The sequence below is a fragment of the Ureibacillus massiliensis 4400831 = CIP 108448 = CCUG 49529 genome, assembly GCF_000772965.1.
In the GTDB taxonomy this organism is placed as follows: domain Bacteria; phylum Bacillota; class Bacilli; order Bacillales_A; family Planococcaceae; genus Ureibacillus; species Ureibacillus massiliensis.
Window position 1 is genome coordinate 115,344 of record NZ_JPVQ01000001.1, and the last position, 57,671, is coordinate 173,014.

Sequence of the window (57,671 nt, forward strand, 5' to 3'; positions counted from 1 at the left end):
TGGTTATGTAGGTGAAAAACGCGTTGATCGTGAGTGGATAGATATGAAAATTCAGTTTCCACACATTTTACTCCATGGACTGATGGCAGAAAATGATCAAGGTTTTCAACACCAACTAGATACACTTTTTCTTTCTCAGCATTTCGTATTTGTTTTAGAAATTAAGTATTATTCTGGATTTATAGAGTTTAATGAGCAGACGCATCAATGTATAAAAAAGAACTTTGATGGGGTAGTTGAAAGCTATAGTAACCCTATTGATCAAGTGCGGCGGCATCGGTCTTTTGTTCGACAACAGCTGTTGAAGTTGGGGATAGATTTACCAGTAGAGTGCGCTGTCGTCTTTTCTAACCCCAAATCAATTTTAGAGAGGGTGGACGTTTTGGATGTACATCTTTTCCATGTAACGGGTCTTCGATATAAGTTAAGTAAGATGTTAGAAAAATATAAAATGCAAAAGATTTTTTCTGAGAAAGAGTTGATGTCAATAGGATATCACTTTTTGGGAATGCATCATATTAAACCATGGAAAATATCATTGGATAGAAAGAATCTTCGCACAGGTGTACTTTGTAGTGAGTGTAATTTTCGTGAAACAATGAAGTATAAATATGGACGTTGGATCTGTATGAAATGTGGAAATGATAATCGAGTTGCAATACTCGAAGCGTTAAATGACTATCGTTTGTTGTGGAATGATAACATTTCTAATCGGGAATTTCGTGAATTTACAGGTGTGGAATCCAAGGATGCAGCAAGTCGAATATTACGTTCTCTAGGATTTAAAAGCGTTGGGACGTTTAAGGACAAGCGGTATATTATTCCTTCTGAATTAAAAATTTTGTAAAACTGCGAAATTTTTATTTTGGATGGATGTTTTATATGGTAGGAGATTGATTCGATTTGTATTATTTTGATATTTTCGTGAGCTGAAAATTGAAGTCGCGAGTATTTCGAGGGAAGTCGCGAGTATTTCACCAAAAGTCGCGAGTATTTCCACACAAAGTGCGAGTATTACAAGAAATTTCCATCCCAAACACGATTTTGAGTTCAAATAATCATCCTATGATACCCCAGAACCAAATCCGATATCACAATATATTCTCCGAACACTATGAATTAGTATTCATTTTCTCCAGAAATCAAAAAACCGCGGTCAACTTTCATTAATCCGCGGTTTCTCCTATTATAAATCTGTTTTCCCAGTAGTAAACCAATCCTGTACATTCCAAACCTTGGTCGCTAATCCTTCATAAAACTCAGGTTCATGGGAAACAAGCACGATTGTTCCTTTATATTCTTGCATTGCACGTTTTAATTCGCTTTTTGCATCCACATCTAAATGGTTTGTCGGTTCGTCAAATACGAGCCAGTTAGACTCTTCCATCATAAGCTTACATAAACGGACCTTTGCTTGCTCGCCCCCAGATAATGAATTCAATGGACGAGAGATATGTTCATTTTTCAATCCAGCACGAGCAAGGGCAGCGCGAACTTGATGCTGGTCCATACTTGGAAAGGCGTTCCACACATCATCGATCGGTGTAATGTTTCCAGCCTTTACTTCCTGCTCAAAGTATGAAGGGATTAAGAAATCGCCACGGCGTACTTCTCCGCCTAATGCATTAATTTTTCCAAGCATTGTTTTCAGTAAAGTCGATTTCCCAACACCGTTCATCCCGATTAATGCGATTTTTTCTCCGCGTTCAATTGAGAATGATAATGGCGGTAATAACGGCTTTGCTTTATCGTAACCAATTAATAATTCTTTTGCTTCTACGACAAAACGGCTTGATGCGCGAGATTCTTTGAAGCTAAATTCAGGCTTCACTGCTGTTTCTGGGCGCTCGATACGTTCTATACGTTCTAGCTGCTTTTGACGAGATTTAGCGCGACCAGTAGTAGAGTAGCGTGCTTTATTTTTCGCAATAAACTCTTCTTGCTTTTTAATAAATTCCTGTTGCTTTTCATAAGCATCGATGTGTTGACGTTTATTAATTTCTGCTAGCTCTAAAAACTTTTCATAAGTTGCTGTGTAACGTGTCATTTTCGTGAATTCGAGATGGAAAATAACATCTACAACGCCATTCATAAATTCCGTATCATGCGAAATAAGTAAAAATGCATGAGGGTAATTTTTTAAATAATTAGATAGCCAAGTAATGTGTTCCTCATCTAAATAGTTTGTAGGCTCATCAAGTAGCAAAACTTTTGGCTTTTCCAGTAAAAGCTTAGCAAGTAATACTTTTGTTCGTTGGCCACCAGATAGGGCAGCGACATCACGTTCTAGACCGATTGCATCTAAACCAAGTCCACGAGCAACCTCTTCAATTTTAATGTCTAATGAATAAAAATCTCCTGCATCTAAAGCATCTTGGATGTCAGCCATTTGCTCTAATAATTCTTCTAGTTCTTCAGGAGTGGCCTCTGCCATTTTTTCGGTGATTTCGTTTAATTCTTCTTCCTTTTTGTAGAGGGGAAGGAAAGCATCGCGTAACACATCACGCATCGAGCGACCTGCGGAAAGAACGGTATGCTGATCTAAATAACCATAGTGAGTACCAGGTAACCATTCAACACGTCCAGTATCGTGAATTATTTGACCTGTAATGATGCCCATTAAAGTTGATTTTCCAACGCCGTTTGCACCAACAAGCCCGATATGATCGCCCTCTACAAGACGAAACGAAACATCCTTAAATAGGGTACGATCCCCAAAAGAATGGCTTAAGTTTTCAACCTTTAATATTGCCATAACTATGTGTTCCTCCAAAAATAAAATAATATATTAAAAATTCGCTAACGTAAAAACTCACAAAAAAACCCGCGGGCACTACAACGCCGCGAGCTGTTTATTCAGTTCAGCAAGTTGTTTTTCCATTTTTTCAAGGCGTTCAGCTGCTTGTGCAACAGAACCAGCATGACCCGTTTGTTCAAGCTTTTCCATATCACCTTGTAAATTGATATAATCCATTTTTAATTCTGCAATTTGTTGTTCAAGCTCTTTTTTCGAAAGCATGTTGATTGCCCCTTTTTATAGTAAATTCACGAGTGACTGTTCATTCAACATTGTATCATAGGATGTGTGTGAAATTCATTAAATTATCGTCAGATAGGATGGTGGTAAATGGAAGGAGTGGGGGGGAACTTGAAAGATGAGGGGGAGATTAAAACAAAAGGCTCTACATACATAGTACGCGAGAGCCTTCAAACTAATTTTTAATTGTTAAGCAAGAATTAATTGGAACGTACCTTTTGACATATTTACATTAACTACTAAAGGAGTCTCAGAAATAGGTGTATTTTCAAGAACTTGTTGAGGATTCATTTTTAGTTCAGTACCCCAGTTTGACATGTTCACTAGGTAAATACCATTATGTAAATTTAAGAATTCACTAACAGAGTCTTTTGCAAGGGCATCAACTTCAAATAGTTGTTCTTCAGCGTAAACTGAAGCCATGTAAAGCAAAGCTTCCTCATTCATGCTCATGCCAGTTTTTAATGGTGCTTCACCTGTGATTTCCTGATAGATATACCAATTACTATCCACTATATCATCAACACTAGCAATCTCTAAATAGACTTGGTCATCGATAAAACGAATAATATTTTTTGCGAATAAAGATAGATAACTGCTATATTTCTCATGAAATTCTGGACTTTTTGATAATATATTTTCTATTAAAGCTTCAACGCTACCATTTCGAATTTCTTCAAATTGGTCATCGGATAAACTATTTTCAGTTTTATAATCATTTAAAGCAGAACCGAACTCGTCAATTGTCATATACTCGCGATCAACAAGGGCTTGGGCTAAGTATAGGTGACTTTGTTTTTGATGAGAAATTAGTGCATCCACTTGTTCTTCTGTTAAGTAGCCTAATTCAACGGCGATTTCACCAAAACGCTTGTCCATTTGTTTTTGTTTTTCATGTACTTCTTCGACCTGGGCTGTTGTCATAAAACCTTCATCAACAGCGATCACACCAAATTTAACATGAACCGATTTTTGGAATTCTAAAGCATCTGCTAATTGGTCACGTGTAATGAGTCCGCGATTTAATAAGTAATGACCGAAGTATTGGCTAAACATATTAGTTTTCCTCCTTCATTACTTTTTCAATTAGTTGAGCGATTGCTTCAAGGGAAATTGGTTTTTGAATGAAGTCATAGGCTCCGTTTGCTAAAGCTTCTTTTAGATGATCGCTTGTCCCAACAGAAGAAGCCATGACAACTTTTACTTCTGTATTATTTGCTTTAATTTCCTTTAACGCCTCAATACCATCTTTATCTGGCATGACAATGTCTAAAAAAATTAAATCGGGATTGTGTTCTTTTGCTTGTTCCACAGCTTGTACGCCATTTTCTGCTTCATAAATTGTTTCACATTTACATTTTTCTAGAGCGGATCTTAATTTTTTACGGATTAGCATTGAATCGTCACATATTAATACTGATAAATTGTTCCCCATATTTCACCAACTCCTCTTTAAGTTAAAAAATGTCTACAATTACAATAGTACTATAAATTGGGCGTCTTTTGAATATCATTACGAAATAAAGAAAACAGCCGAAACCTTTGTGAGGGTTACGGCTGTCTAAGGTTAACAAATATTTTACAATTTAATAATGATAATTTTACTAATCTAAAATACCTGCTAGAAAAGAGGGGTATTTGTCCTATTTTGTGCTATACAAAATCGAAAAAAATAAATTATAACGATACAATATTATGACGCTCGTAAGCAAAATCTAATAGAAGGCATTTTAAAACTTCATTATTATCTAATATTTCAAGCTCTATTTGTTTACGTACAGCTCTTTCACGTCTTTGTTCATGAAGTAGAAGCTCCATGACCGCATTTTGAATATTAGATTGTTTCATTTTGCGTCCTAAGCCTAAATGAATAAATCCGTGATGCTCGCGAGGGAATGAATTATTTAACTCACGTTCATTTTGGGCTGCTGTAATACATGGAACACCAACAGCGGCAACCTTATAAGGCGTGTAATTTGCATTGCAAATGACGATATCAGCTTCTGTTAAAAGCTGTTCAAGAGCTCTTTCATGTTTAAAAATCTTTGTATTACGACGACTTAAAACCATCATTTGCAAATCTTCAACGGAATGCTTGTATTCACTGTCAATAGCGACAGTTATTTTTAAAGGAATATGCAGTTGAGTTAAATGTCTTAAAGTCCGATATGTTAAATTGTTTTCATCTCCGTCTTCATAAGCGACCACGATATGAGGTGGGTTTGACAATTCATTTGAAGCGCGGGATTCGGCAATTGCACAAATTGTATCTGTAACGGCAAAAGCGTAAGGACCTGCTAAGCAATTTTGAGCGATGTTTTCTTTTGTTTCTTCAAATAAAGCGATTATATTACAATCTGCAAATTGTGAGCCATCCCCAAAGTCATCAAAGTGGACAAGAGTTTTGCAATGAGGTCTCAATTGCTCTACTTGTTCGATGATAGTATCTTTACCATCTTGAACAATTAAATCAGGCTGTAAATTGCGAATTTGTTTGATTAATTCGTGTTGATGATCAAATAAAATAGGTGATATTTGCTCATTTGTTAATAATTCAATTGCTTTCTTTGATGTTGCTTTTATAAAAACCCATACTGTTTCTTCTTTTTCTAATAGTCTTGCAAGTGTTGCAACACGTTCAAATGGATAGAGTCCCTTCGTAGGACAGTGTTCCACGATAAATGCGATCTTCTTTTTTTGTTCTGCTCTCACTAATTCATTGTTCAAGAGTATCCCATCCTTTCCAATCCATACTAAGTTATGGTAATAACTACAAAAGTATGTGTAAAAAATAGCAATATATTAAATAAGCATTAGATTTAGAAAATGTATGCGGTGAGTATCAAGAAAATGAAAGAATTTATAAGTGAATTTATAAAAACAAACATTTTATTGAGAAATAGAAGTAGGAAAATGTGGAAGATAGTGTCCATTATTAGAAATATATTCATAATTCCTATAGAATGAAAGAATCTGTCTCGCAAATACTACATGTAGCAAATTAGTAAATAAGTTAAATGTAGAAAGAAATAATACAGAAAATTATATGAAGGTATACATAGAAAGGGGATGTAAAGATGCTAGAATCGACACTATTTCAAATTGCAGCAATGATTGGTCTTGGGGTGCTTTCGCAATGGATTGCATGGCGCTTTAGGCTTCCAGCTATCGTCATTATGTCTCTTGCAGGTTTAATCGTGGGTCCTTTTTTAGGATTATTCGACCCGCAAGATCGTTTTGGAGAGGTTTTTAATCCCGTTATTTCATTAGCTGTGGCGATTATTTTATTTGAGGGGAGTCTAAGCCTAGATTTTCGTGAAATTAAAGAGTTTCCTCGTGCAATATTTCGTATTACAACATTAGGTGCATTTATTGCTTGGATTGCCGGATCCTTTGCGGCATATTTCTTTGCAGGCTTATCACTAGATGTAGCATTTGTTATTGGCGGATTATTTATCGTGACGGGGCCGACAGTTATTTTGCCGCTTTTACGACAAGCAAAATTAAAGGAAAGACCAGCAGCCATTTTAAAATGGGAAGGGATTGTTGTAGACCCATTTGGCGCATTGCTAGCTTTATTTGCATTTGAAGTTGTCTTGTGGACAAACGAGCTAATTACAGGTAATTCATTACTTATTTTCTTTGGCTTATCGTTTTTAGCTGCTGCAATAGGGGCAGTAGCTGGTTGGGTACTTGGGAGATTATTAGAGCAAGGACATATTCCTGAGTTTTTAAAATCACCCATCGTATTTGGAGTTGTATTGATGGTATTTGTAGTAACCGATTCAATCATGCATGAAACGGGACTACTTGCCGTAACTGCCATGGGGATTATTATGGCTAACATGCATTTGACATCTTTACGAGACTTAATTCATTTTAAAGAAAATATTTCAGTATTGTTAATCTCTAGTGTATTTATTATGTTAACAGCTTCATTAACTATCGATACATTATTAGCGATACTGAATTGGCGGATGCTATTATTTGTTTTAGCGATGATGTTTATTGTTCGACCGCTTTCCATTTGGATATCCACAATTGGTACAGGGCTTACATTAGCAGAACGTACGTTAATTGGTTGGATAGCTCCTAGAGGGATCGTCGCATTAACGGTTTCAGGCTTTTTTGCAAATGCATTAACTGAAGCGGGCTTTGAAGGTGCTGATATTATTACAGCCTTAACATTGGCGCTTGTTTTTGCAACCGTACTTGCCCATGGATTTACAATTGGTTGGTTAGGGAAAAAGCTTGGCCTGCAGGCGACGGAAGAAGCAGGATTTTTAATTGTAGGTGGAACGCCCTTTAATGCTGTGTTAGGGGAAGCGTTAAAATCCTTTAACAAGCCTGTTTTATTAATGGACAGATCTTGGGGAATGCTTTCATATGCACGTCAATTGGGTATTAGAACAGAAGCTGGCGATATTCTTAGTGAGCATACTGAATATCATGTTGATTTAACACCTTATGAAATATTAATTGCAGCAACAGAGGAAGATGCTTATAATGCGTTAATCTGCCAGCGTTTTGTTCCAGAGTTAGGACGTGAAAACATTTTCCAAACACCTATTTCTATGGGGGATCCAAACGATTATAGTAAATCTATTGGTGGGAAGAAATTATTTTCTCCAGAATATGACGTTCATACATTAAATCGTTATATTGAAAAAGGATATATGATTCGAAAAACAATGATTACCGAACAGTATACTTTGGAAAACTTCCAACAGGATAATGGTTATGAAACAATTCCATTATTTACAGCGGATAAGGAAAACAATATCTCCTTTATAACGGATATAAAGAAGATATCCCTTGATCCAGGAACGACGATTGTTAGCTTAACATCTCCATCTAAAAAAATGGAAAAAGCTCTAGAAAAGGCGAATAATGTGCAATCTCAGCCAAAAGACTGAAATTTTTTCATTTAATACTAGTTCCCTACTACACATTAGTTGCATCTGTTACAATAACTAAATGGAATTAGATAATAGATGGAGGATACACATCATGAAAATTCTACTCGTAGATGGCACAGTATTTGGCACAAAAACAGGTGCGATATTACGACAGGTTGAACGATATATTAAAGAAATTGATAGTACTCTAGAACTCGAAATATTATATTTCGCAAAATTAAAACATCAAATTTTAGATGGTAGTCCTTTAAATGAGGATATGCAAATGATGATTGAGAAGATTGAAGAGGCAGATGGTTATGTTTTCGCAACACCAATCTATCAAGCATCGATTCCAGGTGTATTAAAAAACGCATTGGACATGATTTCTCCCAAAGCGATGCGTTATAAACCGGTATCTATCGTTGCAAGCGGTGGAACTTATCAGCACCATTTAGTTGTAGAAAATCAATTTAAACCAATACTTGATTATTTTAAATGCTTAGTGACACCAAACTATGTTTACACACATACCTCACATTTCGATAGGGATGATAACATCGTTGAAGAAAGTATTCATGAACGTCTTCGTGAATTAGCTCAAATATTTGTACAGTATTGCAAGCTTAGCGAAACATTACCTAAACAACCTATAGATAAGCATTAAAAAAGATGCATGACACAATCAATTGTTGTCATGCATCTTTTATCTACGAAAAACAATTTAGCTCATAACAATTACTAACGAATTAAACGAATGTACACCACCCAAGATTTTTGCATACTATAGTGATGAATGAATAGGGGGTGTATGAAATGGGATTGTTTATAAATAAAAAACAGCACCCAGATGTATTTAAAACAAACGGCGTTCTTATTGAACCTAATCAAGTAGAGTATTGCATAAATGCCTTTACGGAGTTTGTGAAAGAACAGCAAGATTCAAATAAAACACTTCATAAAGCGATTGATGGTGTAAATACTACTCAGGAGAAGATCCAGCTAAATCAAAATAGACAATGGCGTGAAATGGAACAACGCATTCTTGAAATAAAACATCTTCATCAAGCACATGAGAAGATTGAAAAACAAGTAGTTACATGGCTACAAAAACTTGAATCCAAGCAAGAGTCTCTCCAAGAAATTTTGAAATCAGAACAACAAGATAAGCAGCAGATGATGTCTCAAATGCAGCGACTAACATTTACTCAAGATGAAGTAATGAATCAATTACAGGAATTAGGAGAGGCGAAAGAGCAAGTAAAGGAACGATTGGATTATCTATCAACCTTCAGAGATGAAGTGATGAGCCAATTTGCACAAGTGACCGATTCTAATGACAGAGTAATTCAAAAAATTGATGAGCAAAGTGAAATCTATCAGCAAATTGCAAATAAAATTGATAATATTGAAGATACACAAAAAGAAGTAATGAACCGTGTAGATGGTCAAGAGGGTATTACTCAAAAAATCATACATCAAATTGATAATATTCGTTTCATTTTGTTTGAACGAACAAATTACTTAGAAGAAAAAATAGAGAAAATGTATCAACAGGCTGTGGATTATTTTCAAAAAGTGAAAACGGGCATAACCCAACCAGCCGATTATGTATTAACAAAAAGAAGTGAAGAACTTGAAGATCGAGATGTCTAGCCCTTTAAACCTATTGTTGGTTTGGAGGGTCTTTTTATTAAAGTGTAAGTGAGTTGGTCCTGTAGAAAAAGGGTTTGTCGCATTTCTTAACTAGTCTTAAAATTACATAAAACCCTTGGCAACTTCACCTGGGACGCCAAGGGTTGAAAAGACTTTAAGTTCGTTATAATAATTTTCGTTATTCATCTTAATTGAATGACCATATGCGTAACAGTATATATGGTGGTATGAAAAATCGGGATTACTCATTCTCTGATTTTAGATTTAAGATTGGTTTGCTGGTACTCGAATGAAACTAACCTGTGTTAATGGGATTACCACTCTGTTAGTCTCTCTTTCATATTCATCAGTCGAATCAGTTAGCCTAATAAAAGTACCCACTACTGATGATAGAACTCCTCTATACAATGTTTCGTCAACTGCTACACTTATTTCCTGACCAATATAAAGGTTAAGTTGTTGAGATAAAAAAAGCTGGAACAAATTAAACACCTCCTATTTTTAGTTAGATAGACTTTTAATACTTTCTATCGGTACAAAAACAAAATCAGTGCCTGATCTGAGAACGATATAAGTAGATTGAACTTCTACCAATACTCCACTAACAGTAGAAAATTCGGTTAATATTTCAACATCTGAACCTTCTAATGCTTTAAGAGCTAAACGAAGTTGCAACATAGTTACCATTGTTAATCTCCTTTCTTAGTTAAGTCTGTAAGAATTAAGTAAATGTAATAGAATTTTAATATTTCTTATTTTTTTTGAAAAATGAGTATTTCACACAGCAAATATAATAAAAATTTCATAGATTAACTAAGACTAAGGAGGTGAGAACTATGAAGGAAAGAGTAAAAGGATTAGTAAGTGTTGTTATTCCTTGTTATAATGCATCGCTTTTTATAGAAGATTGTTTAAACGGATTACTATCCCAAACTTATAAGAATATATAAGTAATCATAGTGAATGATGCCTCTACGGATAATACAATGACAGTAGTAGAACAATGGGTAAAAAAATCTAATCCGTCCTTTCCACTCATTTTATGTAATCTTCCTGTGAACGCAGGGTTTGCTGGGGCAATCACAACTGGATATTATATGAGTTCCGGAGAATATATTGCAGTAAATGATGCAGATGGTATTTCACATCCTTCTCGTTTTGAAAAGCAAATAGACTTTTTAGAAAAAAATCCTGATTACGATTTAATTGGAACGAATTATCAAGTCTTTAGTGATGTAAATAACAAGAAAGGTCAAGTAGCTAATTGGCTCCGTTACGGAGATTCTATACGAAAGATTTATGCTGAAGGAGGACACTGTGTTTGTCATGGAACAATATTATTCCGTGGGAAGGCATTTGATTTACTAGGTGGTCCAACTAGAAGAATTACTGGTGCAGAGGACTATGAATTTATCGTAAAATTCTTGAATGCCAATTTAAAAATTAACAATTTAAGAGATATCTTATATTTCTATCGCTCCCATGATAAACAACGTTCTAAACAATTTTATGGAGGTGAAAAAATTGGCTAATGAGAGAGTATTGCTAGTCATCGATGGACTATACATCGGGGGGACTGAAACCCATGTACTGGAATTGGCCAAGGAGTTAATTAAAAACAACGTATTTGTTTCAATCGTAGCTAGGAAGGAAGTTTACTTAGTTATTTTAAAGAGTTAAATTGTCCAATTTATCATATTGATTTTCCCCGTACGTTAAAGCTTGAAAATACTCATGAGAATAAGCTGGTGGAGGAAATAGAAAGGATTATTGAAACTGAAAAAATAAACCTTGTTCACTTTCACCAGACACCTTCCGGTTACTTATCGGGCATGGCCGCAAAGAATAAAGGGGTTCCAACAATTTTTACGGTACACGGAACATACTATCCAAACCATGAAATTCAAAGGCTTCTGAAATTATCTGATTTTGTTATTTGCGTTAGTCCTCCGATATGCGATTATATAAGTTCATTCGGTGTAGAGGATACCCATCTGATTCCGAATGGTATTAATTTAGAAGATTACCCAACTAATCGAACTTCGGAAGAATTAAAAAAAAATTTGAAAATACCGGAAGATTCTATTGTAGTAACTTATGCAAGCAGGATAGCTTGGGCAAAGGCTAAAGCTTGCTCAATGTTTCTAAGAGCTTGCAAGGATTTAAAAATAAACCCTGTTCCCAATCTTCACGTCGTAGTTGTAGGTGGAGGAAATAGGCTCAATGATATTAAAAATTTAGCGCATTATATTGAAAATTTGTGTAATCGTTCTTTCATTCATATCGTTGGGGAACAAAAAGATATGCATCCTTATTACTCAATAGCAGATTGTGTGGTAGGAACTGGACGTGTAGCCTTAGAAGCGATGGCCTCGGAAAAAACAGTGTTAACTGTGGGGAACCATGGCTTCTTTGGAGTTGTTACCAAAGAGAATATAGGTGAGGCATGGGAACATTATTTCGGAGATCACGGATCAAAGTCACCTTGTAGTAGACATGTTTTACGGGACAGTTTAAAGAAGATTTTGTTGGATAAAGAATATCTAAAGTTAAATGGAATTGAATCAAGAGAAATAGTAGTGGAAAAGTTCAATATCCAGAATATCTCAAAAGAAATATTGAAAATCTACTCTGAAGCAATAAAAGGAGGAAGTAAAGGTTGAAAAAACTCCTATACATTGGTTGGATTGGCTTTAATAACTTAGGAGATGAATTATTGTGGAACATCTTTAAAAATACTTGTAGAAAATATTTTAAAGATGATGAAATTGAGATTACTCCTTCTGTACCCAGTGTTGATTTAAAAAATCTTGATAAATTTGACATCGTAGTGTTAGGAGGAGGTTCTCTTTTGTTACCGGGGTATCTTCAAGTCCTCCAAAATGCCTTGCATAAGGGAAAATCGGTTATCATTTGGGGGACAGGATTAGACTGGATTGGGAAGGAAAATTTGGATTTACTATTAGAAGATAAATTGCTTTCCTTAGAGCAAAACTTTAAACAAAAGGACATTGAGGTTTTAGAAGAGGTAATTGAAAAAGCATTGTTTATAGGGGTTAGAGGTCCATTAACAAAAAAGGCTATTGAAATTATGCTCGGAAATGAAAAATCTAAGAAAGTCCAGTTAATAGGGGATCCTGGTTTATTATTAGAGGGGCATTTTCAAGGTAGGCGTGGTGAAAAGGAAAAAGTCATTGGCATAAACTGGGGAACTACATTCAATCGCCTATACGGTGGAAATGAAAAGTTAGTGGAGAAACAAATCGTTAAAACAGCAAAGAAATTAATTGCAAAAGGCTATAAAATCATGATTTATACGGTATGGCCAAGTGATATTCCATCTTGTGAAAGATTATACAAAAGTATAAATAATCCTGAAAATGTCGAAATTGATAAAAATCGCTATACAGAACAGGAATTAATAGAAAAATTATCAAAGTGTAGGGCAACAATTAATTTTAAACTTCACGCAAACTTATTATCTCTAGCAGCTGGTGTACCAGCAATAGCCTTAGGTTATCGCTTTAAAGTATTTGATTATGCTGCATCACTTGGGTTAGAACATTTAGTCGTTTCTGCGGATTCTTTAAATTTAACACAAGAATTATTAGAGCGTGTAGAGATTATCGAGAATACTGGAGAAACCATTCTCAAACAATACCAATCCAAAAAAACTAACTATATACCACTTTTAGAATCAATATTTACTAGTGATACTTTATAAGCTTTGCCTTTGAATACCTTTCAAATCCTTTATGAAGTGTGAGCTTTTATCAAATAAAAATTGATGATATCAATAAAAATCCGTGATCCTAAGAAATTAGGTAACGGATTTTTCATTGCGGGAGCATACGTAATTAATACCAGCCCCCGCTATTTTGTTAATCATTACACAATGAACTAATAGGGGAACAAAGACAGGTATTATTTTATGGTCTGCTTTACATAAGCTTGCAAGTGATAATACAGGCCATAACTTTTAGAATAAGGGAAACAACCAGAAGCTTTAGTTAACTAATCTATAAAAGAAAGGAGATTGTCTACATTGATGGTTTAATGATCAGTTCACTTACATCGACATAATCAGGTTGCTCTAGTGCATAGACGATAGCATTGGCAATAGCTGTTGCTGGCAGAGCGGTACGTCGGTATTCCTTCATTAGTTCCCTTGCATTGTTGTCGGTAATGCTCTCAGCAAGTTCTGATTCGGTTACTCCTGGGGATACAAGTGTCACACGGATACCTTGCCCTACTGTCTCTTGTCGCAATCCATCTGTTATTGCACGTACGGCATATTTAGTCGCGCAGTAGACAGCTGCTGTCGGGGATACTTCGTAGGCACCAATGGATGCGATGTTTATGAAATGACCGAAACCTTGTTTTTTCATAACCGGCAGACCAGTAGCAATGCCATGAAGGACACCGCGAATATTCACATCAATCATTCGGTTCCATTCTTCAATCTTCAATGCTTCTAGTGGAGAGAGCGGCATCACCCCAGCATTGTTAATAATAGCGTCCACTTGTCCAAAACGACTTTGGGCTATTTCAATGATTGCTTGCATCTGTTCTAATTCGGTTACGTCTAGCTGTTGAATGACTACAGAACCACCATCCCCTTGAATGTCGGATGCCAATGCCTCTAGTCTTTCCACACGTCTTGCACCGATGACTACATGAGCGCCCATGCTTGCAAGCAGTCGGGCTGTTGTTTCACCAATACCGCTGCTTGCTCCTGTTATCACAACGACTTTTCCATTAAGTGCTGACATCTTATTTTCTCCCTTCGCTGTCTTCTTCTAGATATAGCACCATACCTGCATGGTAAAGTACTCCGTTGATAAAATTACCATCGGCAGTAAATCCTGTATCATCAACATATTCGATATGGTTGCCATTGATAATATAGTTTCCTTGATAGGCACTTTTGCGGTTACCACGAGCTTCATCATAGCGTCCGTTCGGAAGTAGTTCGTGTCGTATATAACCATCCGCGGTCACCCAAATACCTATATAAGGATGAGAATTTTCATGTTCTTTTTTCATTTTATAAACTCCCTTCACATTTAAACGATGAATGGCACTCATGTCTTGGTAGGATTTAAATGTAAATACAGTGAACGAAAGACATACATACATAAACTTGATTAATCACTTACCATCCAATTGAAGTGTCACATCATAATCTCATTATGAAACTTTGCTCTAAAGAGGGGGTAGTCGAAAGTTATACAATTATTGCCTAATCCTCCAAAAAGTATAGTATAGTAAAAAAAGAATTTATTAATGTTTCCGAAGAGATGGAGGATTGGTTTATGGAGGGAATCAAAGAGTTAGCAGAGTTGATTGAGCGAAATGTAAAGATGGATGGAACGTATGAGACATCTATACCAGGGTTGCAGTTTATTCGTACTTCCCAAATTTCTGAACCTGTTTACTCTGTTTATGAACCTTCCTTATGCGTTGTGGCTCAAGGTTCAAAATTGGTCATCCTTGGGAAGGAAAGCTATCAGTACGACTCTGCCAGTTATTTAACTGCTTCCGTTCATTTGCCAATCACTGGGCAGATTTTAAAAGCTTCACCCGAAGAACCTTATTTATGTATAAATTTGCAGCTTGATATGAATCAGATATTCGAAGTCGTTCAATCATCGAATCAAGAAATTTCTAGTGAATCCCCAGGGCGTGCTCTAGTGGTCAGCCTTATAAATGACTCGCTTCTTGAAGCGGTAATACGTCTTGTAAAGCTATTAGAGACGCCGCAGGATATACCAGTCCTTGCAACCAGTATCAAACGTGAGATTATCTACCGGGTTCTACAGAACGATCAGTATGATACATTGAAGCATTTTGCCCTTGTAGGTAGTCAGGCACAACGGATTGCAAAGGTGATTGGGATGTTGAATCATAAATTCATGGAGCCGTTAAAAGTGGACGAATTGGCGAGAGAAGCCAAAATGAGCTCTTCATCCTTCTACAATCATTTTAAGGAGGTCACGGGTATGAGCCCAATCCAGTATCAGAAACAGCTTCGCTTACAGGAAGCACGCCGACTTCTTTTAACAGAAAACTTAGAAGCGGCTGAGGCAGCGTTCCAGGTAGGTTATGAAAGTCCATCGCATTTCAGTCGGGAATACAGCCGTAAGTTTGGCTTGCCTCCAATGAAAGACATACAACGTTTGCGAGAAATGTTTTAATCAAAGGAAACTTCTGTTTATAAAAGGTAGAGGGGACACAACTCTATTATTTTTTAATATGAGGCCAAAACTTATTATTATTAAACAAATTATTAAAGTAGTAAGATAGAAATGATTTTTATGAGAGCTTCAGTTGCAATGTCCTTAACACTCGTACGCGATTTTGTTAAGCTATCTACTGTAAAACAATTAGAAAATCCTAAGTAGTTTTTAAGGAATGGCATTTTAGGAAGAAACGAATACTAAGCTAAAGAGATTTAAAAAAGGAGTGCTATTCATGCGTGCAGTTGTTATCAATGAATATGGTAATAAAGATGTGTTAGTAGAGCAGGAGTTACCGAAACCGGAAATAAAAGCAAACCAAGTACTTGTGGAGGTTTATGCAACATCCATTAACCCAATTGATTGGAAGCTTCGTGCGGGTTATTTGAAAGCGATGCTAGATTGGACATTCCCGATCATCCTTGGTTGGGATGTTGCTGGGAAGATTGTTGAGGTTGGAGACGAGGTGAAACATTTTCAGGTCGGGGATGAAGTATTTGCACGACCAGATACTACTCCGAATGGAACATACGCGGAATTTACAACTGTAGATGAAGATTTACTGGCTAAAAAGCCTAGTAACCTAACATTTGAAGAAGCTGCCTCTATTCCGTTAGCAGGCCTAACTGCTTGGCAATGTTTAGTAGATGAGACAAAAGTAAAGCAAGGAGATAAAGTGCTTATCCAAGCTGGAGCTGGTGGTGTCGGAAGTTTGGCCATACAAATGGCAAAACATTTAGGTGCCTATGTTGCTACAACAGCAAGCGGAAAAAATGAAGGATATGTAAAACAGCTTGGTGCAGACAAATTCATTAATTACCGTGAACAACAATTCGAGGAAGAATTAAGTGATTATGATGTGGTCATTGATACAATGGGTGGCGATATTTTAAATAAAAGCTTCCAAATACTAAAACCGGGTGGCAGACTAGTAACAATTGCCGGACAACCAGATCCAGCGTTAATAGAAAAGCACCAAGTAACGGCAAGCTCCTATTGGTTAACGCCAAATGGGAAACAGTTAGCTGAAATAGGTGAACTACTGGAAAAAGGAATCGTTAAGCCACAAGTCGGTAGTGTTTTTGGCTTTTCAGCAGAAGCGTTACAAGAAGCACATGAGCTAAGTGAAACAAATCATGCTAAAGGGAAAATCGTCATTAAAGTGAAATAATTTGGATAGTCCCCGCGCATTAACTGTTAGAAGGATTCAACCTAGAAAAAAGAGAACCTCCTAGCAGTACAAGATACCATTTAAAAAATGAATATTTAATCATTGGGCGCTTTCCATAAGGAAATGCGCTTTTTTCTTATAGATTTAAATTTTAATCCAACTTTTTTTCACAGCAACAATAAAAAACTGTTGAAAACTCAAAGATATTCGAGTTTATCAACAGTCAAGTTGTTCATTAGCAAAGTTTATATGATTAGATTGATTCGACTACTTCCTTTTCTTTCTGCGGTGTTACTAGTGAATAGCGCTCCCATTTTCGGCCTTTCCATCTAAAGAATACGATGATTGCTCGGCACCATTCATCTGCGGTAATAGCAAGCCAAACACCAACTAATCCCATATCAAGTACGAAAACGAGCAAATAGCCAAGGGGCAAGCTCATGCAAACCATAGATAAAAATCCAATTTTTACAGGGAAGCGAGCATCTCCCGTAGCGCGCAATGTATTGATAATTGTTATATTGATCGTTCTACCTGTCTCAAGTAATACACTCAACAACAGAACCGATGCACCTAACTGAATAACCTCTGGATTATCTGTAAATACATCCATCAACGTTTCTCGGAAAAATGTCACTACTGCAACCATGACCAACGTGAAAATCATAGCGACTTTGACACTAACCCAAAGTTGTTGATAGGCTTCTTCTTGTTTACCTGCCCCAACTAAACGACCGACAATAATAGAGGTCCCCATCCCAATGGCTATAGCAAACAAGTAAGTGAACATTGAAATATTCACAGCGTATTGACGAGCAGCCAAAGCTTCAGTACCCAAGTATGTTATATAGTATAAAAATACAACTTGGCAGACTTGATACATGATTTGTTCAAGGGCACTTGGAACCCCGATTGCTAAAATTTTCTTCACATATTCTTTTGGAAATGTAATGAAGTTCTTCCATCGTACCTTTATTTCAAGCACCTGATAATATAACCAAATGAAAATAAACACGGCAATTAATCGGCTAAATACAGAAGAAATCGCTGCACCTTGAACACCTAGTTCTGGAGCACCAAAATGTCCAAAGATTAAAATGTAGTTACCAACAACGTGAATAATATTCATGCCGAGAGAGACATACATCGTCTGCTTTGTTTGACCATGTACTCGAATAATTGCAGCGAGAGAATTAATAATAGCTTGAAGGAATATTCCGCCTCCGATAATGATTAAATAACCTTGTGCATGGGCTAGCACATCTCCCTGTAAATTCATCATGATCATTAAATGACTTGAAGAAATGATGAAAATGGCAGACATAATTAAGCCAACGACTAAGTTTAATGATATGGCTAATGCAGAAATTTTTGTCGCTTCTATTAAACGGCGTGAACCTAAATATTGAGAAACAACAATCGCAGCACCATTACCAACTACTTCTAAAATAAGTATCGCAATATGAATATATTGGTTAGCCGTTCCAACGCCCGAAACTGCATCATCTGATACGGCAGCTAACATAAATGTATCTGCGATTCCCATTAACATAAATAGGAATATTTCTAAAAAGATAGGCCAAGTTAAATGAATAAGACTTAGCTTCTCTTTTGGTTGTTGTATTGCTTCGGACATTAAACACCCTGCTTTCTTTATGAAGTTTTAAAATTTGATTTACCACAAGTAAAGATATTATCAAAATTCAATGTAAGTTTCTATGAGTATTTTGTATTGAAATATTAATTTTGTTTTTTAAAGATTGGAAGGCAAAATAAATGTTCCATCGACACATTTAAAGGTCAATGGAACATTTAATCAATCTAAATTGTTTAACCTAAGGCAACATCTAATATCATCATAATCGTAAAGCCAAGCATTAGGCTCACGACAGCTAGGTCCTGATTACCATTTTCCTGAGAACTTGGAATCACTTCTTCTGCAACGACGAAAATCATTGCGCCTGCTGCAAAGGCTAATGCAAGCGGTAATAATGGCTCGACATAAGCAACAGCTAAAAATCCAAGCACTGCCGATATCGGTTCAACCATTCCAGAGAATTGACCAAACATAAAGCTCTTTCTTCGAGACATACCATCTCGCAATAACGGCATTGATACGGCCACACCCTCTGGTATATTTTGAACACCGATCCCGATTGCTAATGCTAAAGCTCCGGCAAGGGAAGCAGAAGGGGAGCCAATTGCTACAGCGCCAAATGATACACCAATGGCAAGTCCTTCTGGAATATTATGAAGAGTGATGGCAAACACAAGCAAGGTACTTCGTTTCCTTTTTTTCGGCAAAATACCTTCAGCACTTTTCATAGGTGCATTTGGATGAAGGTGAGGGAGCAATTTATCTACAGAAAAAAGAAACATCCCACCGAGTATAAAGCCGATTGCAACAGGTACCCATGCAGGATATCGGCTTCCTTCAGCCATTTCAAGCGCTGGTGATAATAAAGACCAAAAGCTTGCTGCAATCATGACGCCGCCTGCAAAGCCTAGCATAAAATCTAAATATTTTTGACTGAATTTTTTCGTTGTAAAAACTAGTGCAGCCCCTAATGCTGTCATTCCCCAAGTGAAAATGGTTGCAGCGATTACTTGTTGCAATGGACCTAACTCCATAAAGAAATCTAGCATCTTTCGTCACCTCTTTAATTTTTACAAACAATATTGTGACATGTATCTTAAGGAAAAATATTAAGCTTAACTTATACATAAGTCAAAACAATAATCTTTATGAATGTATAGCTTAAAATGATTTCATAAAGAAATTCTAGACAGACTAGAACAATCATTTTTTCTCACCCGAGCTTGTTTTAAGAAAACTCACTCCCCGATGAAGGCACTTCTTAAGTTTTTTATTATTTAAATCCAAACATCATCTTTCCCATATTGAAAAAAATACAAACTATATGTGGAATCGTTGACATACCCCATAAGGGTACATATAATAAGGGTGAGAAATGGAGGTTGATTACACTGGAGAATATGAACGAACAACATTGTCACTCGGACTCTTCTAACCGAAAAAGTCATCATCCAGAGCATATTAAAAAAGATTTAATGAATCGTTTAAACCGTATTGAAGGCCAAGTGCGTGGTATAAAGGGAATGGTTGAACGAGACGTTTATTGCGATGATATAATAACCCAACTCTCAGCTACACAATCTGCATTAAACAGTGTTGCAAAAGTTTTATTGCAATGGCATTTAAAAGGTTGTGTCGTAGATAGATTGAATGATGGCGATGAAGAGGTTCTAGATGAACTAATCGTAACGATACAAAAAATGATGAAAAAATAGGTGGTGATTTAAATGGATCAAATAACACTAAAAGTAAAAGGAATGACTTGTGGAGGGTGTAAAAAATCCGTTGAAACAGGAGTTGCTTCACTATCAGGTGTTGAACATGTAAATGTTGAATTAGAAACAGGAAAAGTAGATGTTTCTTTCAATGAAGGGCAAGTAGATATTGCACAAATTAAATCTGCCATTCAAAAGAAAGGATATTTTGTAGAAGCATAATAAATTTTTTTATTTCAAATATACCCCTATATCGTATATAAAAGGAGCAAATACTAAAATGGAAAATATAACGTTAAACGTAAAAGGAATGTCTTGTGGCCACTGTGTAAATGCTGTTGAAGGAAGTGTTGGTGCACTGGATGGTGTATCACAAGTAAATGTAAATCTTGAATCAGGTCAAGTAAGTGTTGCATTTGATAATGAAAAAGTAACAATAGAACAAATTAAAGAAACAATAGACGATCAAGGCTATGATGTTGAATAAATAAGTGGACCACCTATGGAAGAGTGCTTTCATAAGCACTCTATTTCTTCATAAGGAATATACCCCCTGGTGGTAAAAGAGGTGGATAATATGAGTTCAGAAATCAAAGAGCTTAAAGAAGCAAACTTACAAATTACAGGAATGACTTGTGCCGCTTGTGCAAATCGTATTGAAAAGGGACTTAATAAGCTAGATGGTATTACTTTAGCAAATGTCAACCTTGCTCTTGAAAATGCTGTTGTCGAATTTAATCCTTCAGAGGTATCCGTTACTGACATCATTTCACGAGTTGAAAAATTAGGATACGGTGCGCATATTAAAGAAGATAATAATGAAAATGTTGATTATCGTGAACAAGCAATAAAAAAACAAAAATCAAAATTCATCATCTCAGCAATATTATCAATACCATTGTTATGGACGATGGTAGGTCACTTTTCCTTTACATCGTTTTTATATGTTCCAAATTTTCTTATGAATCCATGGGTGCAAATGATCCTTGCAACACCAGTTCAATTCCTAATTGGATGGCAGTTTTATGTAAGTGCGTATAAAGCATTGCGAAACGGTAGTGCGAATATGGATGTACTAGTGGTCATGGGAACCTCAGCGGCTTATTTTTACAGTGTATATCAAGCGATTATTACTTACGGACATGAACATCATCCGCAGCTTTATTTTGAAACAAGTGCTGTATTAATTACTTTAATCTTATTAGGTAAATTATTTGAGGCAAAAGCGAAAGGGCGATCTTCTGAAGCTATAAAAAAACTTATGGGCTTGCAGGCAAAAACAGCTCTAGTTCTCAGAGATGGACTTGAAAAAGAGATTCCTTTAGAAGAAGTAATCATTGGTGATGCTATTCTTGTAAAACCCGGTGAGAAAATACCTGTAGATGGTGAAGTAATCGAAGGCAATTCTGCAGTCGATGAATCCATGTTAACAGGTGAAAGCATTCCTGTTGATAAAAACGTTGGATCACAAATTTATGGGTCAACAATTAATAAAAACGGCTTTATCAAAATGAAAGCAACGAAAATTGGTCGAGACACAGCTTTAGCTCAAATTATTAAGGTGGTCGAAGATGCACAAGGCTCAAAAGCACCGATTCAGCGATTAGCAGATAAAATTTCAGGTATTTTTGTTCCAATTGTAATAGGTATTGCAATCCTTACATTTATCATTTGGATTGTCTTAGTTGCACCGGGAGAATTTACTCCTGCACTAGAAGCACTTATCGCGGTACTTGTGATCGCGTGTCCATGTGCGCTTGGACTGGCAACACCAACTTCTATAATGGCTGGTTCTGGTCGAGCAGCAGAATTAGGCATTTTATTTAAAGGTGGAGAACACCTTGAACAGACTCAACATATTAACACAGTTGTTGTGGATAAAACAGGTACTGTGACAAAAGGAACACCTGAATTAACAGATGTTTATGTTGAAGATGGTATTAATAAAGAGGAATTCCTATCATTCATTGGAGCAAGTGAAAAACAATCTGAACATCCTCTCGCTCAAGCTATTGTCAAAGGAATTGAAGAACAGGGGATTAATATAAAAACAGTTCAACAATTTGAAGCAATACCTGGATACGGTGTAAGAGCGGTTATCGAGAATAAGGAAATCGTAATCGGTACAAGAAAATTAATGAACCAATATAAAATAGATATAACACATGTCATGAGTTTGATGGAGGAATTAGAAGAGAGCGGCAAAACGGCTATGCTTGCAAGTATTGATGGGGAATATGCAGGACTAGTTGCTGTAGCTGATACAATAAAAGAAACTTCTAAACGAGCAATTCAAAGACTGCAAAAAATGGGTATTGAGGTCATTATGATGACTGGTGATAATGTAAGAGCGGCAAAAGCGATTGGTAAAAGCGTTGGTGTAAATGAAGTAATTGCTGAAGTTCTACCTGAAGGAAAAGCGGAAGAAGTGAAAAAACTACAAGCACAAGGTAAGAAAGTTGCAATGGTAGGTGATGGCATAAATGATGCGCCTGCACTTGCAGTTGCTGATATAGGGATGGCTATAGGTACTGGGACAGATGTAGCGATGGAAGCAGCAGATATTACTTTAATACGTGGGGATTTAAACAGTATTGCGGATGCAATTATTATGAGCCATAAGACAATGAGAAATATTAAACAAAACTTATTTTGGGCATTTGGTTACAACACATTAGGCATCCCAATAGCAGCAGCTGGTTTTCTTGCTCCTTGGGTTGCTGGAGCTGCGATGGCCTTTAGCTCAGTATCTGTTGTATTAAATGCATTAAGATTACAACGAATAAAACTTGAAAAATAAATATAACGATGGGCTTTTAACAATCTTGTTAAGAGCTCATTTTTTTAAATTAAAATTCAATTCCTTAATCATGCATAGAAAGGCATTGAATGTTAAATCCTTTTAATATATAAAAGCTTATTCATGTTCGGTTTGAATTTGTTTTGAATATTAGGAGGGTGTTAAAAATGAGTAACAAGCGATTATTAGGAGTAGTTTCACTTATTTTCCTATTGATTTTATCAGCTTGTGGAACGAATGATTCAGAAAGTACAAATGAATCTAACACAAATGGAACTAATAATGCAGTTGAATCTGGAACGGATGTAACAAATGAAGAGAATGAAAATACGGGTGAAGATGTAAGCAATACGCAAAATCAAAATGGTGAAGAAAATGTTCCTTTAGCTCGTGAAGTACCAAAAAACATGAAGGCCGCTGGAGATGCGAAATTCAATATTGGTGATGAAGTGACAATTAATGCAGAGCACGAGGCTGGGATGATGGGAGCACCAGGTACCATTTTAGGAGCATATGAAACCATTGTCTATTCTGTATCTTACCAACCAACAAATGACGATTATCCAGAAGAAAACCATAAGTGGGTTGTTCAAGAGGAAATCAAAGGTATCGATGAAGAAATGTTAGTTCCGGGTACTGAAGTTATCATCGAAGCAGATTATGAAGAAGGTATGTTTGGTGCTGAAGGTGAAATTGATACAGCTGAAAAAACAACGGTTTACATGGTATCATTTACACTTGATTCCGGAGTAATGAAGCAAAAATGGTTTAAAGAAAGTGAATTAGAAGCAAGATAAAACGTAAAATGTCCATTAATCTTTGATGGGCATTTTTTAATTTCCAAAATCGAATTGGATTATTTTCCTTAATTATCTAGTTTCATCATATAGTAGGAAATTTGGATTAGAGCTCGTTATCAAAGACAAAAGTTAGAATTTCCTCATCATTTCTTCGTTAGAATAAAAGATTTCGAGAATATTTTTTCTTTGTATTAAAGGGAAATCACAGCTTTACAATAAATTAAGAAAACTTGATAAAATAAAACTTTGAAATTTTTTAAATAGTCTGATAAAATCAGATAACACTGATTCGGATATATAAAATCCTTTCAGCAACTTTAAGGGCAAAAGAGGGAATTTATCAATGAAATACGCAGAGAAAATTTTAAACACACCATCTTCATTTACTCGTGATATTTTAAAAGTGGCGGGTCAAGAAGATGTCATTTCATTTGCTGGAGGTTTACCTAACCCAATTTCATTTCCAGTTGAAGATCTGCAAAATGCGATTAATCATGCAATTGAAGTTCATGGGCCGAAACTATTCCAATATTCAGCGACGGAAGGTTATTTGCCATTACGTCAATATGTCGCAGATAAATTAAACAAAGGTCAAGAAGGATTAGATATACAACCAGAAGATATTTTAATAACAACTGGATCCCAACAGGCTTTAGAAATGATTTCTCAAGTAATGATTGATAAAGGTGATGGGATTGTTATGGAAGAACCAGGTTATCTTGGGGCGATTCAAGCATTCCACTTAACTGAACCAACATTTCACCCTGTAACTCTAACAGACGAAGGATTAAATGTTGCTGAATTAGAAAATATGCTAAAAAACAATCAAAACATCAAATTTATTTATACAGTGCCTAATTTCCATAATCCAACTGGTATTACATACACAAAGGAAAATCGTGATGCCATTTATGATGTTGTAAAAAACTATGATGTCATTTTGATAGAGGATGACCCATATGGAGATCTGCGTTGGAACGGTGAGAAAATACCTTATATCGGGGCTGGCCGTCTTGAAAATTCGGTCGTTCTTGGATCATTCTCAAAAATCGTTACTCCGGGTATGCGTTTAGGATATATCGTAACGAAAAATAAGGAATTATTGAATCATGTTATAACGGCGAAACAAGCAGCGGATTTACACACTAATATTTTCTCTCAAATTGTGATTCATGAATATTTAGCGAAAAATGATCTAGAAGCACATGTATCTAAAATTATTGCTCTATATGAATCACAGGCGAATGCAATGCTAGAAGCAATGGCTAAGTATTTCCCTTCATCAGTGAAGTTTACAAAGCCTGATGGTGGCATGTTTATTTGGGTTACTTTAGAAGAGGGGGTATCATCACTGGATTTATTCTACAAAGCGATGGAAGAAAAAGTAGCATTCGTACCAGGTGACCCATTCTATACTAGTAAAACAAATGTAAATACATTCCGCTTGAATTATACAAACTCTTCACCAGAAGTAATCGAAGAAGGAATTAAACGTCTCGGAAAGCTTCTGCACGAAGTATCAACAACTGAAAAAGCACTTGTATAAATAATGAAAGCTGACTTAACTTTTACAAAAGTAAGTCAGCTTTTTTGTATGGTGGTAAGAAGCTAACTATTTCTTGATTCTTAAGGATTTAGAATGTATTAAATCTTTTACTAAAATTGTTGCACCTGCTACAAGGACTCCTTGAAAGAAAGAATTAATATGAAATCCATAATATAAAAAACATGAAATAACGCTGATCACTGTAATAATCCAGACGTGTGTCCATGTTTCAATGCGCGGCGTCTGTCGTAGGAATAATAATATGATATAGAGCACCGGTATGAGTACATATGACTCAGGATTAATAAGTGTCTCCAATATAATTCCTTCCAATATTATTACCTCCCTTAATTGTATTCTAAAATTAATCTATTCGAACACTTGGAAAGTAGTTAATCTATATGCCTCAAAGAATACTAAATTATTCCTCATAAATTACCCAAATAGGGTTGTTTAATATATTTCATAAAGCACAAAAGTTGAAGGGGATTGAATTGGAAGAAATAAAATATATTGGGTTTTATTTACAAATTTAGTGATTGTTAATATAGGGCTACAAACTTTCTATTAAGTTTCTATAAATCATTGCCTATCTAAAATGCCATTTTTATTTCTCGTAAAATGTTAAATCAAGCTCTCTATGCTATAGTAAACACAAGGATTTACGAAAGGGTGTTATACATGGCTAAAAGTGTCGTATTAGCAGAAAAACCTTCAGTTGCGCGAGATATTGCAAATGTACTGAAGTGTCATAAAAAGGGAAATGGCTTTTTAGAGGGAGATAAATATATCGTGACATGGGCTTTAGGTCATCTTGTGACATTGGCTGACCCAGAGAGCTATGATGTGAAATATAAAACATGGAATCTAGAAGATTTACCGATGCTGCCTGAACGTTTAAAACTGACAACGATTAAACAAACAGGGAAGCAGTTTAATGCTGTGAAATCACAGCTGACACGTAGTGACGTTAATGAAATTATCATTGCAACGGATGCAGGGCGTGAAGGGGAGCTTGTTGCCCGTTGGATTATTGATCGAGTAAAGGTAAATAAACCAGTGAAACGTCTTTGGATTTCGTCAGTTACAGATAAAGCGATTAAAGAAGGTTTTCAAAATTTAAAACCAGGAAAAGCTTATGAAAACTTATACTATGCAGCTGTTGCCCGTTCGGAAGCGGATTGGTATATAGGACTTAATGCAACACGAGCACTAACGACAAAATACAATGCCCAATTAAATTGTGGCCGGGTTCAAACACCGACACTTGCAATGATTGCTGCTCGTGAGGATGAAATTAAAAATTTCATGCCTCAGAGCTATTATGGCATCGAAGCTCAAACCGATTTATTAAAACTAACTTGGCAGGATGCAAATGGTAATTCGCGTAGCTTCAACAAAGAAAAGATAGATGCCATTGTGAAGGCATTAGGCAATCAAGATGCCAAAGTAGTTGACATTGACCGCAAAGCAAAGAAATCCTTTGCACCTGGATTGTATGATTTAACAGAGCTACAACGTGATGCGAATAAATTGTTTGGCTATTCCGCGAAGGAAACATTGAATATTATGCAAAAACTGTACGAATCATATAAAGTATTAACTTACCCTCGTACAGATTCCCGCTTTATATCATCAGATATTGTCAGCACATTACCTGAGCGACTTAAAGCATGTGGAATAGGAGAATATCGCTCATTAGCAAATAAAGTTCTCAGCAAGCCAATAAAAACGTCGAAAGCTTTTGTAGATGACAGTAAGGTAAGTGATCATCATGCCATCATTCCAACAGAAGAATATGTAAATATTTCATCCTTCAGTGATAAAGAACGAAAAATTTATGATTTAGTCGTTAAACGTTTCTTAGCGGTGTTATTCCCAGCACATGAATATGAACAATTAACTGTTCAAGCAATGATCGGAAATGAAAAATTTATTGCAAAAGGGAAAACCGTTATTTCAGCTGGATGGAAAGAAGTATATTCGAATCATTTTGATGATGAGGAACAAGCAGATGATGTGAAAGAACAATTGCTCCCACGTTTAGAAAAAGGGCAAGTATTAAAAACAACATTAATCGCTCAAACATCAGGTCAAACAAAACCGCCTGCACGTTTTACGGAAGCGACGCTTTTATCTGCGATGGAAAATCCTACGAAGTATATGGAAACGAAGGATAAAAAGCTTGTGGATACACTGAAATCAACAGGTGGATTAGGTACAGTGGCGACACGGGCGGATATTATTGAAAAGCTATTCAATTCCTTTATGATTGAAAAACGTGGTGGAAAAGAGATCTTCATTACATCAAAAGGTCGCCAATTACTTGACCTTGCACCAGAAGAGCTACGTTCTCCAGCAACTACAGCTGAATGGGAGCAAAAGCTTGAGCTTATTGCAAAAGGTAAATTGAAAAAAGAAGCCTTTATTAATGAAATGAAGCAACATACAAAAGAGATCGTTTCAGAAATTAAATCAAGTGATAAGAAATATAAACACGACAATATTTCAACGAAGACTTGTCCAGATTGTGGGAAGCCGATGCTTGAAGTAAATGGTAAGAAAGGCAAAATGCTTGTATGTCAGGATCGTGAATGTGGTCATCGTAAGAACGTATCAAGAGTGACAAACGCAAGATGCCCTCAATGTAAGAAAAAGCTCGAGCTACGTGGTGAAGGCGAAGGACAAATCTTTGTATGTATTTGTGGATATCGTGAAAAATTATCCGCTTTTGAAGCTCGTCATAAAAAAGAAGGCAGCGGTAAAGTAGACAAGCGCGCTGTCCAAAAATATATGAAACAACAGAAAACTGAGGATGAACCGATTAATAATGCTCTTGCTGAAGCATTAAAGGGATTAAAGTTAGACTAAAGATCCTTGAAGCTCCACATAAATTAATGGCCCTTTCCTTTTGGAGAGGGTTTTTTATGGATACTAAAAACATACATAAAAAATTTATTGATATTGCTAATAATTAAGAGAATTTAAAAACAAATCGGGAATACTTAGAAAGAAGAAAAAGTCAAAGTTAAATATAGGCAAAAGTATTAATTATAAAGGGTTTTTATTATTTCCATATAAAAACAATGAATATTTTATTAACCTATTGTAAAGACATTGTAAATTTTATATTTCAAATTTGTAAATTCATTTACATAGATACGCAAATTATGAATAATAGTGAAGTGTTGAAGACTTTGAAAGGTGGAAACAAAAATTTATGGACTGGCAGACAATGTTGTTCCAATTCCTTGGAGGATTAGGGCTATTTTTATTCGCAATAAAGTTTATGGGAGACGGTCTACAAAAAGCAGCGGGAGATCGACTTCGTGAGATTTTAGATAGATTCACAACAAATCCACTAATGGGTGTTTTAGTAGGTATTTTAGTAACGGTACTCATTCAATCGAGTTCAGGTACGACAGTTATTACAGTGGGACTTGTTAGTGCTGGCTTTATGAAGCTTCGCCAAGCAATTGGTGTTATTATGGGTGCGAATATCGGGACGACGATTACAGCATTCATCATCGGTTTTGATGTTGGTACATATGCATATCCGATTATGGCACTTGGTGCAGTATTGTTATTCTTCTTTAAGAAGAGCTCTATCCAAAATATTGGACAAGTATTATTTGGTTTTGCTGGGTTGTTCATTGGACTTGAAATGATGGGCGACGGGATGAAACCGTTACGTGACTGGGAAACATTTATCGACATCACGGTAAGCTTTAGTGATTATCCAATATTAGGTGTAGTTGCTGGTACGCTTTTCACAGTAGTTGTACAATCATCTTCTGCAACAGTCGGAATTTTACAAGGCCTATATGATGAAGGGTTAATTCCTTTATCTGGTGCTTTACCAGTGTTATTTGGTGATAATATCGGTACAACAATTACTGCTGTTTTAGCTGCATTAGGGGCTTCTATAGTAGCTCGCCGTGCAGCGGCAGCCCATGTACTGTTTAACATTATAGGAACAGTTATATTTATGTTGATATTACCTTTATTTACTCATTATGTAGAGTGGATTTCAGGTGTATTAAATTTAGATCAAAAAATGCAAATTGCCTTTGCTCACGGTACATTTAACGTTGTTAATACAATTATCCAATTACCATTTGTAGGAGCGATTGCCTATATAGTAACGAAAATTGTTCCTGGTGAAGATACAACGATCGAATACGGTGCAAAGCATTTAGATAGAACATTAATTGAGCAATCCCCATCGATAGCACTGGGACAAGCTAAACAAGAGGTTGTCCGCATGGGTGAATTTGCGGTAAGAGGGCTTCAAGAGTCAATGGATTATTTATTCACAATGGATTCAAAGCATGTGGGTATAACGGAGCAATTAGAAGAAGCCATTAATAATTTGGACCGAGTAACAACAGAATACTTGGTTGTATTATCAAAGGAATCACTTTCAGGAGCAGACTCTAAGCTACATCATTCGTTGTTTGATAATATTCGTGATATTGAACGAATTGGTGATCATGTTGAAAACCTAGTGGAGTTAACCCAATACAAAGAAACACATCGTGTGAAATTTAGTGATGAAGCTGAATTAGAGCTGAAAGAAATGTTTAATTTAGTACTTGATACAGTAAGTTTAGCTATTATGGCACTGGAAAAACAAAGTAAGGATTTTGCAAATGGTGTCATTCAAAACGAAGATCGAATAGATGAACTTGAGCGTGTATTACGTAAACGTCATATTTTACGACTAAATAATGGTGAATGTTCAGGTTCAGCAGGAATCGTATTTGCTGACATTATCAGTAATCTAGAACGAATCGGGGATCATGCAGTGAATATTGCTGACTCTATTTTAGAAGAAAATAATTAAAAGTTGTAGGCTGTGTAAAATATTACACAGCCTATTTGTATTAGAAAGAAATTTTATGACATACTGTTATATATAGTAAATAACTGAAAATATAACCGATAATAATATAAATAGTAATGGTAAAAGCGTGGTGAGCTTATGGATATTCTAAGTCTACATGAATCTAATTTCAAAATTAAAAAAAAGAGAAAAGGTAATATACGTCGAGAGTTGGCAAAAGAGGCCTATAAAAAAATCTCGACTTATATAGATGTAAATAATAATCCGGTAATCAAAGCAATAGAGAATTTATTACATTCAGAAGACAAGGATTCCATGTCAGCAGCTGATATTGAAGCCGCTATGCAAACATTACAAACGGAGAATGAAGTTGCAAGTGCTAGGAGTTTTGAGCCAAACGAATACGACCCTTTTTCAAATGATAGGTTTAATATTTCTTCAAATTCGGATCAAGAAAGCATAGAGCCTTTTGAATTTAAAGAGCTAAACGTTGAAATACCTGAACCATTTATGCGAAGTTTTAATCGACATGTAATGAATGAAACTGTTTTTGGAAAAAATCTTGGTAATAAAAGTTATAAACGTGTTTATGAGAGGGCGATTTCTACATACACGTTTCAAATGAAAATGGTGCAAGAAGGCTATCACATGCAATCGAAATATTCGATTTTTGTATAAATCAATCTGACTCTTAGCATGAGCTAGGAGTTTTCTTTTTACAAAAATTTCTTTCGTAAAATGGAAAATCTGCTATTATAAATATACCAATGAAATGTACTAATTTTGTTTATGAATAAGGTTGTGGAAAATTTGGGGAAACAAAAAATTTCAAAAACGAACGCAGTTAGAATATTGGATCAACACAAGGTAAGTTATGACTTACTGGAATATGAAGTGGATGATCAAATTGACGGTGTGTCCGTGGCAGAAAAAATTGGGCACCCTGTTTCTCATGTATATAAAACGTTATTAACAACTGCTGGAACGGGTAAATATTTTGTTTTTGTTATACCTGTTGCAGAAGAGCTCGATTTAAAAAAATGTGCTCGAGTTGCGGGAGAGAAGAAAATTGAAATGCTTCATTTGAAGGATTTATTAGCAACAACTGGCTATATTCGTGGAGGTTGTTCACCAATTGGAATGAAAAAGTTGTTTCCAACATTTCTTCATGAAAGTGCAGAGACTCTTGAATACATAATTGTAAGTGCAGGTAAAAGAGGCATGCAAATTGTAATGGCGCCAATGGATTTAATAAAGGTTACAAATGCGAAATTTGGGGATCTAATCAAATAAATGTTTATGTAAGATTTCAACAATACTTTCAACTGGACAATTTCCATTAGAATTCTTGAAACAATACACTATTCAATGTAGCTACATATTAGAAAGAAGGCACTAATAGACAATGCGAAAAGTTTATTCTTGGCGATGGGGATTTTTTGTAATAGGATTACTCGTCATGACATTAGGTTTTACAATGGTTATTAAAGGACAGGATGTAGGGACAGGCGCGTGGGATGTTCTCCATATTGCATTGTTTGATCATTTTGGTCTATCAATCGGGTCATGGAATATTATAACGGGTCTAATTGTAATTGCCTTTACATGTATTATGACTAGAAAAATACCTAAAGTTGGAACTTGGATAAATATGGTGATATGCGGATTTTTCGTTGATTTTTATTATTGGATTTTACCAGATGCCACGTCTATGGCAGCTCAGGTTTTTTACTTCCTATCAGGACTAATCATTTTAGGATTTGGCTGTGGCATGTACATTGCGCCAAACTTAGGTACTGGGCCACGAGATACATTAATGATGTGGATTGTTGAAAAACTTGGAGGATCTATTAAAGTTGCTCGTATGAGTATGGAATTAGGAGTAGCACTTCTCGGTTGGTTCCTCGGTGGACCTTTAGGTGTGGGAACAGTTGTTATTGCAATTTGTTCAGGATATGTTGTTCAATTTTCATTACCATATTGCCGTAAAATGCTGTTAAAGTTCATAGGAAATATGGAAGGAATAAAACCCTTTTTCTAATAAGAGATATAAAATCAAACTCGTCAAAGTATAGGATGCTTTGGCGAGTTTTTTTATTTGGAGATTTCTCAAAGGACTTCTAAATATTGTCTAGGATATAATGTGACAAAACAGTTTGAAATGATGGGGTGCATTGATGATGTTTTTCCAGATAGGAGCAATCACATTAAATATACAATGGGGAGCATTTATTTTAGCCACGCTTCTTCTTATGCTAATGGAGAAATTTATTTATAAAAAGCCCTCTCTCTTTCAAGACACGTTATTTTATTATGTTTTAGTTTGGAAGTTTAGTTACATAGCCTTGAATTGGACGATGTTTATTCAAAATCCAATGTCTGCCCTTTATTTTAATGGAGGTGTGTTAGGACATATTTTGGGGATAGTAATAGCCGGATTGCTGCTGCTATTAAAAACTAAAAAGAATGTTAGAAATCAAGATTGGCAGTATCTATTTGTTTCCTTTTTTGTATTTTATATGCTCTTTCATGGGAGTATCTATTTCCTTTCAGGAGATTGGGTAGTCGGAATTGCTCTTTTCATAGTTCTACTTATGGTCACATACCGTTCTAATAAAAATCAAATAGAATTGTTAATCTTATTCAATTGTATATTTTTAGCCTATGAGAAAAAGATTTTTGAAATTGAGGGTTGGACTTTTCTTATAATTACGTTGATTGCGCTTATTTTTATGATCATGAAGGAAAAACAGCTTCTAAAAAATGTAATCTCTTGGTGCATTATTGTCATATTAGCATCAACTGCTGCATTAAATTTTGAGAAGACAAAAACGGTTATGACGATGGGAAAGGCTGCTGACTTAGAATTGCAGACATTATCTGGCGACACGGTTCAGCTTTCAGCATATCAAGGAAAGAAAGTCATTTTGAATTTTTGGGCAACATGGTGTCCGCCATGCAAAGCAGAAATGCCTCATATGCAAAAATTTTATGAAGAGCATGGAGATGAAGTTGAAGTAATCGCCGTCAATTTAACAAGTCGTGACAATGGCAAAGAAGCATTAGCATCGTTTATCGAAGAATACGGATTAACCATCCCGATTCCACTCGATGAAGAAGGGGAATATGGCAAAATATATGAGGTCATATCTATACCAACTACGTATGTTATTGATGAAAATGGAGACATCCTTCAAAAAATTGTCGGTCCATTAGATCAGTCTACACTAGAAAGTCTCTAATTATTTACTGGGAAATTTTTGTAATAATAAGGTGTTCGATTGACTTTATAAATAGGAGGTATAGGATGGCAAAGGTTTTAGAATCCTTTTTAGATGAAAATTTAAATTCCTTACGGGTGCAAGGTCTTTACAATGAAATTGACGTCGTAGAAGGTGCTAATGGGCCAACTATTCAAATCAATGGTAAGGATTTGATTAACCTTTCTTCTAATAACTATTTAGGCTTAGCGACTAACAATCTATTAAAACAAGCTGCAAAGAATGCCATTGATAAATATGGTGTTGGTGCTGGAGCAGTTCGTACAATTAATGGGACTCTTGATCTTCATATTGCGCTCGAAGAAAAACTTGCAGAATTTAAAGGAACTGAAGCGGCAATATCCTATCAATCTGGTTTTAACTGCAACATGGCAGCAATATCGGCTGTAATGGACAAAGATGATGCCATTCTCTCAGATCAATTAAATCACGCTTCTATTATTGATGGCTGTCGTTTATCAAAAGCGAAAATTATTGCCTATAACCATTCTGATATGGATGATCTTCGGGAAAAAGCAAAGGCTGCAAAAGAATCTGGGTTGTATAAGAAAATGATGGTTATTACCGATGGCGTATTTTCTATGGATGGGGATATTGCAAAACTCCCTGAAATCGTTCAAATAGCGAAACAATTTGATCTGATTACCTATGTAGATAATGCCCATGGTTCAGGTGTAACAGGGACGGGGAAAGGGACCGTCAAACAATTTGGTCTTGAAAAAGAAATTGATTTCCAAATTGGAACATTATCAAAAGCTGTTGGGGTAGTAGGGGGATATGTTGCAGGTAAAAAGAAATTAATTGATTGGCTAAAAGTGCGTTCACGTCCGTTTTTATTTTCGACAGCAGTAACACCAGGGGATGTAGCAGCTATTACAAAAGCGATTGAAATAATGGAAAGATCCTCTGAATTAGTAGATCAACTATGGGAAAATGGGCGATATTTAAAGGAAGGTCTTAAAAAGCTAGGATTCAACATTGGTGCATCTGAAACACCAATTACTCCGTGCATTATTGGAGACGAAAAATTGACACAGCTTTTCTCTAATCGGTTAATTCAAGAAGGTGTTTATGCAAAGGGAATAGTATTCCCAACCGTACCTAAAGGAACAGGCCGTATTCGAAATATGCCAACAGCAGCCCATACAAGAGAAATGCTTGATAAAGCAGTGGGCATTTATAAAAAAGTAGGGGAAGAGTTAGGGGTAATATAATAAGGATTAAGTGATTTACTAGATTTTAATTTTAGTATTTGGTAAACCATTATCATTTTTAAATAATCATTTAATTGTTGCTCACGTTGAAAGTCATTATGGTCAATTGGTGCGTCACATAGAGAAAGTGGAATAATGTAAATCACTACGGTAGGTATTTTTCTAAATTTATATTCTGAAGTGCTTGTCACAGCTAATGTGGCAGGCACTTTTTTTAATGAATTCACATAAAAATAAGTTAACAAACCTATGGAAGGATGACTTCTTGAACGGCACAATTACGCATTTTTACGGTCGCGCACTAACAGGCCAAGGAATGAAAAATGTTTATAAGGAATTAATGAATGAGGCAAATAAGGTTTATTTATTGAAAGGGGGACATGGATTTAAAATTTCGAAGTTATTAACGGAAATCGGTAGTCAATATCATAATAAAAATGCAAATATAGAATATTTCCATGATCCACTATTCGAAAATACGGTTGAAGCCATATATGTGAAAGAGCCTTATAATTTGTTGTTCCTTTATGCTGTAGATTCTTCATTAGAAAATGTTTCAGTCAATTGTGACATGAAAGAGATTTCATTAGATGACTGCTTAGACAGTGAAAAGATGACACGGAACCGTCAGCAATTTGAAAAATTTGCTGAGGAAAAGCAAAAATGGCATGATAAATGCTTCAAAGCACTTGCTAACGCTCTTACCATTCATGATGATTGGGAAGTTGAAACAAGAAGACATATGGATTGGAACGGATTAAACAAGAAAATTGAACAGTTCTTTAAAGATATATTTCAAAACAAACCGTTAAATAGAGAAGGTAGTGAAACGCACAGAATTCTTGGAACTTTAACCCCTGCAGGTGCAAGAGACACAGTTCCAAGCATTACTCAGTCAATAGAAAAACGCTACTTCATTAAGGGATATCCTGGTACAGGGAAATCCTCCATGATGAAAAATCTTGCGAAGGAAGCATTAAAAAGTGGCTATGACGTCCAAAAAGTATGGTGTGGCTTAGATGCGAATTCCATTGATATGGTTATTATTCCAGAGCTGAATTTCTGTATTTTTGATAGTACGGAACCACACGTATATTTCCCAGATACGAATCGAAACGGTGACCAAATTTTTGATATTGCACAATTTTGTCATCCTACAGAGGTGGAAGAGGAAAATATAAAGAGCATTGTTTCAAAATATCGAGCTACAATGCACGACGCGGTGGCATATGCAAATTTATATGCTGAAGCAGAAAGAGGTATCCGAGAAATGATTGATGATGCCATTGATACAGAAAAGTTTAAAACGAAAACGAATTTTTTGATTGAGGGTAAATTGTAATCGGGAAATGAAACGAAAATCATATTAAAATAGTAAACTTTTCTATTAAATTATTTAGTAAAATGTGTATGTTGATCCATAAACATGAAATTTATTGCGGGAATGTTAACGAATGGGGCTCTTTTTAGAAGAAGTCCCATCTTTATTTTATAAATAATAAAAATAATTCTGTATTTTTAATAAAAAATTATATAACATGTTATTGACAATTCATAATTAACCATGTATTCTGATAAATCATACATACTTAGTTGGTATTATCTGAGGGATATGGATAAACAGTAAGGAGACCTGTATGCTTGAATTTCAAAATATTACGAAAATCTATAAATCTAAAGGTAAAGAAGTAGTCGGTGTAGATAATGTTTCCTTAAAGGTAAACAAGGGGGATATTTTCGGAATTGTAGGTTATTCCGGTGCAGGAAAAAGTTCATTGCTTCGCTGTGTAAATCTATTGGAGCGTCCAACAAGTGGAAAAGTACTTGTGAACGGCGTAGATTTAACGGAACTATCGAGCAAAGATTTGAGAACTGCACGTTTGAAAATCGGTATGATTTTTCAACATTTCTATTTAGTAAGTCAAAAGACAGTTGGTGAGAACATCGCATTCGCATTACGTGCTGCCAAACTACCAAAAAACAGAATTGATGCTCGCGTTGATGAGCTATTGGATATGGTAGGCTTAACGGACAAGCGTGATGTGTATCCAGGTCAGCTAAGTGGGGGACAAAAGCAACGTGTTGGGATTGCAAGAGCCCTTGCTAATAATCCATCCATACTGCTTTGTGATGAAGCAACCTCTGCACTTGATCCTAAAACGACTCTATCAATCTTGCGCCTTTTAAAGGATATTAATAAAAAGCTAGGCATTACGATTGTTTTAATCACACATGAAATGGATGTTGTGAAAGAGATATGTAATCGTATGGCGATTATGCAGGATGGTCGGGTCATCGAAGAAGGAGAAGTGTATGATATTTTTGCTAGTCCACATGAGCCTTTAACGCAAGAATTCATCAGTAGCGTTGTTTCATTTGAAATTCCTCCAGCTATTTTAAAAGATGTCCAAGGAGAAATTATTAAAATACTATTCAAAGGTAGTGTCGCAGGAGAAGGCGTAATTGCCGATACAATGCAGCGCTTCGATGTGAAGGGGAACTTCCTTCACGGTACCATTGAATATATTCAAGATCGCCCATTAGGAATTTTCTTAATGGAGTTACAAGGTGATTCGCAAGCTGTAAAGGATGCGAAGGGCTATATGGAAGAACGTGGCGCAATCGTGGAGGTGATTTCTCATGTTTGATTTTCCACACTTTATAGAAATGCTACCGGATATTTGGAAAGCATTCCAAGAGACACTAGTCATGCTCGGGATTTCGCTTTCAGTTTCATTAGTAATTGGGTTACCAATAGGAATCTTACTTTTTGTAACTGACAAGGGATTGTTCTGGGAAAATTGGTTTATAAAAAATGTGTTTGGTTTTGTAGTGAACTTAGTTCGTTCGATTCCATTTATCATTTTACTTGTTGCTTTGTTCCCATTAACGGATTTTATCGTTGGTGGAACGATAGGACCTGTTGCAGCCAGTGTGTCATTGTCAGTGGCAGCCATTCCGTTTTTTGCTCGTTTAGTAGAAGGGGCTTTACGGGATATTGATAAAGGTGTTATTGAGGCGACCATTGCAGTTGGTGCAACACCTTGGATGATTATTAAGGATGTTCTCATTCCCGAAGCAAAATCTAGTATCATACGTGGGGTTACTCTAACGGTGATTAGTTTAGTCGCATACTCTGCAATGGCAGGCGTAGTCGGAGGCGGGGGTATTGGTGACTTAGCAATCCGATTTGGCTATTACCGTTATGACGATACAATTATGATTTCGACTGTCGCAATATTGATCATTATCGTTCAATTAATTCAATTTGCAGGCGAATTCATAGCAAAATCAGTTGACAAAAGATAGAAGAGGAGAAAAAGATAATGAAGAAATATTTATTAACGTTCCTTACTTTAGCACTAGCAGTAGTGTTAGCGGCTTGTGGAGGATCAAACGAAGAATCAACTTCAACAGATCAAGGAAGTACAGATACTCAAGAAGAGAGCAAAAGCATCGAATTAGGTGCAACTGCTGGTCCATATAGTGATATGCTAAGTAAAGCAATTATTCCGCAATTAGAGGAAAAAGGGTATACAGTAAAACTAACTGAATTCCAAGATTATATTCAACCAAACAAAGCATTAGACAATGGCGAAATTGACGCTAACTTGTTCCAACATACAATTTATCTAGAAACATTTGAACAACAAAATGATATGGATTTAGAGGCTTTAATCATCGTTCCAACTGCTCCAATGGGCTTCTTCTCAGAAAAATTCACTTCTGTTGAAGAAATTGCAGACGGTGCAACAGTAGCACTTCCAAATGACCCATCAAATGCAGCTCGTGCACTTGCGTCTTTACAAGAACAAGGTTTAATCGAAATTGATCCGAATGTAGATACTTTAACGGCATCTGAAAAAGATGTTGTGAAAAATGATAAAAACTTAGAATTCTTACCAGTGGAAGCTGCTTCTTTACCACGTCAAATTCAAAGTGTTGACATCGCAGCAGTTCCAGGTAACTTTGCTTTAGCAGCAGGTTTAGATTTAATGGACGCAATGTTCCTAGAAAATATGCCTGACCAATATCGTAATGTAGTTGCGGTTAAAGCAGATAACAAAGATTCTCAACTAGCAAAAGATTTAATAGAAATCGTTGAATCAGAAGAATTCGAAGCAGTAATCGATGCGGAATTCCAAGGCTTCGGTAAACCTGAATGGATGGTAAACCGTTAATTTTATAAGAATTTACTTGCTCAAGGTGTTTATAACGAACACCTTGAGTTTTTTTATTGACATTAAAGTGATACGCTGATATGGTTATACACATAAGTATATAACCATAAAACTTTGTGGAACGGGAACTGATGAATGATAGTGAGATGTTCGAGATGATATTGTTTAGTCGAAGTGTAAAAGAAATTTAAGTTAGAAGTGAAAGTGGTGAGAGTATTGAGCGGTTTTTTAGAAGAAGATAAGCCGATCTATGTCCAAATTCGTGAAAAAATTGAAGATCAAATTGTTGATGAACTTTTAAAGGAAGGGGAGCAAGCACCCTCTACAAATCAGCTTGTCAGCTTTTATAAAATTAATCATGCAACGGTATCGAAGGGGGTTAACCAACTAGTGGAGGAAGGTATTTTATTCAAAAAGAGAGGAATAGGAATGTTTGTTGCAGATGGTGCGAGAGAAAAGCTCATTCAAAAGAGAAAGGATGCTTTTTTAGATAATTATGTCGTGGGTCTCGTTCAAGAAGCGAAAAAATTAGGAATTAGCGATCAGGAACTATTCGATTTAATAAAAAAATGCAAAAGTAGTAAAGGGGAATGACCATGCAAATAGAAGTGAAAAATCTCTCTTTGAAATTTGGTAAGCACTTTGCTCTTAAGGATATCAGCTTTCAATTAAAGGAGAATAAAATTTATGGATTAATAGGCAGAAATGGTGCGGGGAAAACATCGTTGCTTTCCTTATTAGCATCCTTCCGTGAAGCGACTGATGGCACATTGAGAATTAACGGAGAAGTTCCATTTGAGAACGCAAAAATTATGCAACAGGTAAACTTTGTTTTTAATAAAGACTATAAGGATGAAACGGATAAGTTAAGTGATTTACTGGAAGATGTACGTCGCTATCGTCCAAATTTCGATTTAGAATATGCAAATTATTTGATACAAAAATTCAAATTGCCAAAGAATAAGCCATTAAAACAGCTATCAAAAGGAATGCAATCAGCAGTTAGTGTCACCCTCGGATTAGCAAGCCGTACACCCATTACGATATTTGATGAAGCATACAACGGTATGGATGCACCAACAAGAGAAATTTTTTATAAAGAATTGTTAGAAGATCAGTCGGAGCATCCACGTATAATGATTCTTTCAACGCATCTTGTATCTGAAATGGATTATTTATTTGATGAGGTTTTGATTATAGATAAAGGGCAGCTTATTCTCCATGAAGACTATGAGACACTCGTGACAAAGGGTGCATCTATTACTGGGGAAGCTGCGGCAGTAGATACATTTGCACACTCTAAAAAGATACTAAATACAAAACAATTAGGTAATACAAAGTCCGTTATGATTTATGGTGAACTGAGTGATGATGACCGTAAATTAGCTAAAACAAAGAGTCTAGAGATTGGTCCGATATCATTACAGGATCTATTTATTCATCTAACAGAAGGGGAGGATTAAGATGAATCGAATCTACTCAAAAGTGGCATTGGATATGTTTATCATGCAGGGAACATGGGCATTTGGCTTTATGACTATTCTATTTTTTATTCAATCCGGAAAAATCGTTTTATCGCTGTTTAATGATAAAAGTGTAAATACTTATTTTGACTCATTATTCTTTACATCGAATATCGTTATGCTAGTAGTTGGTATTATTTCAGCTGTTGGTGTGTTATCCCACTATGTTGGCAACGGTGTTACGAGAAAAGACTTTTTCAAAGGAACAATGATTGGAACAATAGGTCTTTCCATTGTCATGCCAATAGTAGGTACTATTGTTTCAAGTTTACTCAACTTCATCGTTAAACTTATAAATATGCAAGTAGAAATAAAGCCTTATGATGGACTGATTAATGAGCCTGATGGAAATATCATTTCTGATATTATTTTATCTGTCATTTTTACCCCATATGAAGACCCTATCGGAAATTGGTTATTGGCTATCTTTATTTTAGCAATAAATATGTTCACTTATTATGTTGCGGGTTGGTTAATTGGCGCGGCTTTTGGACGATTTGGGATATTCGGTATCCTTTCAATTATATTTGCGTTTATCCTAATATTTATTGAAGATATTTTAATATCGAAAGGTTTAGGTTTACCAGTTCCAAGTTTCATGCAAAATGTCGAAGTTCCATTTATCCTTTCAGTAATTGGAACGGTAGTATTGCTTGCAGTATTTTGTTGGATTATACGTCAATTAACGAAAAGAATAATTGTGAAATTGTAGCTAGGAGTAAAGCGTCAGGTACTATTCTAATTTTGAATAGTGCCTGTAAATATTTGGTGGTAAGCTTTTTGTGTGAGGAACAAGCTGTATGTCTTTAAGAGACAAAAAAGCAAGAATGCTTTATAACATCCTTGCTTTATTTTGCCTATTTAGATGTAACGAATTGGTTATCAAATAGTCCTAGCTTTTCAATGCGGCGAACGGCTTCTCTTAGACGATCTTCGCTTACTAGCAGGCCAACTCGAATATAACCTTCACCAAACTCACCAAAGCCGTTTCCTGCTGCAACTGCAACATCTACTTTATCTAATAATAAATCCGCAAATTGCTGACTTGTAAAGCCTTTTGGAACAGGAAGCCATGCGAAAAATGACCCTTTTGGAGCGGTTACATCCCAGCCAATCCGATGTGCTTCTTCAACTAATGCATTACGGCGGCTTTCATAAATTGCACGCTGTTCATCAACACATTGTTGGTCACTATTCAATGCTTCAATAGCGGCATACTGTAGAGCGGGGAAGATGCTCACAAATAAATGATCCTGAATTAAATTAATAGCTTCGATAAACTTAGCATGTCCCACTGCAAAGCCAACACGCCATCCTGCCATGTTGTATGTTTTCGATAATGTATATAACTCTACACCTACATCTTTTGCACCTTCAGCTTGTAGGAAGCTGACAGGCTTTTTACCATCGAAACCAAAAGCTCCGTAGGCAAAGTCATGTACAACACCAATGTCATTTTCTTTCGCGAATTGAACAGTCTCATTATAGAAAGCTAAATCTGCTGTTGCCCCTGTCGGATTGTTTGGATAATTTAAATACATCAGTTTTGCACGGGACTTTACTTCATCCGATAACTGACTGTAATCTGGTAAAAACCCATTCTCCGCAAGGATCGGCATCGTATCGAATCGTACATCACCAAGTACAACCCCTGATAAATAATCTGGATATCCCGGGTCGGGTAGAAGCATCGAATCACCAGGATTCAACATAGCCATTGGTAGCTCAACTAAACCAATTTTAGCCCCACCTAAAATCGCCACTTCAGTTGTTGGATCAATATCCACATCGTATTCTCGTTTATAAAAGTTTGCGATTGCTTCTTTAAATTCCTGTAAACCTGTAAACGGCGAATACCTGTGAGTCTGTGGGTTTGTAACAGCCGTTTGAAGTGCTTTTACAATATGGTCAGGTGTAGGGCAATCAGGATTTCCTTGTCCTAGATTAATCACATCTCGACCTTCTGCAACGGCAGCACTTACCTTTTGAACAAGTGACGCAAAAAATTGTGTTGGTAGCTTTTTAAGTTTTTCAGATAAGTCCATTATTGTCATCCTCATTTTCTAAAAGTGTATAATGCATATGAAAATAGTATGTTTTATTCTATAATAATAGCAGGAATTCTATACTTTGCATACTATTCAGAATATAATTACAATAAGTATGTAGCAAAAATCATATAACGTTTTAATCAAAATGTCTAGGGGGATGAAAAAATGAAAATCGGGTGTATTCAATTAAATGTTGGATTTGGAAAAGTGGAAGAAAATTTTGAACGTGCAGAGCAGTTCATTCGCGAAGCTGCAAGTAAAGGGGCAGAGCTGGTAGTACTGCCGGAAATGTGGAATACAGGCTACGCGCTTGAAAAGTTACCGGAGCTAGCAGATGAAAACGGGGAACGTACAAAAGCCTTTTTACAAAAGCTAGCAAGTGAATTAGCTATACATATCGTGGGCGGATCTGTTGCAACAAAGCATGACGATAAATTTTATAACACGATGTATATTGTAGATAAAGAGGGCGAGCTCGTAAGCGAGTACAGTAAAGTTCATTTGTTTAGATTAATGAATGAAGATAAATTTTTAGAATCCGGCGATCAAATGAATCGCTTTACATTAGGGGATATTGAAGCGGGCGGCGTTATTTGCTATGACATCCGTTTCCCTGAATGGCTTCGTGCTCATGCATTAGCTGGAGCGAAAGTATTGTTCGTTTCTGCACAATGGCCAACTGAACGTATCGACCATTGGAAAACATTATTGCAAGCGCGTGCCATCGAAAATCAATGCTACATCGTTGCAGTAAACCGTATCTCTCACAAGGTGCAAAACTTCAACGGTCAATCTATGGTCATTGAACCTTGGGGAGAAATTGTCTGGACAGGTACCGAAGACGAAGAACTTGCGATTGTAGATGTGGATTTCTCAAAAGTCGATGAAGTGCGCGGAAGAATTCCAGTTTATGACGATAGAAGACCGGGATTGTATGCAGGAGTTGTAGGGGAATAATTCAGTTTTGGAGTTGCAACCTACGACAGGATTTACAAAACATTAACATTTTTTAAATGGAATAAATTAAATATTTCTCATAGACTAAATCAAGACTCTCTGAAGCTGTGATGAACTGAACCTTATTTGTTAGAAAGAAATCTAAGAAATAGGGTTTAGTTTTGGGCTTGGAGGGTTTTTTATTTTTGTAAAAATGTTGCGCCTCGATTAATGAAATACATACACGGAATAATGAAATGAAGACTGACCACAAAGTGCCAGCCTTACGAATTTAAAAATATGGGATGGTTGAAATAACTAAAGCGAAGATGAAAAGATTGATTATCAGCACTACTCCAAAGGCAATGGCCATTATAATGAGTGTTGCTCGTGCATAATTCCTCTTAGTTTCCGATGTGTTTCCTGATCCAACTGCCCAAATAATTAAAAATACAATATTAGCAATCGGTATCATCAACAACAGTAAGTTTAATACCCAGTGCTTCACAGAAATAGGGTTATCAAAGGATGATACTTGAGGGTTTGCATAATACCCAGCTTGTTGATATTGGCTATATGAGGGCTGCTGATAATTTTGCTGATACTGCCCTGGTTGAGTAAACTGATTATTTTGTGGTGGTATTTGCTGGCTTTGATAATGCGCCGATGGATCACTTTGATTACCGTAAGTCGATGCCTGCTGATTCGTTTCCTGCCCTTTAGAAGCACACTCCGTACAGGGATTTACACTCGACTCTTTCCCACAATTTTCACAATACATTCGTATTGCCTACTTAAAAATTTAAAGTAATACCACTAACAACCTAAAAATTCTATCAGTTGTAACTATATTTATTTTATTTTTTATGATCGAGAGTATTCGGGGGATGGGTGGATTAATGTGATTTTCAGTGTGTTATTCCCACATGTTCAGATAAAAAACTTCTTTTTTTGAATATAATAATTAAATTTTTAAATCCCATGATGTTCAAATAAATGATAGTACTAGTATACATATTTAAAATTAATTGTAAAATACTTCATTTTTATCATTGACATTTATTAGGTTATTTTGTTATATTTTGGTTATAAGTTGATAAATTGAATAAAATAATTAAATAGGAGTGTTAAATTTGAGAATTAGAATTCATTTGAAGACAAAAGAAATTCCTATTCATTATCGTATGATGGTTCTGTCCTTAATTAAAGAAGCGATACGAACCAGCGATGAGAAATTATATCAAAGACTATATTTGGACAATGCTTCGAAACCTAAAACATATTCCTTTGCAGTCTATTTATCGAATCTAAATAAAAAAGAGAATGTTTTTGAGGTTGATGGTGCATCAGTTACAATTTCAAGCTCAAATCCAGAAATTGCAGTTTCATTGATTAATGGTTTTCAACAAATGAAAAAATATAGTTATCAAAAGTGGACACTTCAAATATTGAAAGTTGAATTATTAAAAGAGAAAACCATAAATAGTTCTGTTGTGAAATTTGTTACAAATAGTCCTTTGTTATTAGAAGACAAGGATAACAAGCCTTTGCTCATAACATCTAAAAACTTTGAAGAGGAAGCAAATATTGTTAGTAATAAACAATTTTTATCTTTGTATGGAAGAACTCTTAAGAGACCAATTAAAATAAAAGACTTTAATATGAAAAAACAAGTTATTCAAGAATCGAATAGCCATGCTAATGGGCAAACATTATTCTACACATGTCAAAAAGGATTTATTACTTTAGAAGGAGATATAGAAGATTTAAAACTAATATATCAGGATGGGTACCTTCTGAGAAAGTCCCAAGGGATGGGGCAACTGGAGGTGGTAAAAAGTTATGGTTCAAATTGTAGTGAATGATTGGATGACATCAATGGGAGCAGTTGCATTGTTAAGACTTGATGAGGATAAACAAGAAATTCATGCTAAAGCAAATACTTTAGAGGTACCAATTGAATGGTTAAAGCATTTGCCAGAGACATTATTCCAATACTTTTTAAAACATTATAGTGTAGCAGATCGTGAGTATCAAGCTCTTCAAAATTTAGTTAACATTTATATAAGGAATTTAGAAAAGGAAGAATCAAAATTAAAGGAAAACATTAAATGGATAAATGAACGAGTAAAAAGTACATGTGACAAAGTAAAAAAGTATTTTCCTGATCTAGATGCTGAGCTTATAAACTGTATGTCAAATATAAAAATAGCTATGGAGTCTAAAGATACAAGGAAATTGGAAGATCAAATTGGACGTCTATATCAAATTTACAAACAACAAAAAATAGATCAAAAGTTAACATTAAACTGGGTTAAAGCAACTTTACTTTCATCCGCAGCAGGACAAGCTTCATTTTTAAATGTTGCAAAGAACGCTTTATCTTTTAAAGAACAAAAATCACTTTTTGAAAGAGATTATATATTGCCAGTTTTATGGGAATTGAGATTGAGAGAAAAATTTGAAAAAGGTGACGAAGAAGAAATAGAAGCATTATTTAAAATAGGAGAGAAACCTGAATATGCTAAATCTTGGGCGAGTGAAAAGAAAAAGTCAAAATTAAGTTGGTATGAATGGCTAAAAACTGTTCCAGAATGTGGTTTGATTGAAAATCAATGGGGAACTGCATCATTTGAAGAAATGCATTTCGTGCCACTTGGTATGAGTGTATCGAATGCTTATAACTATGCTTGGGATGGGAACCTTCAAGCGGTGCAATCGATTAGCGCATTAGCTAAATTATTGCTACTCCTTTCCCCATTAGGAACGTATCGTTATAGACGCCCTAGTAAGGGTGAACTAGTTAATGTATTTGGCTTTTTACATGCAGAATCAAGCTGTCAAAAAACATTTATGTTAAATAATCAATTTTCAAATTCAATGAGAACAGATACAAGATTTAGTGAAGCAATCCGTGATTCCTTCGGCAAACTAAAAGAAATAGAAAATCGACGCAATGAAGTGACTGTGCTTATTGAATGGGATACAGATTATAAAGCGAAAAAAACATTTCTAGAATATAAAAGTTTAAATCCGAATTTTGTAGATTACATTATTTCTACAAAAGAAAATGTTATAGAGAAGATATCTCCTTACCAATTTCGTGAAGAAATTATTCGAGCTGCTTTTGATAATTTAGATTGTAAAAATTTAATTATGAAAGAAATGCATCGAATAATGAACCTGCCAACAACTAATAGAGACACGTTTTCACTTAAAAATGCACTTATAATGAGAGAACATCTATTGATGTTAAAGGAGGAAAAAAACTTGCTAACGGAAAAAACTGTAACTGAAAAAATGTACGCATTGGGTTTTCGAATTGCACAAACATTAGGAGGGAAAAAGGAAGAAGCTACAGATACTCTCTATCAAGCTCCGAATGAGAAAAAACTAACTTCTACAGCTTATCGACTCTTAAATGCTGCTAAAGCGGGAAATAGGGAACTATTTTTTGATACAGTAGTTCGATTACACTTGGCTGCAAATATGAATGTAGGGAAAAATTTAGTTAAAGCAGTAGATTTAAACACCTCAGATAAGGAATTTACATCTATAGCTTTAGCATTCATAGCAGGACTTACTCCGGGAAAAAAACAAATAATAGAAGAAACAGAAGTAAAACTTTAAAAGGGAGGAATAGGACATGGGTAAAACATTGACAATAACAATCGTATTTGAAGCAGGATCACTTAATTATGGAGAAGGATTTGCGAACATTTCTGAATTGAAAAAATTTAATCGGGCAGACGGAAATATATACTCTTTCGCATCACGTCAAGCACTAAGATATGACATTGTTCGTTTAGGAAACGAATGGTTTGATTGGAATCTTGATGTAGTATCGAAAGAAAAAGGTACTGTGCAATTTAAAGACGAAGTGACTATTGAAGATTCCGTTGAGATGGATTTATTTGGTTATTTAAAAACTGGGAAAAAATCATTAAAACGTGCGGCTGTTGTACGCTTAAGCCATGCCGTTTCATTAGAACCCTATAATGGTGATATGGAGTTTTTAAATAATATGGGTTTAGCTGAAAGGAATAAATTAGATCCTAACTTAGCGAATATTGAAAATCATATTAGTTTATACACATATACGATTACGATTGATTTGGATAAAATAGGTATCGACTCAAATGATAACGTGACATTGAGTAATGAACAGCGTTTTGAACGTGTACAACAATTTTTAGAAATTGTTAAGCTGTTATCACGTCATATTAGAGGTCGACAAGAAAATTTAGCACCTTTATTTATTGTAGGTGGTGTATATCCATATGCAAATCCTTTATTCCAAGGACGTATTCAACTGAAAAATGGTGAACTACAAGTAAATCCTTTGATTGAAGTAATGGAAACCACTTTTGCGGGAAGTAGTGTTAAAGGTGATACTTTAATTGGCATAGCATCAGGAAAATTTAGTAATGAACAAGAATTTCGTTCTACTTTTGCTGAAAATATTTCTACTATTGAAGAAACATTTCAGGTCCTTATAAATCAGGTGGCACAACATTATGGAGTGAAACAAAATGCGACTGTTAAGGCTTAAAATATTTCAAGAAACGGCGTGCTATCAAAAACCGTTTGCCTTTAAGGTAGGAGAAACATATCCGTTAGCCCCATTTTCTACTGTAAAAGGAATGCTTCATTCCATTTTAGAAGCAACAGAATATATCCCAATGAATTTGTCGATTCAAGGAAAAAGTGAAAGTATTATCATCGACTATTCTAATAAATTTATGTTTAAAAAGGCATCAGTACAACTGCCATTAAATATGGATGGGTTAGTATTAGAGATAGAACCTGAAAATGTAACTACTATGCCAATGTATCAGCATCTTTTATACAATATAGAGCATGTAATTCATGTTGAGACCGAAGAAAGTGTACTTAAAAGGCTTTATGAAAACCTTACTACTCCTACTAAAACTCTTAGTCTTGGACGCTGGGAAGATCTTGTACGGATTGATGAAGTATGCTTTGTAGAAGCAGAAGAAACGTATAATAAAGTAAAAACTCAAATGGACCTTTTTGTTCCAAGAGATATTGCAAATCAACGTAAAGATTTGAGAGGAGACATAGTAAAAACTTATTATCGTCTTACTCGAAAATACGAGATTATTAGAGGGAAAAGGGTTTGGGACTATATCCCAGTTGCTTTTTTACCATCAGGACAAACGTTTATAAATCCAGTTTTATTTGACTCAAAGTATCCAGTATTTTTAATGAAAGGGTAGAAGTATAAAATGGTGTTTTATGCGAAATCGAAACCAGATATATTAACTATTTCAGAACATACAAGTGATGTACTTGATGGTGTGGAGGTGCTTCGTCGTACATACGGCGAACGCCTTTTTCTTTTAAATGAAAAAGATTGGGAACTACTAAGATATGCAGCTTTATATCATGATGTAGGAAAGTATAGTGATGGCTTCCAAAACAAAATCCATAGTGCTATTCACAACAAAAAAGCTATTCAAATAGAAAACTATCCTCATAACTATTTATCAGTTGCATTAATTCCTTTTTATGAGTTAGAGGATACAACCATTTTTGAATTTGAAGATTTATATTTATTAGCCTTGATTGTTGGTTACCATCATGAACGGGATCGTTTACCGAATAATAGTGAAATTATAGAGATTTTCAATACACAGCTTCGTCGATATTTAGAGCAAATTAAAAATGATATAGGTATACCGATAGCTGATGAACCGTACGAACAATATATAAAAATAATAAACAATAGAAGGGACATTTATTACTCTGAGACAAAAGCATTACTTAATAGATACATTCTATTAAAAGGTTTACTTCACCGTGCAGACTATGCTGCTTCAGCAAAGAGAAAGCATGAAGCAATCGAAAATTATGTTGAGCAAGCGATTAATGAGTCAGTTGGTGAGAAAGTAACAGACTATATGAAAGTAAAAAATTATGACTTTAGAGAACTTCAAGTAATAGCATCAGAACATCAAGATAAAAATATTTTACTTGTTGCTCAAACAGGTAGTGGAAAAACGGAAGCTTCATTATTATGGATAGGTCAAGAAAAAGGATTTATTACATTACCTTTGCGTGTGAGTATTAATGCTATGTACGATAGAATTCGTAATGAAAATAATATAGGGTTTCAATCTACAGGGTTGCTTCATTCGGGAGCATTTGATTATTTATTTGTAAGTACTGAGGATTCTGAAGATGAATCTTTTGAGTTAACAACAACTCAACTATTGCAAGCGGAATTACTTGCTTCCAAGCTTACGCTATCCACCATCGATCAAATTTTTAAATTTCCTTTATTATATAGAGGTTTTGAAAAAGAATTAGCTACACTTGCATATTCAAAAGTTGTAATAGATGAGATTCAGTCCTATGACCCTCATATTGTAGCAATATTAATTCAAGGAATTGAAATGATTACAAAATTAGGTGGGAAATGGATGATTATGACAGCTACTTTGCCAGCTATTTTTGTGGATGAACTAAAAAAACGTAAACTTCTAGAGCCGGATATAACAAAACAATGCAAAGTTATATTACCTAATAATCCAAAAGAAAATAAAAATGCAGTTCCAATAAGGCACAAGATTCAGCTATTGAATAAAGGTATTTTAAATTGTGTAGAAGAAGTTATTAGCCTGGCTGAGGACAAGAAAGTTTTAATTGTTGTCAATACAGTATTGCAAGCGCTAGCTATGTATGATGCTTTAAATAATGAGCCTAATATAAATGTGAATCTTTTACATTCACAATTCACCTCAAAGGATCGCCAACAAAAAGAAGCAGCAATTAAATCCTTTGGTCAAATCGATAGTAATGAAGCTGGAATTTGGATTACAACTCAAATTGTTGAGGCATCTATTGATGTGGATTTCGATTATTTATTTACAGAAGCAGCAACGCCTGACTCCTTATTCCAACGTTTTGGACGATGTAATAGAAAAGGGAAACGTTATCCAAAAACTATAGTTCCTCTTGAACCAAATGTCTTTATTTGTACACAAGAGGTTTCAGGTTTGGAGTCAATTTATGAAGAGACTATTGTTGAAAATGGTCTGGAGGCATTGAAAAAATTTGACGGGCAATTAATAGACGAAGAATCAAAAATTAATATTGTTGAATATATTTTTAGTCGAGAAAATTTATCAGGAACAAAGTATTTAAAGACATTTGATGAATCTCTTAAAGAGCTAAAAAAATTAACTCCTTTTAATCTAGAAAAATCTGATGCTCAAAAAATATTAAGAGACATCACGAGTTGTTTAATTATTCCTGGACGTGAGTGTTTTAATGAAGCGATGGAATTAATAGAGGAATATGAAAAATTGGATAAGAAAGATACGATTGGAAGGAAAAAAATTATTTATCAATTAAATCAATTAACGATTTCAGTTAATCGGTGGAGGTTAGAGGTTCGTAAAAAAGAAAAAGGATTTAAGTTAAATAGACTTGATCATAAAGCATTTAGTCATATTTTATATGCGTCAGTAAAATATTCAACTGAGCGAGGTTTAGAATTAGCTTGCGATGATGTATCGAGTAGATTTTTTTAAATGAGGAGATGCTGTAATGTTTGAAGTAGGAGGTTTACACATCCAATATTACGCAATATGCAAACGAAAACTTTGGTTATATAGCCGACAAATTTCATTTGAAACAGAAAATGATCGTGTAATTGAAGGTACGTTACTTCATGAAAGTTCTTATCAACGAAAAGATAAAGAACTTATGGTTGGATAATCCGCTAAAATTGATGTTATTGATTCAGAGTTTGTTCAAGAAACAAAGCTTTCTAGCAAAATGAAAAATGCTGATGAACTTCAGCTTTTATATTATCTTTATATATTGAAAAAACGTGGAATTGAAAAGCGGGGTAAAATTGCCTACACCAAGGAGAAAAAAGTTATTGAAATTGAGTTAGATGAAAAAAATGAAGAAAAAATTCGAAAAGTTATAGCAGAAGTCTATAAAATAGTTGAGAATGAAGCTGCTCCAACATTAAAAAAACTAACATACTGTAAAAGCTGTGCGTATTTTGATTTTTGCTATGCAGAGGAAGGAGAAGGGGAAAATGCAAAGTGATATTTTTGTGTTTTCAAACGGACGACTTCAACGAAAAGACAATACTCTTTATATTCTTGCAGAGGATGGTCGTAAACGTCCAGTCCCGATTGAACAGATAGAGAATGTTCACCTATTTGGACAAATAGATTTAAATAGCTCTTTATTAAATTTTGTTGGTCAAAAAGAAGTAATCCTTCATTTTTATAACTATTATGGTTTTTATACAGGAAGTTTTTACCCAAGGGAGCAAAAGGTGTCAGGAATTGTGACAGTAAAACAAAGCGAGCACTATTTAATAAAAGAAAAAAGGCTCTATTTAGCTCAAAATTTTGTGAAATCTGCTGCATTCCATATGATTCGTACCTGTAGAAAGAGAAAAAATATTGATTCAGAATCTGTAAAAGAAATTATGAAATTAGACAAAGAGATTGATAAAACAAAAAATGTTCAACAAACAATGGGGATAGAGGGGATGATACGTCAACATTATTACAAAGCCTTAAACGAAATGATTCCTCAAGAATTTATTTTTGAAGAAAGAAGTAAAAGACCTCCAAGAGATCCATTTAATGCGTTAATATCATTCGGAAATACTATGATGTACACTGCCGTTTTATCAGAAATATATAAAACACATTTAAACCCTACAATTAGTTATTTACATGAACCCTCACAAAAGCGATTTTCCTTATGTCTAGATTTGGCAGAAATATTTAAGCCTATGTTGGTAGATCCATTATTGCTAACCCTGGTTAACACGAAGAAAATTCAACTAAAGCATTTTGACGATCATGAAGGAATGATCCATTTAAACGAAGAGGGTAGAAAAATTTTTATTACGGCATTTGATGAACGTCTACAAAGTACAATTCGTCATAGAAAACTAAATCGAAATGTATCTTATAGATATTTGATTCGATTAGAATGTTATAAACTAATTAAACATGTTATTGGTGATACAAAGTATATTCCATTGAAAGCATGGTGGTAAAATGTTTGTAATTATTACCTATGATGTAAATGAAAAAAGAGTAGGAAAAGTTTGTAAAAAACTAAGAGAACATTTAACTTGGACTCAAAATTCAGTATTTGAGGGTGAGATAACAAAAGGACAATTTTTAAAATGCAGGCAACAAGTAGAAAAAATAATAAACCCAGAGGAAGATAGTATTTATTACTATATTGTAGAGAATCCCAAAAATATTAAGAAGGAATTTAAAGGAACTGAAAAAGGAGATTTTGACATCTTTTTTTAATTGGTGCATTTTGGTAATTTGTTTAAAAATCTTTATAAGTATTGATATAATTAAGCTTATACAAATTAATTTAATTCCTGTTGAAACATTATTAGTAGTCCACTGCAAATTTATAGTTATAATTGTAGATATACCATAGGTTTTAAATAGGGGTTTTATCTGAACGTAGTGGGATTTAAAGGAATAGTACGTGGGACGACTTCACGTCGCATTGTAAGTTTTATCTGAACGTAGTGGGATTTAAAGTTTCAAAAATTTTTATAGTTTAATAGAAGAAAAGAGGGTTTTATCTGAACGTAGTGGGATTTAAAGTAAAAACTATCCGAACTAATGTAATCGGAGCGGGACGTTTTATCTGAACGTAGTGGGATTTAAAGGGAATTACTCCTAAAATACAAGCGCGTAATCGTCTTGTTTTATCTGAACGTAGTGGGATTTAAAGTGATTTCGTCTTTTAAATGGACATTTCCGCTACCAGTTTTATCTGAACGTAGTGGGATTTAAAGAAAAATTAAGGGGTGTCGTATTATACCACAAAAATGTTTTATCTGAACGTAGTGGGATTTAAAGTGACCCAGTTGTCGGAATCTGATGTTTTAGACTTAAGTTTTATCTGAACGTAGTGGGATTTAAAGCACTCAGATTTTAAATCTACGGTATCTCAATATACTGTTTTATCTGAACGTAGTGGGATTTAAAGTAGTGTAATAATGTTCTTTCGTGTTAATTGTTTCAGTTTTATCTGAACGTAGTGGGATTTAAAGTAGTCATGATACTTCCATCGTTAAATTTCACTAAAGGTTTTATCTGAACGTAGTGGGATTTAAAGACTGCATATACTTTTCCGCTATTTTGTCCGATTGCGTAGTTTTATCTGAACGTAGTGGGATTTAAAGGACCCAAATATTTATAAAACTCATACCACTCTGTCCGTTTTATCTGAACGTAGTGGGATTTAAAGAGTTAAATGTTCATTCAGTCTAGCAATGCCGTTATTGTTTTATCTGAACGTAGTGGGATTTAAAGGGTTCTGAAAAACGTGTATCAAAGTATTCACCTATAGTTTTATCTGAACGTAGTGGGATTTAAAGTCAGAAGTATTTGATTTGTTCACAATGCATAGACATGGTTTTATCTGAACGTAGTGGGATTTAAAGAATGGCCAAAATGTAGAAGTATTAAAACACAGAAAAACGTTTTATCTGAACGTAGTGGGATTTAAAGTTAGAGGATACCGATTCTTTTAACTTTTCTAACATAGTTTTATCTGAACGTAGTGGGATTTAAAGGACGAACAGATGAAAACTTTTCTACATACCATCCCTGTTTTATCTGAACGTAGTGGGATTTAAAGGAGTTACCATTAATTTTTTATAATACCAAAGGAAAAGTTTTATCTGAACGTAGTGGGATTTAAAGTGGACTATGGGTGCTTGCTGAGGGCATTATTTACGTTTTATCTGAACGTAGTGGGATTTAAAGTTTGCTTTTACTCTCGATATAAACATAAAAATACCGTTTTATCTGAACGTAGTGGGATTTAAAGGCAGTAATCGAATAATTTCTCTCGCTTCATCTTTAGTTTTATCTGAACGTAGTGGGATTTAAAGAATAATTTAATTAAAATTTTGTATAAAAAAGAACGGGTTTTATCTGAATGTAGTGGGATTTAAAGAATGGTTTCATCACATTTCTTCCGAGCAACCCCATTGTTTTATCTGAACGTAGTGGGATTTAAAGAATTATCCTGAAGTTGTAACAATGGACTTCTTAATGTTTTATCTGAACGTAGTGGGATTTAAAGAGCCAACCAAATAAAGCGCCAAATGCGTCACCGATTGTTTTATCTGAACGTAGTGGGATTTAAAGTAACCAAAACCAATATGTTTTGGAACGGGGTTTTCCTCGTTTTATCTGAACGTAGTGGGATTTAAAGGACGTTCGTGATTCACTTTATTTTTCTCGAAATAGGCGTTTTATCTGAACATAATGGGATTTAAAGTTGTTCGTTTCAACATACATGTTCCAGGAGAAATTGTTTTATCTGAACGTAGTGGGATTTAAAGATTGGAAGAAAAATACTAACAAGTTAAAAAGGGACAAATCTTGGTTGTTAAAATGGGGTATGGTTAGATATCCATACTCACAAAGGAAGGATTATTACTTAAAACCAGTTATTTGTATAATTTGAGCAATCTGTAAAGACTGTTAAAATTTAATTATATAAAAATATTAAAAGGAAAAGAGGGATTTCTATGAAATCAAATAAGTTTGTCTTAGGTGCTTTGACTTTAGCGGTTATGACACCGGCCATTGTGATTCCAATGACACAATATGCTGAGGTAACACCAGCGTTTGCATCGGAAAAAGTAGCTTTTTCGAAAATCTTTTCTGATGTTTCGAAGAATAGCGATTATTATGAAACGATTCATCAAATGGCAGAGAAGGGCATTATTAATGGTTACGAAGATGGCACATTCCGTCCATTAGAGAAAATTTCTCGTCAACATGCAGCAGTATTAATTAATAGTGCGACGGATTTACCAAAGACACTACCATTCAAAGCCTTTAAAGATGTACCGCAAAGTCACTATTACTACGATCAAATAAAAGCAGTACAAATGGCTGGTATTTTAGAAGCGGATGGAAAGGGCAACTTCAACGGTGCGAAAGCCATTACTCGTGGAGAAATGGCAAAAGCCTTAGCAATTGCCTTTGATCTTGAAGTAAAGGCGGATTATAGCTTTAAAGATGTACCTGACAGCAATGAATACGCAGAATACATTAAAGCGCTCTATTCAAACGGTGTAGCCGCAGGATATGAAGATGGTACGTTCAAACCGAATGAATCATTATCTCGCGTACACTACGCATTATTCATGAACAAAGCGATGAATCTTGATCCAAACTTTGTACCTAAGCCAATTGAGGAAGATACGACAACTCAACCTCCTAATCCAGTTGGTTCTTTATTAGTAGTACAAATGCCATCTAATGTAGCACCGGGTCAAAGCTATCCATTATATGATAAATTAGTTGAAATGGACTGGAAAGATAGATTTCCATTACCAGCAGGTTACTCTGATATGAAACCAGCCGAATATGTTGCGATGTTAGATGTAGAACAAGAGAAGTTATTAGTTGAAAATAAACACCTTACACATCTTACTTTTCATTTAAATAAGGGGTTACTTGAGACATCTAAATCTACTCCAGAAGAAGCTTTAGCAAGAACTGCTGGATGGATGGGACTTACTGTTGATGAATTGAAATATGCTATTAATGAAGCAACCAGAACAGGTAAAGTAATTGATGGAGGAACGTTTTCATTATATTTTGATTTTACAGGATATGCTATTGTAACAACATACAGAGAGCCTGGACTACCACCTGTAGAATAAAGAAGAGAGGCTGATATAATGAATAAAATAATTCTAGAAGCAGCTGTATTATCTTCATTTTTTCTTTTAATTATCAGTTTTCATTCTATAGAAGCAAGTGCGGAAAGTGTAACAATAGATGGGATTTTAATGCACGATGATGTAAATAAAGACAACCCTGAAGACGAACCTCAATCATATGAAGCTGTTGAGAAATTGTTTAATGAAAGGCCAGAAGATAGAACTGGTTACAGTTTAACATTGTACAGGTGTACTCCAGGATCATCAGATCCTGGAGGATGGTATCCTGAGAATGTATACCAAACAGCTGATGCTTCAGAAAATCCAAAATGGTATGACCCTGCTCAATATAAAGATATAATTATTGAGAAAACAGATCAAGAAACCTATGATGCTCTTATAGCTTCTGGTGAAATGTTTAGATACGACGCTGACAACGGATACAATTCTATAAACGGAACTCCATTTGACACAAGAGTAGAGAGATATCCTTGTCCTTATGAAGGAGCAACAGCATATCATTATAACAATAATGAATTCTATCTTACAGTAACATTTGAAATGCCTGATGATAATCCAGGAGGTGGAGATGGTGGTAACGGGCCAGCTTGTCATGTTACTACCTCTACTCAGGCTACTGATACAATTGAAAGTGATTCAAAGGACATGGATACCGATCCAATCGGAGAAATCAATGAAGATGATAGTAGTGGAAGTAACATATTTAACGTGATGGATTACTCCATTCCCACCGATGAGTACCTCGACACCTATGGGGAAACCAAGCGGTATTTAATGGATTACAAATTTCAAAAATACGAGGGAACGATTACCTATACAGTGGAAGTAGATAGGAATTATAACCTCAAATGGAAAACCTCTTATACTTGTGGTAGTGATGAAAATCCAAGAACATGTTGGGAATCTCATTCAGATAAAGACCATAAAATGTTATCGTTTAAAGACACCTATAATTATTCGTTCTGGCAAATTGGTCATTTAGTATTTTATGAGTTTGATAACTTTGAATTTGACAATTATGCGTTACCAAATCAACATGTAACAGTCATAAACAATGAACATGAAACAGCTATTGATGCCGTTCACTCGGCAATTTGGGAAAAACACGTACAAGTACAGCCTTGTAACAATGTCACACTATCAACAAAGACGGTAGACCTTGGTAAAAGTAACCGTAAACCAAGTAGTGGAAGTGATTACTTCACATCGAGTGAAAAGATAGAATTTGAAGAAGCAGCCGAACGTCACACACGACAACCCGAAGTGACAAATGACTTTGTGGAACTAGAAACAGAATCAGATCGTGATGAAACGCGCGGTGGCGAAAAAATCAACGACCAAGATATTGATTTAGAAGATTACCGAGAAATACACATGAGCGATGAAGAAGCAGTTTGTAACGGGACAACGAATCTTTTAGATGATTCCCCAA

At 35.2% G+C, this 57,671-nt stretch carries 53 protein-coding genes, 2 pseudogenes and 1 CRISPR repeat array (2 of these 56 cut by a window edge); of the genes and pseudogenes, 41 read left to right on the forward strand and 14 right to left on the reverse strand.

Going from position 1 to position 57,671, the window contains the following annotated elements:
* Nucleotides 1-847: the 3' portion of a nuclease-related domain-containing protein gene (locus CD30_RS00600; RefSeq protein ID WP_036170928.1), read on the forward strand. 122 nt of this gene lie to the left of the window's left edge; 847 of the gene's 969 nt are visible here — the last part of the coding sequence; its start codon lies beyond the left edge, outside the window; its stop codon occupies nt 845-847.
* Nucleotides 848-1,186: 339 nt separating this feature from the next.
* Here CD30_RS00600 and CD30_RS00610 read toward each other — a convergent pair whose 3' ends face one another.
* The 5 genes from CD30_RS00610 to CD30_RS00630 form a co-directional block, all read right to left on the reverse strand.
* Complete coding sequence (locus CD30_RS00610) at nt 1,187-2,755, reverse strand: ABC-F family ATP-binding cassette domain-containing protein (protein ID WP_036170932.1); 1,569 nt, start codon at nt 2,753-2,755, stop codon at nt 1,187-1,189.
* A 78-nt stretch (nt 2,756-2,833) separates the two neighbouring features.
* On the reverse strand, nt 2,834-3,019 hold the full coding sequence (locus CD30_RS00615; protein ID WP_036170935.1) for an SE1832 family protein: 186 nt from the start codon (nt 3,017-3,019) through the stop codon (nt 2,834-2,836).
* Nucleotides 3,020-3,226: 207 nt separating this feature from the next.
* Nucleotides 3,227-4,093: a hypothetical protein gene (locus tag CD30_RS00620; RefSeq protein ID WP_036170938.1), complete on the reverse strand. Its 867-nt coding sequence runs from the start codon at nt 4,091-4,093 to the stop codon at nt 3,227-3,229.
* A 1-nt stretch (nt 4,094) separates the two neighbouring features.
* Nucleotides 4,095-4,472 (reverse strand): response regulator, encoded by a 378-nt coding sequence (locus CD30_RS00625; RefSeq protein WP_036170942.1) that lies wholly within the window; start codon nt 4,470-4,472, stop codon nt 4,095-4,097.
* 242 nt (nt 4,473-4,714) lie between these two features.
* Nucleotides 4,715-5,764 carry a PseG/SpsG family protein gene (locus tag CD30_RS00630; RefSeq protein WP_036170945.1) on the reverse strand — a complete coding sequence of 350 codons (1,050 nt, stop codon included), beginning with the start codon at nt 5,762-5,764 and terminating at the stop codon, nt 4,715-4,717.
* A gap of 350 nt (nt 5,765-6,114) precedes the next feature.
* Between CD30_RS00630 and CD30_RS00635 the strand changes: the two genes are divergently transcribed.
* From CD30_RS00635 to CD30_RS00645, 3 genes are all read left to right on the forward strand, one after another.
* Nucleotides 6,115-7,953, forward strand: coding sequence for a cation:proton antiporter (locus CD30_RS00635; protein ID WP_036170950.1), 1,839 nt, complete (start codon nt 6,115-6,117; stop codon nt 7,951-7,953).
* Between the two features lie 94 nt (nt 7,954-8,047).
* Entirely contained in the window at nt 8,048-8,602 is a 555-nt protein-coding gene (locus tag CD30_RS00640) for an NADPH-dependent FMN reductase (RefSeq protein WP_036170954.1), read from the forward strand.
* Nucleotides 8,603-8,751: 149 nt separating this feature from the next.
* Nucleotides 8,752-9,591: a hypothetical protein gene (locus CD30_RS00645; RefSeq protein ID WP_036170957.1), complete on the forward strand. Its 840-nt coding sequence runs from the start codon at nt 8,752-8,754 to the stop codon at nt 9,589-9,591.
* A gap of 264 nt (nt 9,592-9,855) precedes the next feature.
* Here CD30_RS00645 and CD30_RS00650 read toward each other — a convergent pair whose 3' ends face one another.
* Nucleotides 9,856-10,074: a hypothetical protein gene (locus CD30_RS00650; RefSeq protein WP_036170960.1), complete on the reverse strand. Its 219-nt coding sequence runs from the start codon at nt 10,072-10,074 to the stop codon at nt 9,856-9,858.
* Between the two features lie 18 nt (nt 10,075-10,092).
* Nucleotides 10,093-10,278, reverse strand: coding sequence for a DUF2642 domain-containing protein (locus CD30_RS00655; RefSeq protein ID WP_036170963.1), 186 nt, complete (start codon nt 10,276-10,278; stop codon nt 10,093-10,095).
* Nucleotides 10,279-10,427: 149 nt separating this feature from the next.
* On the opposite strand from CD30_RS00655, the pseudogene CD30_RS00660 reads away from it, so the two are divergent.
* The 4 genes and pseudogenes from CD30_RS00660 (at nt 10,428) to CD30_RS00670 (ending at nt 13,315) form a co-directional block, all read left to right on the forward strand.
* Nucleotides 10,428-11,123 (forward strand): annotated as a pseudogene (locus CD30_RS00660) (glycosyltransferase family 2 protein).
* On the forward strand, nt 11,116-11,271 hold the full coding sequence (locus CD30_RS19990; RefSeq protein ID WP_156962293.1) for a hypothetical protein: 156 nt from the start codon (nt 11,116-11,118) through the stop codon (nt 11,269-11,271). Before CD30_RS00660 ends, CD30_RS19990 begins: the two are co-directional and overlap by 8 nt.
* 17 nt (nt 11,272-11,288) lie before the next feature.
* Nucleotides 11,289-12,254 carry a glycosyltransferase gene (locus CD30_RS00665; protein WP_235801985.1) on the forward strand — a complete coding sequence of 322 codons (966 nt, stop codon included), beginning with the start codon at nt 11,289-11,291 and terminating at the stop codon, nt 12,252-12,254.
* The gene (locus tag CD30_RS00670) at nt 12,251-13,315 is read left to right on the forward strand and encodes a polysaccharide pyruvyl transferase family protein (protein ID WP_036170966.1); all 1,065 of its coding nucleotides are present in this window, start codon (nt 12,251-12,253) and stop codon (nt 13,313-13,315) included. Before CD30_RS00665 ends, CD30_RS00670 begins: the two co-directional genes overlap by 4 nt.
* Before the next feature lie 316 nt (nt 13,316-13,631).
* Here the strand turns inward: CD30_RS00670 and CD30_RS00675 are convergent, their stop codons facing one another.
* Together CD30_RS00675 and CD30_RS00680 are read right to left on the reverse strand one after the other, a co-directional pair.
* Nucleotides 13,632-14,363 (reverse strand): SDR family oxidoreductase, encoded by a 732-nt coding sequence (locus tag CD30_RS00675; RefSeq protein WP_036170969.1) that lies wholly within the window; start codon nt 14,361-14,363, stop codon nt 13,632-13,634.
* Nucleotide 14,364: 1 nt separating this feature from the next.
* Nucleotides 14,365-14,637 carry an Atu4866 domain-containing protein gene (locus CD30_RS00680; RefSeq protein ID WP_036170972.1) on the reverse strand — a complete coding sequence of 91 codons (273 nt, stop codon included), beginning with the start codon at nt 14,635-14,637 and terminating at the stop codon, nt 14,365-14,367.
* A gap of 269 nt (nt 14,638-14,906) precedes the next feature.
* On the opposite strand from CD30_RS00680, the gene CD30_RS00685 reads away from it, so the two are divergent.
* Nucleotides 14,907-15,788, forward strand: coding sequence for an AraC family transcriptional regulator (locus CD30_RS00685; RefSeq protein ID WP_170933626.1), 882 nt, complete (start codon nt 14,907-14,909; stop codon nt 15,786-15,788).
* 277 nt (nt 15,789-16,065) lie between these two features.
* Nucleotides 16,066-17,001, forward strand: coding sequence for an NADP-dependent oxidoreductase (locus CD30_RS00690; RefSeq protein WP_036170978.1), 936 nt, complete (start codon nt 16,066-16,068; stop codon nt 16,999-17,001).
* A gap of 253 nt (nt 17,002-17,254) precedes the next feature.
* Here the strand turns inward: CD30_RS00690 and CD30_RS00695 are convergent, their stop codons facing one another.
* The gene (locus CD30_RS00695) at nt 17,255-18,637 is read right to left on the reverse strand and encodes an MATE family efflux transporter (RefSeq protein WP_036170981.1); all 1,383 of its coding nucleotides are present in this window, start codon (nt 18,635-18,637) and stop codon (nt 17,255-17,257) included.
* A 194-nt stretch (nt 18,638-18,831) separates the two neighbouring features.
* The gene (locus tag CD30_RS00700) at nt 18,832-19,647 is read right to left on the reverse strand and encodes a ZIP family metal transporter (protein WP_036170984.1); all 816 of its coding nucleotides are present in this window, start codon (nt 19,645-19,647) and stop codon (nt 18,832-18,834) included.
* Nucleotides 19,648-19,998: 351 nt separating this feature from the next.
* On the opposite strand from CD30_RS00700, the gene CD30_RS00705 reads away from it, so the two are divergent.
* The 6 genes from CD30_RS00705 to CD30_RS00730 all read left to right on the forward strand — a co-directional run bounded on the left by CD30_RS00705 (nt 19,999) and on the right by CD30_RS00730 (nt 25,459).
* Complete coding sequence (locus CD30_RS00705; protein WP_036170987.1) at nt 19,999-20,313, forward strand: metal-sensing transcriptional repressor; 315 nt, start codon at nt 19,999-20,001, stop codon at nt 20,311-20,313.
* 12 nt (nt 20,314-20,325) lie between these two features.
* A complete protein-coding gene (locus CD30_RS00710) occupies nt 20,326-20,535 on the forward strand; it encodes a copper ion binding protein (RefSeq protein ID WP_036170990.1) in 210 nt (69 codons plus the stop codon).
* 58 nt (nt 20,536-20,593) lie between these two features.
* Entirely contained in the window at nt 20,594-20,800 is a 207-nt protein-coding gene (gene copZ, locus CD30_RS00715; protein ID WP_036170995.1) for a copper chaperone CopZ, read from the forward strand.
* Nucleotides 20,801-20,890: 90 nt separating this feature from the next.
* Nucleotides 20,891-23,113, forward strand: a complete 2,223-nt coding sequence (locus CD30_RS00720; protein WP_170933627.1) for a heavy metal translocating P-type ATPase — start codon at nt 20,891-20,893, stop codon at nt 23,111-23,113.
* A 167-nt stretch (nt 23,114-23,280) separates the two neighbouring features.
* Nucleotides 23,281-23,910, forward strand: coding sequence for a YdhK family protein (locus tag CD30_RS00725; RefSeq protein ID WP_036170998.1), 630 nt, complete (start codon nt 23,281-23,283; stop codon nt 23,908-23,910).
* 346 nt (nt 23,911-24,256) lie between these two features.
* Nucleotides 24,257-25,459 (forward strand): aminotransferase-like domain-containing protein, encoded by a 1,203-nt coding sequence (locus tag CD30_RS00730; RefSeq protein ID WP_036171001.1) that lies wholly within the window; start codon nt 24,257-24,259, stop codon nt 25,457-25,459.
* Nucleotides 25,460-25,525: 66 nt separating this feature from the next.
* Here the strand turns inward: CD30_RS00730 and CD30_RS20710 are convergent, their stop codons facing one another.
* Nucleotides 25,526-25,735, reverse strand: a complete 210-nt coding sequence (locus tag CD30_RS20710; protein ID WP_408056707.1) for a hypothetical protein — start codon at nt 25,733-25,735, stop codon at nt 25,526-25,528.
* 405 nt (nt 25,736-26,140) lie between these two features.
* On the opposite strand from CD30_RS20710, the gene CD30_RS00740 reads away from it, so the two are divergent.
* The 14 genes from CD30_RS00740 (at nt 26,141) to CD30_RS19365 (ending at nt 41,216) form a co-directional block, all read left to right on the forward strand.
* Nucleotides 26,141-28,330 (forward strand): DNA topoisomerase III, encoded by a 2,190-nt coding sequence (locus CD30_RS00740; RefSeq protein WP_036171005.1) that lies wholly within the window; start codon nt 26,141-26,143, stop codon nt 28,328-28,330.
* A gap of 349 nt (nt 28,331-28,679) precedes the next feature.
* Nucleotides 28,680-30,305, forward strand: coding sequence for a Na/Pi cotransporter family protein (locus CD30_RS00745; RefSeq protein WP_036171008.1), 1,626 nt, complete (start codon nt 28,680-28,682; stop codon nt 30,303-30,305).
* A 138-nt stretch (nt 30,306-30,443) separates the two neighbouring features.
* The gene (locus CD30_RS00750) at nt 30,444-30,983 is read left to right on the forward strand and encodes a hypothetical protein (RefSeq protein WP_036171011.1); all 540 of its coding nucleotides are present in this window, start codon (nt 30,444-30,446) and stop codon (nt 30,981-30,983) included.
* 111 nt (nt 30,984-31,094) lie between these two features.
* Nucleotides 31,095-31,598, forward strand: coding sequence for a Cys-tRNA(Pro) deacylase (gene ybaK, locus CD30_RS00755; RefSeq protein WP_036171437.1), 504 nt, complete (start codon nt 31,095-31,097; stop codon nt 31,596-31,598).
* Nucleotides 31,599-31,710: 112 nt separating this feature from the next.
* Nucleotides 31,711-32,346 (forward strand): YczE/YyaS/YitT family protein, encoded by a 636-nt coding sequence (locus CD30_RS00760; protein WP_036171013.1) that lies wholly within the window; start codon nt 31,711-31,713, stop codon nt 32,344-32,346.
* Between the two features lie 136 nt (nt 32,347-32,482).
* Nucleotides 32,483-33,547, forward strand: a complete 1,065-nt coding sequence (locus tag CD30_RS19360; protein WP_052125998.1) for a TlpA disulfide reductase family protein — start codon at nt 32,483-32,485, stop codon at nt 33,545-33,547.
* A gap of 65 nt (nt 33,548-33,612) precedes the next feature.
* Nucleotides 33,613-34,800: a glycine C-acetyltransferase gene (locus tag CD30_RS00770; protein ID WP_036171016.1), complete on the forward strand. Its 1,188-nt coding sequence runs from the start codon at nt 33,613-33,615 to the stop codon at nt 34,798-34,800.
* Between the two features lie 217 nt (nt 34,801-35,017).
* Nucleotides 35,018-36,142, forward strand: a complete 1,125-nt coding sequence (locus tag CD30_RS00775; protein ID WP_235801978.1) for a nucleotide kinase — start codon at nt 35,018-35,020, stop codon at nt 36,140-36,142.
* Between the two features lie 295 nt (nt 36,143-36,437).
* Nucleotides 36,438-37,448: a methionine ABC transporter ATP-binding protein gene (locus tag CD30_RS00780; protein ID WP_036171024.1), complete on the forward strand. Its 1,011-nt coding sequence runs from the start codon at nt 36,438-36,440 to the stop codon at nt 37,446-37,448.
* Nucleotides 37,441-38,109 (forward strand): methionine ABC transporter permease, encoded by a 669-nt coding sequence (locus CD30_RS00785; RefSeq protein WP_036171027.1) that lies wholly within the window; start codon nt 37,441-37,443, stop codon nt 38,107-38,109. The genes CD30_RS00780 and CD30_RS00785 overlap by 8 nt, the downstream gene beginning before the upstream one ends.
* Before the next feature lie 17 nt (nt 38,110-38,126).
* Nucleotides 38,127-38,981, forward strand: coding sequence for a MetQ/NlpA family ABC transporter substrate-binding protein (locus CD30_RS00790; protein ID WP_036171030.1), 855 nt, complete (start codon nt 38,127-38,129; stop codon nt 38,979-38,981).
* A 216-nt stretch (nt 38,982-39,197) separates the two neighbouring features.
* Nucleotides 39,198-39,575, forward strand: coding sequence for a GntR family transcriptional regulator (locus tag CD30_RS00795; RefSeq protein ID WP_036171032.1), 378 nt, complete (start codon nt 39,198-39,200; stop codon nt 39,573-39,575).
* Nucleotides 39,572-40,444: an ATP-binding cassette domain-containing protein gene (locus CD30_RS00800; protein WP_036171035.1), complete on the forward strand. Its 873-nt coding sequence runs from the start codon at nt 39,572-39,574 to the stop codon at nt 40,442-40,444. Before CD30_RS00795 ends, CD30_RS00800 begins: the two co-directional genes overlap by 4 nt.
* A gap of 1 nt (nt 40,445) precedes the next feature.
* A complete protein-coding gene (locus CD30_RS19365) occupies nt 40,446-41,216 on the forward strand; it encodes a hypothetical protein (RefSeq protein ID WP_052125999.1) in 771 nt (256 codons plus the stop codon).
* A 145-nt stretch (nt 41,217-41,361) separates the two neighbouring features.
* Here the strand turns inward: CD30_RS19365 and CD30_RS00810 are convergent, their stop codons facing one another.
* Nucleotides 41,362-42,549, reverse strand: coding sequence for a pyridoxal phosphate-dependent aminotransferase (locus CD30_RS00810; protein ID WP_036171038.1), 1,188 nt, complete (start codon nt 42,547-42,549; stop codon nt 41,362-41,364).
* Between the two features lie 171 nt (nt 42,550-42,720).
* Here CD30_RS00810 and CD30_RS00815 point away from each other — a divergent pair, with 171 nt between their 5' ends.
* On the forward strand, nt 42,721-43,512 hold the full coding sequence (locus CD30_RS00815) for a carbon-nitrogen family hydrolase (RefSeq protein WP_036171042.1): 792 nt from the start codon (nt 42,721-42,723) through the stop codon (nt 43,510-43,512).
* Nucleotides 43,513-43,783: 271 nt separating this feature from the next.
* Here CD30_RS00815 and CD30_RS19370 read toward each other — a convergent pair whose 3' ends face one another.
* Entirely contained in the window at nt 43,784-44,272 is a 489-nt protein-coding gene (locus CD30_RS19370; protein ID WP_052126000.1) for a hypothetical protein, read from the reverse strand.
* A gap of 352 nt (nt 44,273-44,624) precedes the next feature.
* On the opposite strand from CD30_RS19370, the gene cas6 reads away from it, so the two are divergent.
* The 10 genes and pseudogenes from cas6 to CD30_RS00870 form a co-directional block, all read left to right on the forward strand.
* Nucleotides 44,625-45,356 carry a CRISPR-associated endoribonuclease Cas6 gene (cas6, locus tag CD30_RS00825; protein WP_036171044.1) on the forward strand — a complete coding sequence of 244 codons (732 nt, stop codon included), beginning with the start codon at nt 44,625-44,627 and terminating at the stop codon, nt 45,354-45,356.
* The gene (locus CD30_RS00830) at nt 45,334-47,121 is read left to right on the forward strand and encodes a hypothetical protein (RefSeq protein ID WP_141096020.1); all 1,788 of its coding nucleotides are present in this window, start codon (nt 45,334-45,336) and stop codon (nt 47,119-47,121) included. Before cas6 ends, CD30_RS00830 begins: the two co-directional genes overlap by 23 nt.
* 16 nt (nt 47,122-47,137) lie before the next feature.
* Entirely contained in the window at nt 47,138-48,043 is a 906-nt protein-coding gene (cas7i, locus tag CD30_RS00835) for a type I-B CRISPR-associated protein Cas7/Cst2/DevR (RefSeq protein WP_036171048.1), read from the forward strand.
* Nucleotides 48,024-48,731: a type I-B CRISPR-associated protein Cas5b gene (cas5b, locus tag CD30_RS00840; protein ID WP_036171050.1), complete on the forward strand. Its 708-nt coding sequence runs from the start codon at nt 48,024-48,026 to the stop codon at nt 48,729-48,731. Before cas7i ends, cas5b begins: the two co-directional genes overlap by 20 nt.
* Before the next feature lie 9 nt (nt 48,732-48,740).
* Nucleotides 48,741-51,050 (forward strand): CRISPR-associated helicase/endonuclease Cas3, encoded by a 2,310-nt coding sequence (locus CD30_RS00845; protein WP_036171051.1) that lies wholly within the window; start codon nt 48,741-48,743, stop codon nt 51,048-51,050.
* 16 nt (nt 51,051-51,066) lie between these two features.
* Nucleotides 51,067-51,579: pseudogene (cas4, locus tag CD30_RS00850) on the forward strand (CRISPR-associated protein Cas4).
* Nucleotides 51,569-52,552, forward strand: a complete 984-nt coding sequence (cas1b, locus tag CD30_RS00855; RefSeq protein ID WP_036171053.1) for a type I-B CRISPR-associated endonuclease Cas1b — start codon at nt 51,569-51,571, stop codon at nt 52,550-52,552. The pseudogene cas4 and the gene cas1b overlap by 11 nt, the downstream one beginning before the upstream one ends.
* Before the next feature lies 1 nt (nt 52,553).
* Nucleotides 52,554-52,817: a CRISPR-associated endonuclease Cas2 gene (gene cas2, locus CD30_RS00860; RefSeq protein WP_036171056.1), complete on the forward strand. Its 264-nt coding sequence runs from the start codon at nt 52,554-52,556 to the stop codon at nt 52,815-52,817.
* A gap of 152 nt (nt 52,818-52,969) precedes the next feature.
* Nucleotides 52,970-54,883: a CRISPR direct-repeat array (repeat unit 29 nt; unit sequence GTTTTATCTGAACGTAGTGGGATTTAAAG).
* A 189-nt stretch (nt 54,884-55,072) separates the two neighbouring features.
* Nucleotides 55,073-56,218 carry an S-layer homology domain-containing protein gene (locus CD30_RS19375; RefSeq protein ID WP_052126001.1) on the forward strand — a complete coding sequence of 382 codons (1,146 nt, stop codon included), beginning with the start codon at nt 55,073-55,075 and terminating at the stop codon, nt 56,216-56,218.
* Between the two features lie 18 nt (nt 56,219-56,236).
* Nucleotides 56,237-57,671, forward strand: partial view of a DUF5704 domain-containing protein gene (locus tag CD30_RS00870; RefSeq protein WP_036171058.1) — the 5' portion only. 899 nt of this gene lie beyond the right edge of the window; only the first 1,435 of its 2,334 coding nucleotides appear in the window; its start codon is at nt 56,237-56,239; the stop codon falls past the right edge of the window.

Excerpts from the sequence above, each read along its gene's own strand:
- CD30_RS00720 (WP_170933627.1), top strand. The coding sequence starts at position 20,891 with ATGAGTTCAGAAATCAAAGAGCTTAAAGAAGCAAACTTACAAATTACA.
- CD30_RS00710 (WP_036170990.1), top strand. The coding sequence starts at position 20,326 with ATGGATCAAATAACACTAAAAGTAAAAGGAATGACTTGTGGAGGGTGT.
- CD30_RS00675 (WP_036170969.1), bottom strand. The coding sequence starts at position 14,363 with ATGTCAGCACTTAATGGAAAAGTCGTTGTGATAACAGGAGCAAGCAGC.
- CD30_RS00655 (WP_036170963.1), bottom strand. The coding sequence starts at position 10,278 with ATGGTAACTATGTTGCAACTTCGTTTAGCTCTTAAAGCATTAGAAGGT.
- cas5b (WP_036171050.1), top strand. The coding sequence starts at position 48,024 with ATGCGACTGTTAAGGCTTAAAATATTTCAAGAAACGGCGTGCTATCAA.
- CD30_RS19375 (WP_052126001.1), top strand. The coding sequence starts at position 55,073 with ATGAAATCAAATAAGTTTGTCTTAGGTGCTTTGACTTTAGCGGTTATG.
- cas7i (WP_036171048.1), top strand. The coding sequence starts at position 47,138 with ATGGGTAAAACATTGACAATAACAATCGTATTTGAAGCAGGATCACTT.
- ybaK (WP_036171437.1), top strand. The coding sequence starts at position 31,095 with ATGAATAAGGTTGTGGAAAATTTGGGGAAACAAAAAATTTCAAAAACG.
- CD30_RS00640 (WP_036170954.1), top strand. The coding sequence starts at position 8,048 with ATGAAAATTCTACTCGTAGATGGCACAGTATTTGGCACAAAAACAGGT.
- CD30_RS00620 (WP_036170938.1), bottom strand. The coding sequence starts at position 4,093 with ATGTTTAGCCAATACTTCGGTCATTACTTATTAAATCGCGGACTCATT.
- CD30_RS00790 (WP_036171030.1), top strand. The coding sequence starts at position 38,127 with ATGAAGAAATATTTATTAACGTTCCTTACTTTAGCACTAGCAGTAGTG.
- CD30_RS00695 (WP_036170981.1), bottom strand. The coding sequence starts at position 18,637 with ATGTCCGAAGCAATACAACAACCAAAAGAGAAGCTAAGTCTTATTCAT.
- CD30_RS00785 (WP_036171027.1), top strand. The coding sequence starts at position 37,441 with ATGTTTGATTTTCCACACTTTATAGAAATGCTACCGGATATTTGGAAA.
- CD30_RS00690 (WP_036170978.1), top strand. The coding sequence starts at position 16,066 with ATGCGTGCAGTTGTTATCAATGAATATGGTAATAAAGATGTGTTAGTA.
- CD30_RS00770 (WP_036171016.1), top strand. The coding sequence starts at position 33,613 with ATGGCAAAGGTTTTAGAATCCTTTTTAGATGAAAATTTAAATTCCTTA.
- CD30_RS00625 (WP_036170942.1), bottom strand. The coding sequence starts at position 4,472 with ATGGGGAACAATTTATCAGTATTAATATGTGACGATTCAATGCTAATC.
- CD30_RS19360 (WP_052125998.1), top strand. The coding sequence starts at position 32,483 with ATGATGTTTTTCCAGATAGGAGCAATCACATTAAATATACAATGGGGA.
- cas2 (WP_036171056.1), top strand. The coding sequence starts at position 52,554 with ATGTTTGTAATTATTACCTATGATGTAAATGAAAAAAGAGTAGGAAAA.
- CD30_RS00705 (WP_036170987.1), top strand. The coding sequence starts at position 19,999 with ATGAACGAACAACATTGTCACTCGGACTCTTCTAACCGAAAAAGTCAT.
- CD30_RS19365 (WP_052125999.1), top strand. The coding sequence starts at position 40,446 with ATGAATCGAATCTACTCAAAAGTGGCATTGGATATGTTTATCATGCAG.
- CD30_RS00685 (WP_170933626.1), top strand. The coding sequence starts at position 14,907 with ATGGAGGGAATCAAAGAGTTAGCAGAGTTGATTGAGCGAAATGTAAAG.
- copZ (WP_036170995.1), top strand. The coding sequence starts at position 20,594 with ATGGAAAATATAACGTTAAACGTAAAAGGAATGTCTTGTGGCCACTGT.
- CD30_RS00750 (WP_036171011.1), top strand. The coding sequence starts at position 30,444 with ATGGATATTCTAAGTCTACATGAATCTAATTTCAAAATTAAAAAAAAG.
- CD30_RS00725 (WP_036170998.1), top strand. The coding sequence starts at position 23,281 with ATGAGTAACAAGCGATTATTAGGAGTAGTTTCACTTATTTTCCTATTG.
- CD30_RS00760 (WP_036171013.1), top strand. The coding sequence starts at position 31,711 with ATGCGAAAAGTTTATTCTTGGCGATGGGGATTTTTTGTAATAGGATTA.
- CD30_RS00830 (WP_141096020.1), top strand. The coding sequence starts at position 45,334 with ATGGTTCAAATTGTAGTGAATGATTGGATGACATCAATGGGAGCAGTT.
- CD30_RS00780 (WP_036171024.1), top strand. The coding sequence starts at position 36,438 with ATGCTTGAATTTCAAAATATTACGAAAATCTATAAATCTAAAGGTAAA.
- CD30_RS00645 (WP_036170957.1), top strand. The coding sequence starts at position 8,752 with ATGGGATTGTTTATAAATAAAAAACAGCACCCAGATGTATTTAAAACA.
- CD30_RS00775 (WP_235801978.1), top strand. The coding sequence starts at position 35,018 with ATGAATTCACATAAAAATAAGTTAACAAACCTATGGAAGGATGACTTC.
- CD30_RS00700 (WP_036170984.1), bottom strand. The coding sequence starts at position 19,647 with ATGCTAGATTTCTTTATGGAGTTAGGTCCATTGCAACAAGTAATCGCT.
- CD30_RS00800 (WP_036171035.1), top strand. The coding sequence starts at position 39,572 with ATGACCATGCAAATAGAAGTGAAAAATCTCTCTTTGAAATTTGGTAAG.
- CD30_RS00845 (WP_036171051.1), top strand. The coding sequence starts at position 48,741 with ATGGTGTTTTATGCGAAATCGAAACCAGATATATTAACTATTTCAGAA.
- CD30_RS00730 (WP_036171001.1), top strand. The coding sequence starts at position 24,257 with ATGAAATACGCAGAGAAAATTTTAAACACACCATCTTCATTTACTCGT.
- CD30_RS00635 (WP_036170950.1), top strand. The coding sequence starts at position 6,115 with ATGCTAGAATCGACACTATTTCAAATTGCAGCAATGATTGGTCTTGGG.
- CD30_RS00740 (WP_036171005.1), top strand. The coding sequence starts at position 26,141 with ATGGCTAAAAGTGTCGTATTAGCAGAAAAACCTTCAGTTGCGCGAGAT.
- CD30_RS00680 (WP_036170972.1), bottom strand. The coding sequence starts at position 14,637 with ATGAAAAAAGAACATGAAAATTCTCATCCTTATATAGGTATTTGGGTG.
- cas1b (WP_036171053.1), top strand. The coding sequence starts at position 51,569 with ATGCAAAGTGATATTTTTGTGTTTTCAAACGGACGACTTCAACGAAAA.
- CD30_RS00810 (WP_036171038.1), bottom strand. The coding sequence starts at position 42,549 with ATGGACTTATCTGAAAAACTTAAAAAGCTACCAACACAATTTTTTGCG.
- CD30_RS00615 (WP_036170935.1), bottom strand. The coding sequence starts at position 3,019 with ATGCTTTCGAAAAAAGAGCTTGAACAACAAATTGCAGAATTAAAAATG.
- CD30_RS00610 (WP_036170932.1), bottom strand. The coding sequence starts at position 2,755 with ATGGCAATATTAAAGGTTGAAAACTTAAGCCATTCTTTTGGGGATCGT.
- CD30_RS00815 (WP_036171042.1), top strand. The coding sequence starts at position 42,721 with ATGAAAATCGGGTGTATTCAATTAAATGTTGGATTTGGAAAAGTGGAA.
- CD30_RS00745 (WP_036171008.1), top strand. The coding sequence starts at position 28,680 with ATGGACTGGCAGACAATGTTGTTCCAATTCCTTGGAGGATTAGGGCTA.
- CD30_RS19370 (WP_052126000.1), bottom strand. The coding sequence starts at position 44,272 with ATGTATTGTGAAAATTGTGGGAAAGAGTCGAGTGTAAATCCCTGTACG.